Source organism: Actinokineospora sp. NPDC004072 (assembly GCF_053604195.1).
In genome coordinates this window covers 1-57,671 of record NZ_JBSGHB010000021.1, presented here as the reverse complement: position 1 = coordinate 57,671, position 57,671 = coordinate 1, and the positions used below count along the sequence as shown (strand labels likewise).

The 57,671-nt window shown below is 73.9% G+C and carries 47 protein-coding genes and 1 pseudogene (1 of these 48 running past the window's edge); 24 read left to right on the top strand and 24 right to left on the bottom strand.

Annotation, left to right across the window (positions count from 1 at the left end):
- The 5 genes from ACWEPX_RS27305 to ACWEPX_RS27285 all read right to left on the bottom strand — a co-directional run.
- A protein-coding gene (locus ACWEPX_RS27305; protein WP_451900106.1) for an XRE family transcriptional regulator crosses the window boundary here: on the bottom strand, positions 1–765 show its 5' portion. It extends 150 nt beyond the left edge of the window; only the first 765 of its 915 coding nucleotides appear in the window; the start codon lies at positions 763–765; its stop codon lies beyond the left edge, outside the window.
- A gap of 156 nt (positions 766–921) precedes the next feature.
- On the bottom strand, positions 922–1,803 hold the full coding sequence (locus ACWEPX_RS27300) for a hypothetical protein (RefSeq protein WP_451900105.1): 882 nt from the start codon (positions 1,801–1,803) through the stop codon (positions 922–924).
- Between the two features lie 83 nt (positions 1,804–1,886).
- The gene (locus ACWEPX_RS27295; protein WP_451900104.1) at positions 1,887–3,884 is read right to left on the bottom strand and encodes an oxidoreductase; all 1,998 of its coding nucleotides are present in this window, start codon (positions 3,882–3,884) and stop codon (positions 1,887–1,889) included.
- Between the two features lie 3 nt (positions 3,885–3,887).
- On the bottom strand, positions 3,888–4,418 hold the full coding sequence (locus tag ACWEPX_RS27290) for a PadR family transcriptional regulator (protein ID WP_451900103.1): 531 nt from the start codon (positions 4,416–4,418) through the stop codon (positions 3,888–3,890).
- Between the two features lie 52 nt (positions 4,419–4,470).
- Positions 4,471–4,869 (bottom strand): very short patch repair endonuclease, encoded by a 399-nt coding sequence (locus ACWEPX_RS27285; RefSeq protein WP_451900102.1) that lies wholly within the window; start codon positions 4,867–4,869, stop codon positions 4,471–4,473.
- A 160-nt stretch (positions 4,870–5,029) separates the two neighbouring features.
- Here ACWEPX_RS27285 and ACWEPX_RS27280 point away from each other — a divergent pair, with 160 nt between their 5' ends.
- A complete protein-coding gene (locus tag ACWEPX_RS27280; RefSeq protein ID WP_451900101.1) occupies positions 5,030–6,898 on the top strand; it encodes a trypsin-like serine protease in 1,869 nt (622 codons plus the stop codon).
- A gap of 74 nt (positions 6,899–6,972) precedes the next feature.
- The gene (locus ACWEPX_RS27275; RefSeq protein WP_451900100.1) at positions 6,973–7,863 is read left to right on the top strand and encodes a hypothetical protein; all 891 of its coding nucleotides are present in this window, start codon (positions 6,973–6,975) and stop codon (positions 7,861–7,863) included.
- A 30-nt stretch (positions 7,864–7,893) separates the two neighbouring features.
- Here ACWEPX_RS27275 and ACWEPX_RS27270 read toward each other — a convergent pair whose 3' ends face one another.
- From ACWEPX_RS27270 to ACWEPX_RS27255, 4 genes are all read right to left on the bottom strand, one after another.
- Entirely contained in the window at positions 7,894–8,706 is an 813-nt protein-coding gene (locus ACWEPX_RS27270; RefSeq protein WP_451900099.1) for a WXG100 family type VII secretion target, read from the bottom strand.
- An 18-nt stretch (positions 8,707–8,724) separates the two neighbouring features.
- The gene (locus tag ACWEPX_RS27265; protein WP_451900098.1) at positions 8,725–9,234 is read right to left on the bottom strand and encodes a YbaB/EbfC family nucleoid-associated protein; all 510 of its coding nucleotides are present in this window, start codon (positions 9,232–9,234) and stop codon (positions 8,725–8,727) included.
- Between the two features lie 155 nt (positions 9,235–9,389).
- On the bottom strand, positions 9,390–10,967 hold the full coding sequence (locus ACWEPX_RS27260; RefSeq protein ID WP_451900097.1) for a S8 family serine peptidase: 1,578 nt from the start codon (positions 10,965–10,967) through the stop codon (positions 9,390–9,392).
- 113 nt (positions 10,968–11,080) lie between these two features.
- Entirely contained in the window at positions 11,081–12,673 is a 1,593-nt protein-coding gene (locus ACWEPX_RS27255; RefSeq protein WP_451900096.1) for a S8 family serine peptidase, read from the bottom strand.
- A gap of 258 nt (positions 12,674–12,931) precedes the next feature.
- On the opposite strand from ACWEPX_RS27255, the gene ACWEPX_RS27250 reads away from it, so the two are divergent.
- The 8 genes and pseudogenes from ACWEPX_RS27250 (at position 12,932) to ACWEPX_RS27215 (ending at position 24,071) form a co-directional block, all read left to right on the top strand.
- Positions 12,932–15,826, top strand: a complete 2,895-nt coding sequence (locus ACWEPX_RS27250; protein ID WP_451900095.1) for an ATP-binding protein — start codon at positions 12,932–12,934, stop codon at positions 15,824–15,826.
- Between the two features lie 122 nt (positions 15,827–15,948).
- Positions 15,949–16,215: a hypothetical protein gene (locus ACWEPX_RS27245; protein ID WP_451900094.1), complete on the top strand. Its 267-nt coding sequence runs from the start codon at positions 15,949–15,951 to the stop codon at positions 16,213–16,215.
- A gap of 129 nt (positions 16,216–16,344) precedes the next feature.
- The gene (locus tag ACWEPX_RS27240; RefSeq protein ID WP_451900093.1) at positions 16,345–16,875 is read left to right on the top strand and encodes a hypothetical protein; all 531 of its coding nucleotides are present in this window, start codon (positions 16,345–16,347) and stop codon (positions 16,873–16,875) included.
- 709 nt (positions 16,876–17,584) lie between these two features.
- Positions 17,585–19,237, top strand: coding sequence for a M14 family metallopeptidase (locus tag ACWEPX_RS27235; protein WP_451900092.1), 1,653 nt, complete (start codon positions 17,585–17,587; stop codon positions 19,235–19,237).
- A 112-nt stretch (positions 19,238–19,349) separates the two neighbouring features.
- Positions 19,350–20,144 (top strand): annotated as a pseudogene (locus ACWEPX_RS27230) (S1 family peptidase); the annotation flags it as partial.
- A 105-nt stretch (positions 20,145–20,249) separates the two neighbouring features.
- Positions 20,250–20,525, top strand: a complete 276-nt coding sequence (locus tag ACWEPX_RS27225) for a proprotein convertase P-domain-containing protein (protein ID WP_451900167.1) — start codon at positions 20,250–20,252, stop codon at positions 20,523–20,525.
- A 202-nt stretch (positions 20,526–20,727) separates the two neighbouring features.
- The gene (locus tag ACWEPX_RS27220) at positions 20,728–22,521 is read left to right on the top strand and encodes an AMP-dependent synthetase/ligase (RefSeq protein WP_451900166.1); all 1,794 of its coding nucleotides are present in this window, start codon (positions 20,728–20,730) and stop codon (positions 22,519–22,521) included.
- Positions 22,521–24,071, top strand: coding sequence for a substrate-binding domain-containing protein (locus ACWEPX_RS27215; RefSeq protein ID WP_451900091.1), 1,551 nt, complete (start codon positions 22,521–22,523; stop codon positions 24,069–24,071). Before ACWEPX_RS27220 ends, ACWEPX_RS27215 begins: the two co-directional genes overlap by 1 nt.
- A gap of 15 nt (positions 24,072–24,086) precedes the next feature.
- On the opposite strand, the gene ACWEPX_RS27210 is transcribed toward ACWEPX_RS27215, so the two are convergent.
- Positions 24,087–24,941 (bottom strand): LuxR C-terminal-related transcriptional regulator, encoded by an 855-nt coding sequence (locus ACWEPX_RS27210; protein WP_451900090.1) that lies wholly within the window; start codon positions 24,939–24,941, stop codon positions 24,087–24,089.
- Positions 24,942–25,077: 136 nt separating this feature from the next.
- On the opposite strand from ACWEPX_RS27210, the gene ACWEPX_RS27205 reads away from it, so the two are divergent.
- The 3 genes from ACWEPX_RS27205 to ACWEPX_RS27195 all read left to right on the top strand — a co-directional run bounded on the left by ACWEPX_RS27205 (position 25,078) and on the right by ACWEPX_RS27195 (position 31,505).
- The gene (locus ACWEPX_RS27205) at positions 25,078–26,757 is read left to right on the top strand and encodes an AMP-binding protein (RefSeq protein ID WP_451900089.1); all 1,680 of its coding nucleotides are present in this window, start codon (positions 25,078–25,080) and stop codon (positions 26,755–26,757) included.
- Positions 26,758–26,869: 112 nt separating this feature from the next.
- Complete coding sequence (locus ACWEPX_RS27200; protein WP_451900088.1) at positions 26,870–27,607, top strand: class I SAM-dependent methyltransferase; 738 nt, start codon at positions 26,870–26,872, stop codon at positions 27,605–27,607.
- Entirely contained in the window at positions 27,585–31,505 is a 3,921-nt protein-coding gene (locus ACWEPX_RS27195) for an alpha-(1->3)-arabinofuranosyltransferase domain-containing protein (protein WP_451900087.1), read from the top strand. Before ACWEPX_RS27200 ends, ACWEPX_RS27195 begins: the two co-directional genes overlap by 23 nt.
- Here the strand turns inward: ACWEPX_RS27195 and ACWEPX_RS27190 are convergent.
- Entirely contained in the window at positions 31,462–32,661 is a 1,200-nt protein-coding gene (locus tag ACWEPX_RS27190; protein WP_451900086.1) for a polysaccharide biosynthesis protein, read from the bottom strand. The genes ACWEPX_RS27195 and ACWEPX_RS27190 overlap by 44 nt on opposite strands.
- 79 nt (positions 32,662–32,740) lie before the next feature.
- On the opposite strand from ACWEPX_RS27190, the gene ACWEPX_RS27185 reads away from it, so the two are divergent.
- Together ACWEPX_RS27185 and ACWEPX_RS27180 are read left to right on the top strand one after the other, a co-directional pair.
- Positions 32,741–34,357: a hypothetical protein gene (locus ACWEPX_RS27185; protein ID WP_451900085.1), complete on the top strand. Its 1,617-nt coding sequence runs from the start codon at positions 32,741–32,743 to the stop codon at positions 34,355–34,357.
- Positions 34,354–34,527: a hypothetical protein gene (locus ACWEPX_RS27180; RefSeq protein WP_451900084.1), complete on the top strand. Its 174-nt coding sequence runs from the start codon at positions 34,354–34,356 to the stop codon at positions 34,525–34,527. The genes ACWEPX_RS27185 and ACWEPX_RS27180 overlap by 4 nt, the downstream gene beginning before the upstream one ends.
- A 59-nt stretch (positions 34,528–34,586) precedes the next feature.
- Here the strand turns inward: ACWEPX_RS27180 and ACWEPX_RS27175 are convergent, their stop codons facing one another.
- From ACWEPX_RS27175 to mihF, 6 genes are all read right to left on the bottom strand, one after another.
- Entirely contained in the window at positions 34,587–35,567 is a 981-nt protein-coding gene (locus tag ACWEPX_RS27175; RefSeq protein WP_451900083.1) for a DUF3068 domain-containing protein, read from the bottom strand.
- A gap of 17 nt (positions 35,568–35,584) precedes the next feature.
- Positions 35,585–36,703: a glycosyltransferase family 4 protein gene (locus tag ACWEPX_RS27170; RefSeq protein WP_451900082.1), complete on the bottom strand. Its 1,119-nt coding sequence runs from the start codon at positions 36,701–36,703 to the stop codon at positions 35,585–35,587.
- The gene (locus tag ACWEPX_RS27165) at positions 36,700–37,431 is read right to left on the bottom strand and encodes a dolichyl-phosphate beta-glucosyltransferase (RefSeq protein WP_451900081.1); all 732 of its coding nucleotides are present in this window, start codon (positions 37,429–37,431) and stop codon (positions 36,700–36,702) included. The genes ACWEPX_RS27170 and ACWEPX_RS27165 overlap by 4 nt, the downstream gene beginning before the upstream one ends.
- Before the next feature lie 199 nt (positions 37,432–37,630).
- A complete protein-coding gene (locus ACWEPX_RS27160; protein ID WP_451900080.1) occupies positions 37,631–38,803 on the bottom strand; it encodes a PucR family transcriptional regulator in 1,173 nt (390 codons plus the stop codon).
- A gap of 57 nt (positions 38,804–38,860) precedes the next feature.
- Positions 38,861–39,796 carry an isochorismate synthase gene (locus tag ACWEPX_RS27155; RefSeq protein ID WP_451900079.1) on the bottom strand — a complete coding sequence of 312 codons (936 nt, stop codon included), beginning with the start codon at positions 39,794–39,796 and terminating at the stop codon, positions 38,861–38,863.
- 1,420 nt (positions 39,797–41,216) lie between these two features.
- Positions 41,217–41,528 (bottom strand): integration host factor, actinobacterial type, encoded by a 312-nt coding sequence (gene mihF / locus ACWEPX_RS27150; RefSeq protein WP_451900078.1) that lies wholly within the window; start codon positions 41,526–41,528, stop codon positions 41,217–41,219.
- 334 nt (positions 41,529–41,862) lie between these two features.
- On the opposite strand from mihF, the gene ACWEPX_RS27145 reads away from it, so the two are divergent.
- The 3 genes from ACWEPX_RS27145 to ACWEPX_RS27135 all read left to right on the top strand — a co-directional run bounded on the left by ACWEPX_RS27145 (position 41,863) and on the right by ACWEPX_RS27135 (position 45,199).
- Complete coding sequence (locus tag ACWEPX_RS27145; protein ID WP_451900077.1) at positions 41,863–43,500, top strand: long-chain fatty acid--CoA ligase; 1,638 nt, start codon at positions 41,863–41,865, stop codon at positions 43,498–43,500.
- Between the two features lie 90 nt (positions 43,501–43,590).
- Positions 43,591–44,166, top strand: coding sequence for a PadR family transcriptional regulator (locus tag ACWEPX_RS27140; protein WP_451900076.1), 576 nt, complete (start codon positions 43,591–43,593; stop codon positions 44,164–44,166).
- Position 44,167: 1 nt separating this feature from the next.
- Positions 44,168–45,199 carry a gamma-glutamylcyclotransferase gene (locus ACWEPX_RS27135; protein WP_451900075.1) on the top strand — a complete coding sequence of 344 codons (1,032 nt, stop codon included), beginning with the start codon at positions 44,168–44,170 and terminating at the stop codon, positions 45,197–45,199.
- A gap of 8 nt (positions 45,200–45,207) precedes the next feature.
- Here ACWEPX_RS27135 and ACWEPX_RS27130 read toward each other — a convergent pair whose 3' ends face one another.
- Positions 45,208–45,558, bottom strand: a complete 351-nt coding sequence (locus ACWEPX_RS27130) for a PRC-barrel domain-containing protein (protein WP_451900074.1) — start codon at positions 45,556–45,558, stop codon at positions 45,208–45,210.
- 101 nt (positions 45,559–45,659) lie between these two features.
- Between ACWEPX_RS27130 and ACWEPX_RS27125 the strand changes: the two genes are divergently transcribed.
- Positions 45,660–46,232, top strand: a complete 573-nt coding sequence (locus tag ACWEPX_RS27125) for a carboxymuconolactone decarboxylase family protein (protein ID WP_451900073.1) — start codon at positions 45,660–45,662, stop codon at positions 46,230–46,232.
- Positions 46,229–46,612, top strand: a complete 384-nt coding sequence (locus ACWEPX_RS27120) for a hypothetical protein (protein WP_451900072.1) — start codon at positions 46,229–46,231, stop codon at positions 46,610–46,612. Before ACWEPX_RS27125 ends, ACWEPX_RS27120 begins: the two co-directional genes overlap by 4 nt.
- On the opposite strand, the gene ACWEPX_RS27115 is transcribed toward ACWEPX_RS27120, so the two are convergent.
- Positions 46,539–48,182, bottom strand: a complete 1,644-nt coding sequence (locus ACWEPX_RS27115; RefSeq protein WP_451900071.1) for an FAD-binding oxidoreductase — start codon at positions 48,180–48,182, stop codon at positions 46,539–46,541. The two genes, ACWEPX_RS27120 and ACWEPX_RS27115, sit on opposite strands and share 74 nt — an antisense overlap.
- A 17-nt stretch (positions 48,183–48,199) precedes the next feature.
- Here ACWEPX_RS27115 and ACWEPX_RS27110 point away from each other — a divergent pair, with 17 nt between their 5' ends.
- Entirely contained in the window at positions 48,200–48,817 is a 618-nt protein-coding gene (locus ACWEPX_RS27110; RefSeq protein ID WP_451900070.1) for a TetR/AcrR family transcriptional regulator, read from the top strand.
- A 49-nt stretch (positions 48,818–48,866) separates the two neighbouring features.
- Positions 48,867–50,402 carry a glycerol-3-phosphate dehydrogenase/oxidase gene (locus ACWEPX_RS27105; RefSeq protein ID WP_451900069.1) on the top strand — a complete coding sequence of 512 codons (1,536 nt, stop codon included), beginning with the start codon at positions 48,867–48,869 and terminating at the stop codon, positions 50,400–50,402.
- Between the two features lie 51 nt (positions 50,403–50,453).
- On the opposite strand, the gene ACWEPX_RS27100 is transcribed toward ACWEPX_RS27105, so the two are convergent.
- From ACWEPX_RS27100 to ACWEPX_RS27090, 3 genes are read right to left on the bottom strand one after another with little or no spacing between them, the layout of a single operon-like run.
- Positions 50,454–51,887, bottom strand: coding sequence for a WXG100-like domain-containing protein (locus tag ACWEPX_RS27100; protein WP_451900068.1), 1,434 nt, complete (start codon positions 51,885–51,887; stop codon positions 50,454–50,456).
- On the bottom strand, positions 51,887–52,189 hold the full coding sequence (locus tag ACWEPX_RS27095) for a type VII secretion target (RefSeq protein ID WP_451900067.1): 303 nt from the start codon (positions 52,187–52,189) through the stop codon (positions 51,887–51,889). The genes ACWEPX_RS27100 and ACWEPX_RS27095 overlap by 1 nt, the downstream gene beginning before the upstream one ends.
- Before the next feature lie 18 nt (positions 52,190–52,207).
- The gene (locus tag ACWEPX_RS27090; RefSeq protein ID WP_451900066.1) at positions 52,208–52,645 is read right to left on the bottom strand and encodes a YbaB/EbfC family nucleoid-associated protein; all 438 of its coding nucleotides are present in this window, start codon (positions 52,643–52,645) and stop codon (positions 52,208–52,210) included.
- A gap of 169 nt (positions 52,646–52,814) precedes the next feature.
- On the opposite strand from ACWEPX_RS27090, the gene ACWEPX_RS27085 reads away from it, so the two are divergent.
- On the top strand, positions 52,815–54,002 hold the full coding sequence (locus ACWEPX_RS27085) for an ABC transporter permease (RefSeq protein WP_451900065.1): 1,188 nt from the start codon (positions 52,815–52,817) through the stop codon (positions 54,000–54,002).
- A gap of 75 nt (positions 54,003–54,077) precedes the next feature.
- On the opposite strand, the gene ACWEPX_RS27080 is transcribed toward ACWEPX_RS27085, so the two are convergent.
- Positions 54,078–55,394, bottom strand: coding sequence for a citrate synthase (locus tag ACWEPX_RS27080; protein ID WP_451900064.1), 1,317 nt, complete (start codon positions 55,392–55,394; stop codon positions 54,078–54,080).
- A gap of 193 nt (positions 55,395–55,587) precedes the next feature.
- Positions 55,588–56,196, bottom strand: coding sequence for a TetR/AcrR family transcriptional regulator (locus ACWEPX_RS27075; RefSeq protein WP_451900063.1), 609 nt, complete (start codon positions 56,194–56,196; stop codon positions 55,588–55,590).
- Positions 56,197–56,268: 72 nt separating this feature from the next.
- On the opposite strand from ACWEPX_RS27075, the gene ACWEPX_RS27070 reads away from it, so the two are divergent.
- Positions 56,269–57,414 (top strand): acyl-CoA dehydrogenase family protein, encoded by a 1,146-nt coding sequence (locus ACWEPX_RS27070; protein ID WP_451900062.1) that lies wholly within the window; start codon positions 56,269–56,271, stop codon positions 57,412–57,414.
- Positions 57,415–57,671: the final 257 nt, after the last annotated feature.

Here is a 57,671-nt window from a genome sequence, read left to right as displayed (position 1 = left end):
GGCGCGGTCGAAGACGACCTCCAGGTGCAGGTCCCGGACCGGGTAGCGGAGCTTGCGCTCGTAGCAGGTGGAGCGCACCGAGGTCGGCGGGCAGAGCAGCTCGTACTCGACCAGGATCGCCTCGCCGCGGGCCAGCTCGCGGTCGAAGGCCAGGGCGGCGACCATCCGCCCGTGGGCGGCGTCGTAGCAGGAGCGGGCCACCGAGCAGTGGCGCAGCGGGCGGATGCGGGGCCCGACCCGGCTGGGCGCCTCCAGCGCGTAGGCGATGATCACCTCGCGCACCCCGGCGCGCTCGGCGCGCAGGACCTGCCGGACGCGGATCATGCGCTGGGTGCGGTCGGGCCCCACGCGCACCAGGTCGTGCTGGCTGATCCGGGTCAGGTGCCGGTCGTGGCCCGCGTCGACGCGCCGCAGCAGCAGCGGCATCGTCGCGTCGTTGGGCCAGACGGCCTCCACCGACAGGTCCGGGCGTCTGCGCCTGCCCCGCGGCCGGGGCGCGCCTAAGAGCCGGACCAGCGCCCCGTCGGGCACGCCGACGACCTGCTCCAGGACACCGAGCGCGACCAGCGACTCGCGGCGCTCGGGCCTGCTGCGCCCGGACTGCCAGTGACTGAGCGCGGCCACGCTGACCGCGCAGCCGTGCTGGGCCAGGCGGGTGCGCACGCGCTCCAGGCTGAGCCCGCTGCGGTGGATCGCCGCGCGCAGGGCCACCTCGAACGGTCCGGTGGCGAGCACGTCGGAGAAGTCCTGCTGGTCGACCGACATCGTCTCCGCCCCGGCCCTCCCCCACGCGAATCTGACGGCGGAACTGTATCCCGACGCCGCTTCGCCGTTCGAGGGCCGGCTACCTTGGGTGATCACCCCGTTGCAGGTGAGCCCTCGTGCGGTCACCTTTCACCGAATTCCACAGATTGCGCTGGGTCACCACGACCAGCGGATGCCCGTCACCCCGGGGGGCACGTCGCCGCACACGATGTGCGGTGCGCGGGTGCGCTCCAGGGCGTGCTCCTCGTCGTCGCGGTACTCCACGCAGGCCGAGGGCGCGACGCCCGGGTCGAAGACGACCTGCAGGACGTAGTTCTGGGCGCTGCGGGCGAACCGGCGCTCGATGAAGGTCGACGGCACGGTGGGCGCGGTGGCCAGGATGTAGTCCACCACCGCGGTCTCCCCCGGCCGCAGCGCGCGGCCGAACATGATCTGGGCGTTCATCATGCCGGTGTCGTCGTGGGTGCGGACCGCGCCGAGCCAGCCGGAGACGACCCGCTCGAAGCGCGGGATCTCCCGGTCGGTCGGCGCGCCCGCGGCGGTGATGTGCAGCCGGTCCACCCCGGGCACCTCGGCGCGCACGACGACGCGGGTGTGCACCCGCCGGGCCAGGCCGTCGCGGTCGACGAACTGCTGGTCGTGCACGGACAGGTAGGACACCCGCCGCGGCGGCGGGCAGGTCAGCTCGCCCAGGACCTCCGGCAGCCGCTCCGGGTCGAGGTTCCACAGCCGGTCGAAGCCGATGACCCCGCCGCGGTCGGCGGCCCAGCGCCCGCGCGGGCGCTTGGGGCCCAGCAGCGCGACCAGCCCGCCCGGCCGCACGTTCAGCATCGCCTCCAGCTCGCGGACGGCGCGGATCGACGCGGGGCGCTCGGGCCTGCTGCGGCCGCGGCGCCAGTAGCTCAGCGTGGACAGGCTGACGTCCAGACCTTTGGATCGCAAGCGCTCCCGGATGCGGTCGAGGGTCAGGCCGCTGTCGTCGACCGCCCTGGACAGCGCCGCGGCGAACCGGTCAGGGTGCCGCCTGCCGGGTTCCATCGTCGGATCCTCCCCCGCCTCGAATTCGGCACAGTATGGCGGGAGTCGCCGATCTCCGTAGTGACACAGGACACAGGTGTCCGCTAGATCGACACGGCCACCCGGGTGCCCTGCTCGATGGCCCGCTTGGCGTCGAGCTCGGCGGCCGCCGCCGCGCCGCCGACGACGTGCGCCGGGATCGCGCCGAGCTGGCCGACGAGGTCGCGAACGGACTCCTGACCTGCGCAGACCACGATCGCGTCCACCGCGAGCGTGCGCGGGTCCGCCCGCTTCGGACCGAAGCTGATGTGCAGCCCGTCGTCGTCGATGCGCTCGTAGTTGACGCCCGTGAGCTGCTCGACGCCCTTGCTCTTCAGGGCCGCGCGGTGCACCCACCCGGTGGTCTTGCCGAGCCCCGCGCCGATGCGGGAGGTCTTGCGCTGCAACAGGTACACCTTGCGGGGCGAAGTGGACGGTCGCGGCTCGGTCAGCCCTTCGACGGTGACGCCCCACTCCGCGCGCCACGCGGCCAGGTCGAGCGCGGGGGACTCGGCGTGGGTGAGGAATTCGCTGACGTCCACGCCGATCCCGCCCGCGCCGATGACCGCGACCCGCTCCCCCACCGGCTTGCCGTGCCGGACCACATCCACATAGGACAGCACGCTCGGGTGGTCGATGCCCGGGATGGCGGGCACGCGCGGGACGACGCCGGTGGCGATGACGACCTCGTCGAAGCCGGTGAGGTCGGCAGCGGTGGCGCGGGTGCCCAGCCGCACGCGCACGCCGGTGCGGTCGAGCATGCGCTCGTAGTAGCGGATCGTCTCGGCGAACTCCTCCTTGCCGGGGATGCGCCGGGCGATGTCGAACTGCCCGCCGATGCGGTCGGCGGCCTCGAACAGCTCGACCCGGTGGCCCCGGCCGCCGAGGGTGACCGCGGCGGCGAGGCCGGCGGGCCCCGCGCCGACGACGGCGACCCGCTTGGCCCGGCGGGTGGGGGCGATGACCAGCTCGGTCTCCCGGGCGGCGCGCGGGTTGACCAGGCAGGTGGCGCGGCGGTTGCCGAAGATGTGGTCCAGGCACGCCTGGTTGCAGGCGATGCAGGTGTTGATCTCGTCGACCCGGCCCCGCTCGGCCTTGGCGACCCACTCCGGGTCGGCCAGCAGCGGCCGGGCCATCGACACCAGGTCGGCCCCGCCGGAGGCCAGGATCTCCTCGGCGACCTGCGGCATGTTGATCCGGTTGGTGGCCACGACCGGGATGCCCACGTGCGGCTTGAAGGCCCGGGTGACCTCGGCGAAGGCCGCGCGGGGCACCGAGGTGGCGATGGTGGGCACGCGGGCCTCGTGCCAGCCGATGCCGGTGTTGATGATGGTCGCGCCCGCCGCCTCGACCTCCCGTCCCAGCGCGGTGATCTCGTCCCAGGTCTGCCCGTCCTCGACCAGCTCGGCCATCGACAGGCGGTAGACGATGATGAAGTCCGGCCCCACGGCCGCGCGGGTGCGCCGGACGACCTCCACGGCGAGGCGGCGGCGGTTCTCCGGTGAGCCGCCCCAGCGGTCGGTGCGCTTGTTGGTGCGCGGGGCGAGGAACTGGTTGATGAAGTAGCCCTCCGAGCCCATGATCTCCACGCCGTCGTAGCCCGCCTGCCTGGCCAGCTCGGCGCAGCGGGCGAAGGCGTCGATCTGCGCGCGGACGCCGCGGTCGGACAGCGCGCGCGGGGTGAACGGGTTGATCGGGGCCTTGATCGCCGAGGCGGAGGCGCTGAACGGGTGGTAGGCGTAGCGCCCGGCGTGCAGGACCTGCAGGGCGATCTTGGCGCCCTCGGCGTGCACGGCGTCGGTGACCAGCCGGTGGCGGCGGGCCTCGGCGGCGGTGGTCAGCTTGCCGGAGAACGGCTTGAGCCAGCCGGTGCGGTTGGGCGCATAGCCGCCCGTGATGATCAGCCCGACCCCGCCGCGGGCGCGCTCGGCCAGGTAGGCGGCCAGCTTGGGCAGGTCGCGGGCGCGGTCCTCCAGCCCGGTGTGCATCGAGCCCATGACGACCCGGTTGCGCAGGGTGGTGAAGCCGAGGTCGAGCGGGGACAGCAGGGCGGGGAAGTCCATCGGTCACTCCATCGCGTCGAGCACCTCGTCGCACCAGGCGACGAAGGCCGCCTCGGCGGCGATCCCGCCGCGCAGGACGAGGTACTGGTGCAGGGTGGGGCCGGTGTGCGCGGCGCCGTCGGGGAAGTCGGCCGCCTCGATGGCCCGGTAGGCGGCCAGCCGCTCGGCGTGCGCCCGGCGGTGCCTGCGCACCTCGGCGACGACGGCGGCCACGTCGCCGTAGGCCGCGCCGCGGATCTTCACGGCGAGGTCGGTGCGCAGTTCGACGGGCTCGCCGGGTTCGGCGAGCCAGCGGGTGAGCTCGGCGCGGCCGTCAGCGCTGGCCGAGTACACCTTCTTGTCCGGCTTGCCCTCCTGGGCGACGTGCTCGACGGTGACCCAGCCGTCGTCGAGCATGCGCTTGAGGACGCGGTAGATCTGCTGGTGGGTGGCCCGCCAGAAGAAGCCGATGGACTTGTCGAACCGCCGGGTCAGCTCGTAGCCGGACCCGGACCGCTCGCGCAGCGAGACCAGGATCGCGTGCTCCAGCGCCATGTGCTGGAGCGTAACCTATGCACCTGGGTGCAATGCAACACGGCGCATAGGGTCAGCTCCGCACGGCCTGCGCCACGCGGGCCGCCGCCGCGGCCGGGTCCTCGTGCTCCCACACCCGGACCACCCGCCAGCCCGCCGCCGCGAAGCGCGCGTCGGTGTCGCGGTCGCGGGCGCGGTTGCCCTCGATCTTGGCCCGCCAGAAGTCGGCGTTGCTCTTCGGCCAGGTCGCGTGCTCCGGGCAGCCGTGCCAGAAGCAGCCGTCGACGAAGACCGCGACCCGGGCGCGGGTGAAGGCCACGTCGGCCTCGCGGCGCACGCCCGGCACCGGGCGGCGGTGGACGCGGTAGCGCAGGCCCGCGGCGTGCAGCGCGCGGCGCAGGGCCATCTCCACGGCGGTGTCGCGGGCGCGCTGGCGGCTCATCCGCGCGCGGGTGGCCTCGGTGGTCTCCACGGGTGCCTGCTCCAGCCCCGACGTGCCTGCATAAAGTTCCGTACCCCTACGGATACCGACCCTGATTGTTCCCTACCGGGTGTCACTCGAAAGTGACCAGCAGCGAGTGGCCGTCGACCCTGCCTAGAGGCGGCTGTTCCTGATCCGGAAAGGAACCATCGTGAAACGTACACCACGGTCCATTGGCCTGATGGCCTTGGCCGCGGCGACGGTGCTGGTGCCGCTCGGCACAACCATCGCGCTGGCATCCGAGGAGAGCGGGGCCGCCACCGCGCCCGCGGCCAACTACGAGGGCAGCGCCTACCCCGGCCCCGCCCCCGACGCGGGCGCGCAGTTCTACAACGGCCAGGACGCCACCGTCGCCGAGTTCCCCGGCATCATCGCGGGCATCCGCGCCGGTGGCCCGCGTCCCGAGGGCCAGACCTGCACCGGCACGGTCGTCGCCCCGCGCAAGATCCTCATCGCCGCGCACTGCGCCGACGCCACCGGTGAGAAGCGCTTCGTCTACGGGCTCAACGACCTGGCCGACTTCGACGGCGGCAACGGCTCCGGCTTCGTCGCCAACGTGGTGGAGTACAAGAAGCACCCCCGCTACGTCAACTTCGACCAGGGCTACGACGTCGCGGTGGTCACCGTCGACCGCGACATCCCGCTGCAGGGCGGGGCCGCCTTCCCGAAGGTCGCCACCTCCGCCGACGCGGGCATCTGGCAGGTCGGCGACACCGGCCTGGGCTTCGGCTACGGCAAGAAGAACCACGCGGACAACCCCGCCGACGTCACCCTCGACAAGGCGAGCCTGCCGATCGTCGACGGCGCGCGGGTGTGCACCGGCGTCGGCGCGGGCTTCCAGGCCGCGACGATGATCTGCACCGGCTACGCCGACGGCCGGGTGACCATCCTGCAGGGCGACTCCGGCGGGCCGCTGATCGTCGACGGCAAGATCGTCGGCGTCGCGTCCTGGAGCCGGTCGGACTTCCGCTGGTACGGCATCTACGGCCGCCTCGACAACGACATGGGCGACTGGGTGGCCCAGGAGATCGGCGACGGGCCCGACCCCGGCGAGGAGTTCGGCGTCGAGGTCAAGCCCGCCAGCGGCTCGGTCGCCGCGGGCCAGCACCTGTCGGTCGAGGTCGCCACCACCGCGGGCGAGCTGGGCTCGGTCGACGCCACGCTGTCCGCCTCCGGCGTGCCCTCCGGGGTGCAGGCGGTCTTCCAGACCGACACGGTGACCCTGGGCGAGTCGGCGAAGCTGACCTTCGACGCCTCCTCCAGCGCGGTCAACGGCACCCACGAGGTGACCATCACCGCGCGCACCGGCAGCGGGCAGACCTCGACGGCCCAGTTCAGCCTGACCGTCACCGACGGCGGCAACCCCGAGCCCGGCGAGTTCACCCTCGGCGCGTCGCCGAGCGCGCTGACCGTGGCCGCTGGCAAGGTCATCTCCGGCACGATCACCAGCAGCGGCACCGGCAGCGGCATCCGCCTGGCCGCCTCCGGCCTGCCCTCGGGCGTGACCGCGGAGTTCCAGCCCGGCAGCATCGATGCGGGCAAGAACGCCAAGGTCACCTTCAGCGCCGCGGCCAACGTCACCGCGGGCACGCACGACGTGCGGATCACCGGCACCGACGGCGCGGGCAAGAGCGCCAGCACGACCATCCGCCTGACCGTGCAGGGCGAGCAGCCCGGCGGCGGCGACGTGACCGTGACGGCCTCGCCGAGCAGCGGCAGCGGCTGGCAGGGCTCGATGATCCAGACCCGGGTCAGCGCGCGCGGCGGCACCGGCAGCCTCACCCTGTCCGCGACCGGGGCCCCGGCGGGCACCCAGATCTTCTGGAACCCGCAGACCATCGCCCAGGGCGGCAGCAGCGACGTCTGGTTCTTCACCAACTTCCAGACGGCGCCGGGCACCTACCGGGTGACCATCAAGGCGACGGCGGCGGACGGCAAGTCCGGCACCACCACCTTCACCATGACGGTCACGTCCTTCGGCGGCTGGCAGTTCGGCGGCCGCGAGGCCACGGCCTGGTAATCGACGAGCCCGCCGCGGCGGCAGACCCGGGGCGCCCGGGTCTGCCGCCGCGGCGCGCAGGCGAGGAGTCCGCGATGGACCTGGACACCTTCCCCGCCGTGCTGGACCGCACGATCGAGCGCAGCGGGATGAGCCTGGAGCACCTGCAGCGGCGGCTGTCCCAGCGCGGCATCCGGGTGAGCCTGTCGACGCTGAGCTACTGGCGCCGCGGCCGCACCCGACCGGAGCGGCCGGAGTCGCTGCGCGCGGTCGAGGTCATGGAGGACGTGCTGGAGCTGCCCCGCGGCCACCTCGGCGCCCTGCTCGGCCCGCGCAAGCCGCGCGGGCGCTGGGCATCGCGCGCCGGGGCGACCCGCGAGCCGGAGACGCTCTGGCGCGACACCACCGGCCTGGCCACCGCGCTGTCCTCTTTGGACGACCCGGTGCCCGGGACGCTGACCTACCTGTCCGTGCACGACCACCACCACGTCGACCACGAGCGCAGGGACAGCCACACCACCGTGCGGATGGTCCTGCGCGCCGAGGCCAACGGGCTGCGCTCCTGCGTGGTGCTGCACCGGGCCGAGGAGGCGGACAAGGCGCTGCCGGTGCTGGTGGCGGGCCCCGGCTGCGTCGTCGGGCGGGTGCGGGCGCAGCCGTCGAGCCGCTTCACCGTCGCCGAGATCCTCTTCGACCGGACGCTGGCCATCGGCCAGACCGCGCTGGTGGAGTACGAGGTCCGCTGGTTCGGCGCCGCGACGGCGACCCGCTACAGCCGGGCCATGCGCCGCAGCCCCCGGTCCTACCTGGCGCAGGTCAGCTTCCACCCGGCGGCGCTGCCCGCGGAGTGCCACTCCTTCACCCAGGCCGACGCCTGGGCGCCCGAGCTGGGCACCGGCAGGCTGCGGCTGGGCGCGTTCGCGGGCGTGCACGCGCTGGTGAACGACCCGCCGACGCCGATAGCGGGCATCCGCTGGCGGTGGTGAGCGGCGCGGGCCGACCCGCGCCGCCCCTACCTAGGCCTGGGGCATCTCGTAGGGCTTGACCGCGTCGTAGGCGGTCTTGGCGTAGTCGCCGTACTCCGAGAAGCGCTCCAGGCCCTTCATCAGGCCCGACATCTTCTCGGTGAGCCGGGCGATGCGCATGCCCATCCGCTCCATCGCCATCAGCAGCTTGCTGAGCCGGTTGGCCATCTTGGTCGCCAGCATCGCCGCCCGGGTGCCCGCGTACCCCGCGTAGGTGGCGATCGAGGCGCCCGCGGTCGGCACCGCCGACGCCGCGGCGATCAGCGCGCCCGCGATCAGCTCGCCCACCAGGTCGGAGATCCAGTCGAACACCATGCCGCGCAGCTCGCACACCAGCGCGCCGGAGAGCGCGTAGATCGCGGCGGTGCCGTCCATCGTCTTGCCCAGCGCCTCGTACTCCGCGGCCATCTGCTCCATGCTGGCCCGGAACGCCTCGCTGGACTCGCCCTCCCAGGACCCGCCCATCGCGTTGATGTCCTCGCGGTGCTCCTGGGCGATCATCTTCATCTCCAGGGCGGCGGTCTTGAGCTGGTCGGTGTTGGCGTTGATCTCGTCCGGGTTGCCCAGCAGCGCGTCCAGCGGCTCGCGGATGAACGAGATGTGCTCCAGCAGCCAGCCCACGCCCGCGGAGAACACCGCGGCCAGCGGGTTGGCCGCCGAGGAGACCAGGTCGACCACCATCCCGGCGCCGCCGATCGCGGCGTCGATGACGTCGACGCCCTCGCCCTCGGCCTCGCCCTTGAGCGTGTCGACGAACCCGGCGACGCTCTCGACCGCGCCCGCGCCCTCGTACCACTCGGTCACAGTTCCCCCACTCCCCGCTTACTTCCGGAAGATCGATTCGTCGCTGAAGTCGCCGTCGTCGTCATCGCGCGGCGGGGGCGCGGGCCGCCGCGGCCGCGCGGGCGGCGGCGGGGGCGCCTCCTCGGCCAGCGGCTGCGGCACGAACCGGGCCTGCTCCGGGCGGGCGGGCTCGGGCGCGGGCTCCTCCTCCGGCGGCAGGTAGTCGGTGATCAGCCGGTAGGTCTCCGAGCCTGCCCCGCCCGCGACCGCGAACGCATCGGCCACCTGGTGGGCCGCGCTGCGCTGGGCCTTGCGGGCCACGGCCATGATCTCCGCCGACAGCGCGGCGGGCGTCTTGGCCAGCGCGGCCGGGGTGAGCCGCAGGTCGGTCAGCGCGCCGGTGGGCGCCACGCTCACGGTGACCGCGCCGTCGGCCGACGACGCGCTGCCTGCGGCGTTGGCCAGGCCCTGCTGGATGGCGGCTGCCTTGGCCTTCGCGTCGGCGATGCGCCCCTCGAACTCGCGCATCCACTCCTCGGGCGTCTTCACCGGATCCCCCGTTTCCTCTCCCTCACCTGCGGCCGAGCACAGGGTGTCACATGCCGTCCGCGCCTGTGCGCCGAACGGGCGACGACCCCGGTCGCCCACTCCGACGACGGCGCGGCCCCGGGGGTTCCCCCGGGGCCGCGCCTGTCCCCCCGCGGTCAGAAGGTGAGCGTCCAGGTGTCGATCGAACCGGTGTCGTGCCGGTAGATGTCGGTCACCCGCAGCTTCCAGCTGCCGTTCTTCGCCTCGCCCGCGGCGTCCACCGTGAAGGTCTGGTGGATGCCCGCCGACGAGCCGACGCCCGCGGGCTGGTGCACGACGAACGCGCGGCCCGACGGCGCGACCAGCTCGACCTTGAGGTCGGCGGTGTAGGTGTGGTTGATGTCGACCTTCACCGAGGTGGTGCTGTCCGCGGTGCCGGTGCAGCCGCTGAACGTGACCTCCGAGGTGATGGCGGTGTTGTTGTCCGGGATCGCCACGTCGGCGCCGTTGGTGGCCGAGTCGCAGTTGCCCGGCTGCGGGCCGTCACCCAGGAACTGGGTGTTGACCAGCAGGTTCGGCGATCCCGACCCCGGGTTGTTGATGGTGTCCCTGATCGCGTTGGCGCGCAGGGTGTCGTTGACCTGCTGCGGGGTCGCCGAGGTGTTCGCCGACAGGTACAGCGCCGCGACGCCCGCCACGTGCGGGGAGGCCATCGAGGTGCCGGACATCCCGGTGGCCGAGCCGCTCAGGCTCAGCGAGACGACCCCGTCGGCCGGGGCCAGGATGTCCACGCAGGAGCCGTAGTTGGACAGCGAGTACTTGCCGTCGCTGCTGTTGGTGCCGCCGACGTTGATCGTCGTGGGCTCGTTGCCCGGGCCGAAGCCGCACGACCCGCTGTTGTTGTTGCCCGCCGCCGCGACGAACGGGATGCCCGCGCGGTTGAGCCCGGCCAGGGCCTCGTCGCCGATGTCGGCGTTGTCGAAGCCCCAGGAGGCGTTGACCACGGCGGGCTTGACCGCGTTGGCGGTGACCCACTCGATGGACTCCACGCCTGCGGAGTCCGGCGCGGTGGAGCCGCAGCTGACGCCCAGCATGCGGACCGAGACCAGCTTGGCCTTCTTGGCCACGCCGTAGGTCTTGGACCCGATGGTGCCCGCCACGTGCGTGCCGTGGCCGGAGCAGTCAATGCCGTTCTGGCCGTCGTCGACGAAGTCGGCGCCGACGCTGGCCCGGCCCTCGAAGTCGGCCAGGCTGGTCTTGATGCCGGTGTCGGTGACGTAGACCGTCACGTTCGACGCAGTGCCGTTGTAGTGGTACTTGCGGTCCAGCGGCAGGTCGTCCTGGTCGATGCGGTCGATGCCCCAGACGGCGTTGTCCTGCACGTCGTACGCGCGGGCGGTGCCGACCTGGTAGACCTTCTTCACCTGCGGGTCAGCCGCCAGCCGCCGGGCCTCGGCGGCGGTCAGGTCCCAGGTGAGGAAGCCGCTCATGGACGCGGTGAAGACCGTGTCCAGCTCGCCGCCGTAGCGCTGCGCCAGGCTCGCCGACGCCGACTTGACCGAGGCCGCCGAGGCCGTGGCCTCGCCCGCCTTGAGCGAGACGATGAAGCCGCCGCCGGGCCAGGGCTTGGCGGCGGGCACGAACGCCGCCTCGGCGGTCGCGGTGCCCGCGCCCGCCAGCAGGCCCGCCGCCACCGATGCCGCGCCCAGCGCAGCCAGTGCCACCCGCCCGATGGAGCGGGATTTTCCGTGCATGACTTGTCCTTCCGCGAAGGTCGACAGCCGCCCCGGGGAACGGCCGACAGGGTTTCGACGTGCGGGGCCGCCCCGCGGGCGCGATCGCACCGCGCCCGCGGGGCGGGGCTCACCTAGGGCGTGATCGACCAGGTGTCGAGCGTGCCGGTGTCGTAGCGCCAGGCATCGGTGACCTGCAGCTTCCAGGCGCCGTTGGCGGCCTCGCCGGACAGGTCGACGGTGAAGGCCTGGTCGTAGACGCCGGTGCCCTTGCCGCCGCCAGCCTTCTTCAGGTTGTAGGAGCGGCCCGACGGCGCGACGAGGTCGATCACCAGGTCGCCGACGTAGCTGTGCCGGATGGTCACCTTGACCTGGCTGTTGGCGCGGCCGTTGCCCGCGCAGCCGGAGACGGTGATCGTCGAGCCGACGGCGCTGCCCGCGTCGGGGATGGCCACGTCGGTGCCGTTGGCGCCGCCCGCGCACTCGCCCGGCTCGGGGCCGCCGTCGCCGATGAAGCCGGTGTAGAGCAGCCGGTTCGGCGAGCCCGTGCCGATGTTGGACAGCTTGTTCTGGCTGGAGTTGTCGACCAGCGCGTCGCGGACCTGCTGGTTGGTCGCGTTCGGGTTGGCCTGCAGGTACAGCGCCGCCGCGCCCGCCACGTGCGGGCTGGCCATCGAGGTGCCGCTCATGGAGCCGGTGGAGCCGTTCATCGTGGTGGAGACGATCGCCGTGCCGGGGGCGAAGATGTCCACGCAGGTGCCGTAGTTGCTGCCGTTGACGTTGTTCCAGTCCTGCGGCCGGGCTCGGCTGTCGGTGCGCGTGGTCGCGCCGACGGTGATCGCGTTCGGCGTGCTGGCCGGGCTGTAGTTGCAGGCGTCGGCGTTGTCGTTGCCCGCGGCCACCACGGCGACGACGCCCGCGTTGATCAGGCGGTTGACCGCGTCGTTGACCGAGGAGGCCCGGCTGCCGCCGATGCTCATGTTCGCCACGGCGGGCTTGCGGTGGTTGCTCGCCACCCAGTCGATGCCGCCGATGATCTGCGACCACTGGCCGGTGCCCTGGCAGTTGAGCACCCGGACGGCGACGATCTTGGCCTTCTTGGCCACGCCGTAGGTCTTGGACCCGATCGTGCCCGCCACGTGCGTGCCGTGGCCCTGGCAGTCGCTGGAGTCGTTGTCGCTGTCGATGAAGTCGCGGCCGTGGGTGACCCGGCCCTCGAAGTCGGCGTGGCGGGCGTCCACACCGGTGTCGATGACGTAGGCGTTGACCGAGGAGCCGTCGTTGCCGTAGGTGTAGGTGCCGCTCAGCGGCAGGTCGCGCTGGTCGATCCGGTCGATGCCCCAGGTCGCGTTCTGCTGGGTGTCGCTGATGCTCATGTAGCCGTCTTGCTCGACGTAGGCGACGGCCGGGTTGGCGGCCAGGCGCTTGGCGGCGGCCTCGTCCATCTTGGCCGCGAAGCCGCGGATGGACGCGGTGTAGGTGTCCTTGACCTGGCCGCCGTACTGCTTGGCCAGCTCGAACGCCTTGTTGTTCACCGCGGGGGCGTTCGCGTCGCGGTCCTTGAAGACGACGATGTAGCTACCCGCGACCGGGTTCGCCGCGGCGCGGATGGCGCCGGTCGCCTGCTGGGCGGTCGCCGGACTCGCGGCGACCACCGCGGCCAGGGCGCACGCGCCCGCCGCCACGCTGGCCACGGCGACCCGGCGGGTCTTGCGATCATGTCGCATCTTGGGCTTCTCCATTCCACTCCACCGGGTTGGGAACACCACCCGGAGGGGTGGCTGTCGGGCAGGGTTGGGTCACTGACAGCCACTCGGAACTCACGATCGGGCGGGGCGCTAGCGCGAACAATCCGGGTATCGGTACGTAGGGCTACGGTTCTTTCACCTAAGATCAACATCTCGCCGTGTCCGATATCGGAGTTTCCGCTGACGCCCGAACCGGCCTAGGCTGCGAGATCGGCAACGACAGACCCGGGGGTGGCGATGACGCGGCGAACCGTCGACCCGCTGATCCGCACCAGCTCGCCCGTGCTCGTCGGCCGCGACGAGCAGTTCCTCTCGCTGCGGTCGGTGGCCGCGCTGCACCCGGCCGTCGTCCTCATCGAGGGCGAGGCCGGGGTGGGCAAGAGCAGGCTGGTCGCCGAGCTGCTGGCGGGCGACCTCGGCCCGGCCCTGCCGCTGGTGGGCACCTGCGCCCAGGTCGGCGAGCCGTTCCCGTACGGGGCGGTGCTGGAGGCGCTGCGCGGGGCCGGGCCCCGGCTGACCACCCGGCCCCCGCTGTCCCCGGTGGCGGGCGCGCTGGCCCCGCTGCTGCCGGAGATCGCCGAGTTCCTGCCCCCGCCGCCGATCCCGATCGGCGACCCGCGCGCCGAGCGGCACCGCCTCTTCCGCGGGGTGCGCGAGCTGCTGGGCGCGCTGGGGCCGGTGCTGCTGGTCGTGGAGGACCTGCAGTGGGCCGACGACGGCACCCGCCAGCTCCTGCGGTTCCTGATGAGCGAGCCGCCCCCCACCCTGGCCACCGTGGTGACCTACCGGCGCGAGGACGTGCCCGGCGGGCTGCCGCTGGGCACCGCGTACCGCCCGCCGACCGGCGTGGTCAGCGTCCTGCTGGAGATCGCCCCGCTCAAGGTCGAGGACGTGCGCAAGCTGGCCGAGGCCATCCTGGACGAGGAGCCGGTGTCGGCGGAGTTCGCCGCCAAGCTGCACGAGCGCACCGCGGGCATCCCGTTCGTGATCGAGGAGACCCTGCGCGCCCTGCGCGGGACCGCGGGCAATCCCACCGGGACGGTGCACGCCGACGGCGCGACCGCCCGGCGGCTGCTGGATTCGGTCGAGGTCCCGGTCCTGCTCCGGGACGCCATGGCCGAGCGGCTGGCCGCGCTGCCGACGGCGGCGACCCGGCTGGTGCACGCCGCCGCCGTGCTGGGCGCGCCCGCCCCGGCCGAGCTGCTCGGCGAGGTGTCCGGGGTGCCCGAGCCGCGGCTGCGCGCCGCGCTGACCCACGCGCTGGCCGGGCACGTGCTGTACGAGGTGGACGGCGGCCGCTACGGCTTCCGGCACCCGCTGGCCCGCCAGGCCGTCTACGACACCCTCGGCGGCCCCGACCGCATCCACCTGCACAACCGGGCCATCGACGCCCTCGACCAGGTCGAGCCGCGGCCGCTGGTGCAGCTGGCCGAGCACAGCGAGCGCGCCGGGCGGATCGCGGCCTGGCTGCACTACGGCGAGGCCGCGGCCGACCGGGCCACCGAGGTCGGCGACGCCGCGACCGCCACATCGATGCTGCAGCGGCTGCTGCGCGAGCCTTCGCTGCCCGCCGAGCACGTCGACCGCCTGGCGATCAAGCTCGGCCAGATCGCGCACACCGGCCTGGACCAGCGCGACCCCTCGGAGCTGCTGGAGCGGCTGCTCGGCGACCCGCGGCTGTCCACTTCGGTCCGCGGCGAGGTGCGCCTGTACCGGGGCCTGCTGCTGCTGCGCGGGGCGGGCAGGCTCGGCGAGGCGCGCAGCGAGATCGAGCGGGCCATCGGCGACCTCGCCGAGCGCCCGGACCTGGCAGCCAAGGGGGTCGCCGTGCTGGCGATGCCCTACGTCGGCCTGGCCACGCTGGCTGAGCTGGAGCCGTGGCTGGCCAAGGCCGACCGCTACCGCGAGGAGTGCGTCGACCGCGAGCTCCGGCTGTCGCTGCTGGCCAACGAGCTGGGCTCCAAGCTGCACGTGGGCGACCCGACCGTGCTGACCCGGCTGCGCCAGCTCCCCGAGGTGGTGGAGACCGTCGGCGAGCAGCGCCAGCTCGCCAGGGCGTGGTGCAACCTGGCCGACGGCGCCTACAGCGTCGGGCACCTGCGGCTGGCGGGCGAGCTGCTGCGCTCGGGCCTGCGCCTGGCCGCCGACTGCGGGGCCACCTGGGTGGTCAGCACCGCGCGGGCCACCCAGTCCAGGTTGGACTGGTTCACCGGGCAGTGGACCGGGCTGGCCGAGCGCACCCACCGGCTGCTGGAGGAGTACCGCGACCTGTTCCCGGTCGCCAGCGAGCTGGCCCTGGTGCTCGGCTCGCTCGCGGTGGCCCGCGGCGAGTGGGCCGAGGCGACGAGCTGGTTCACCGAGACCGGCGCGTTCGCCCCCGAGGAGGCGATCTCCCAGGTGGCGATCGCCGGGTGCGCCGGGCTGGCCTGGAACCAGCTGTCCCAGGACGACGCCGGGCGCGCGTGCGCCGACGCCGACCGCGGCATGGCGATCCTGCGCACCAAGGGGGTCTGGGCGTGGGCCGGGGAGATCGCGCCCATCGCGGTGGGCGCCTACCTCGGGGTCGGCCGGGTCGCCGACGCCGAGGCGCTGGTCGCCGAGCTGGCCGCGGGCCTGGTCGGGCGGGAGGCGCCGCTGGCCGAGGCGGCGCTGGCCGCGTGCCGGGGCAGGCTGGCCGAGCACGCGGGCGAGCAGGCCGACGCCGTGCGCCACTACCGCGACGCAGGCGCCCGCTACGCCGGGATGCCCGCGCCGTACCTGGCCGCGGGCATGGCCGAGCGCGAGGCGCTGTGCCTGCTGCCGACCGACGCCGACGCCGCGACCGCGCTGCTCTCGGCGCAGGTCGACGCCTACGACGCGCTCGGGGCGACCCGCGACGCCGCGCGCTGCCGCCACCACCTGCGCGGCGCGGGCGGCGGCAAGCCGTCGCGGCGGGGCAGGCGCGGGTACGGCAACGAGCTCTCCCCGCGCGAGCTGGAGGTGGCCCGGCTGCTGGCGGGCGGGCACACCAACCGGGAGATCGCCGAGGTGCTGTTCCTGTCCCCGCGCACCGTGGAGCAGCACGCAGCGCGGGTGCTGCGCAAGCTCGGGGTCGGCTCGCGCACGCAATTGCAGGCGGAGGACTTGGCGTAACCCGATGGGGCGGGCAATGCGGCCCCGGTGATCGCGGACAGTCATAGGCAATCACCCGATGGGGAAGCGGAATCGGGTGTGGTCGAATGCCCGGGTCATGCCATTGACGCCGAGGAGTGCTTATGAGAGCGATCGCCTGGGCCATCGCGTTCGCCGCCGTCCCGCTGTCGGCCACCACCGCGGGAGCCGAGGAGTTCCGCGACACCGACATCTCGCTGACCACCGACAACGGTCTGCAGGTGTCCTCTGTGTCCAGCGCGGCCGACGAGGCGGGCGCGCACTTCGCCAAAGACCGCCTGATCGCGGGATTGCAGGGCGTGGACATGGACTCCACGAGCTCCAACAGCGAGCCCACCATTCTGGGGATCGTTCGGTCGGTCCTCGGGTAAACACGCCGGACCCCAAAGTGTTCTTTCGGGGGACAGGGGTTTCGCCGCGCATGCCGACCGGCAAGTCTGGGATGGGCCGCCCTCACCGAGGGCGGAGCGAATTCGCCGATTCAGACCAGGAGATCAAATATGCGCAGCATTACCCGAATGGTCCTCGGCGGCCTGCTGGCCGTGCCAGTGACCGTGGGGCTGGCGGGCGTGGCGATGGCCGACGACTTCATCGAGCACGCCGTTGTCGCCGGTCCTGAGGGGACAGAGCACTACATCGTGCACAGCGCGGTGGACGAGGACGGGGAGACGTCGTTCTTCGAGTACTACGCGGCGACCGGCCACGACGGCGCGTACTCCTCGACGGTCGCGGCGTCCACCGGGGGCGACTACGGCCGCAGCGAGACCGGCGGCGGCAACCCCGAGGCGGTGTACTTCAGCGACACCAACGCGGCGGGCCCTGACGGCGCCTGGTCGAACACGGTGCTGTCGGTGGTCGGCGGCCACGGCGGGTACGGCAGCGCCGACACCGCTGACAGCGCCGACACCGCGGACAGCACCGACAGCACTGACGGCAAGTCCTGCAGCGACGACCCGTGCGACGAGCACGAGCATGAGCACGAGCACAACTACTGCGAGGACGAGCACGACGACCCGTGCGACGACGACTGAGCCTCGCGGCTGGTGATCGCTCGCGGTGACGTGACTTGACTGGACTCGGGGGCGCTGGTGCGGCCAGCGCCCCCGAGGTCGTGCGCGACGGGGGGCGGGCCCGGGCCGCCGCTGGCCGGGCCCGTCCCCCGTCGGGGGTGGATCGCGCCCGCCGAGCCGCCCCCTGCGGTCGCAAGCGGCTCGGCGCGGTCAGCGCGGCCGGTGCCGAATCGGCCGCGCCGCGGGGTTTCCGCGATCCGGGTGGGGCGGGCCGGTGAGGGAGGGCCCGCCCGTGGTGGTCTCCAGCTCGCGAAGGCCGGTGGCGGGGGAGAGGCAGGGCGTTGGACGGCCTCTCCCCCGTCACCACCGGCGGACCGCCGGGGCAGGGTGGGGATCTCTCGGCGGTTGCGCTTCGCAGGGATGACGATGCCAAGCCGCGGGTGGGCGAACAATCGCGGCAACGGTAGGTAGGGCTACGTATTTATTGTCCGATTCGCTCTCTTGATCGATCAGAGCTGGCCGATCGACCCGTTGCCCAGCAGGCGAAGATGGGAACGAACGGGAAGAAGGCCCTACGACCGCAGCCTTGTGGGCGGCGCACGCAGCGCGCGATATTCGACCTGCCAGAGCCGGTGCACGCCGTCGTGAGGGCGCCCCCCGCGGGTTCGACGGCTGGTCCGGCGCAACCGAACCTCCAGCGCCACTTGGGGCGCACCCTGCAGGAGGCAGCGTGAAGCGCAAACGCCTGTCCGTACTGGTCGGAGCGGCGGCGGTCGTCGCCCTGATCGCGACCACCAGCCAGAGCGCGGCAAGCGGCGACTCCGCCACCGCCGCGCCCCGGGCCACGGCCGAGTACCACGTGCTCGGCGTCAAGACCGCCCAGCAGCGCACCGCCATCAGCAAGACCGGCGCGGCGATCAACGGCACCGAGGACTCCCGGCTGATGATCACCGCGACCCCGGCCGAGGTGGCCAGGGTCCGGGCCCTCGGGTTCCAGGTCGGCGCCGAGGCCCCGCTGGTGGCGGCCCAGGGCGACATCACCCCGATGGACTTCCCGTCGTCGCACGCGGACTACCACAACTACGCGGAGATGACCGCGGCGATCGACCGCGCCGTCGCCGACCACCCGAACCTGATCCGCAAGCAGGTCATCGGCAAGTCGTACGAGAACCGCGACATCATCGCGCTGAAGATCTCCGACAACCCGGGCGTCGACGAGAACGAGCCCGAGGTGCTGTTCACCCACCACCAGCACGCGCGCGAGATCCTCACCGTGGAGATGGCGCTCTACCTGATGGACCAGTTCACCGACAACTACGCCACCGACAGCCGCATCCGCGGCTTGGTGGACAGCCGGGAGATCTGGATCCTGCCCAACGTCAACCCCGACGGCGGCGAGTTCGACATCCGAACCGGCCAGTTCCAGGGCTGGCGCAAGAACCGCCAGCCCAATGGCGGGGCCGTGGGCACCGACCTCAACCGCAACTGGGACTTCCAGTGGGGCTGCTGCGGCGGCTCGTCGAGCTCGCCCAGCTCCGACACCTACCGCGGGCCGCGGGCGGCGTCGGCCCCCGAGGTCCAGGTGATGACCAACTTCGTGCGCAGCCGCAACATCGGCGGCAAGCAGCAGATCACGGTCGCCATCGACTTCCACACCTTCAGCGAGCTGGTGCTGTGGCCCTACGGCTACACCTACAACGACACCGCGCCCGGCCTGAACGCCGAGGACCAGCGGGTGTTCGCCACCATCGGCCGGGAGATGGCCGCCTCCAACGGCTACACGCCGCAGCAGTCCTCCGACCTCTACATCACCGACGGGTCGATCGATGACTGGCTGTGGGGCGACCAGCGGATCTACGGCTACACCTTCGAGATGTACCCGAGCGGCGGCGGGCTGAACAGCTTCTACCCGGACGACTCGCTCATCGCCCGGGAGACCTCGCGCAACAAGGAGGCCGTGCTCGACCTGATCGGCTACGCCGACTGCCCGAAGCGCGCGATCGGCCTGACCTGCGGCAGCGAGGAGCCGCCCGGCGGCGACGAGTTCGAGAACACCAACGACGTGCAGATCCCCGACGGCGGGGCCGCGGTCACCAGCGACATCGTGGTGAGCGGGCGCACCGGCAACGCCCCGGCCGACCTGTCGGTCAGCGTCGACATCCGCCACACCTACCGCGGCGACCTGGTCATCGACCTGATCGCCCCGGACGGCACGGCGTACCGGTTGAAGAACTCCAGCAGCTCCGACTCCGCCGACAACGTGGTCGCCACCTACACGGTGAACGCCTCGTCGGAGGTCGCCAACGGCACCTGGAAACTGCAGGTCCGCGACATCTACCGGTCCGACACCGGCTACATCAACTCCTGGAAGCTCGTCTTCTAGCCGCTTCCCACCCGGCGCCCCGGGCGCGCCCGCCGACTTCGGCGCGCGCCCGGGGCTCCGCCCCGGTTTCCGGCCACCACCCTGCGACGTGGCCGGTGAAAGGAAATGAACCATGTCAGAGGGCAAGTGGTTCACCAGAACCGCGCTGGCCGCAGCGGGCGCCGCGGTCACCCTGGCCGCGGGTGTCGGCCCGGCGTTCGCCGCGCCGCCGCCGTCGTCGGGCGACGTCGGCATCCAGGTGGTCGGCGGCACGCGCGCCGCCCAGGGCGAGTTCCCGTGGATGGTGCGGCTGTCGATGGGCTGCGGCGGTGCGATGTACACCGAGTCGCTGGTGCTCACCGCCGCGCACTGCGTCAGCAGCACCGGGCCGAACACCGGCATCACCGCCACCTACGGCGTGGTCGACCTGCAGAGCAGCAGCGCGGTCCGGCGCACGTCGAACTACGTCTACCGCAACCCCGGCTACAGCACGTCCGCGGGCGGTGACTGGGCGCTGATCCGGCTGTCCCAGCCGATCACCGGCGCGGCGCTGCTGCCGATCGCCACGACCACGGCATACGACTCCGGCACGTTCACCATCGCCGGGTGGGGCGCGGCGACCGAGGGCGGGGCGCAGCAGCGCTACCTGCTCAAGGCCGAGGTGCCCTTCGTCCCCGACTCCACCTGCCGGTCGTCCTACCCGTCGATGAAGACCGCGGTGGAGATCTGCGCGGGCTACAGCCAGGGCGGCACGGACACCTGCCAGGGCGACTCCGGCGGACCCATGTTCCGCAGGGACGGCGCGGGCCGCTGGATCCAGGTCGGCATCGTCTCCTACGGCCGCGGCTGCGCCCGCGCGGGCTACCCCGGCGTGTACGCCGAGGTCAGCGCGCTGGCCAGCGCGATCCAGGCGGCGGCCCGCGACCTCGGCGGCAACCCCGACCCGGACCCGGACCCGCCGGGCGACACCTTCGAGAACACCAACAACGTCACCATCCCGGACGCGGGCTCGGCCGTCACCAGCGACATCGCGGTGAGCGGGCTCTCCGGCAACGCCCCAGCGGACCTGTCGGTCAGCGTGGACATCAAGCACACCTACCGCGGCGACCTGGTCATCGACCTGATCGCCCCGGATGGGACCGCATACCGGCTGAAGAACTCCAGCAGCTCCGACTCCGCTGACAACGTGATCGCCACCTACACGGTGAATGCGTCGTCCGAGGTCGCCAACGGCACCTGGAAACTGCAGGTCCGGGACACCTACCGGTCCGACACCGGCTACATCGACTCGTGGAAGCTCGTGTTCTGACCAAGCGGCGGAAATCGGCCCCGGCCCGGCGCGGTGACGCCTGGCCGGGGCCTTCTTCTGCGTCCCCGCCCCGAGCGGATCGGTATCGTTTGCGCACACCCCCTGGCCGAATCGGACATCGGCAGGCAAGATACGCGGAAAAGTTACCGATAGGTAGCCGCCAATGCGGCCGCTGCCTGCGTCGTTCGCCGAGGAGCAGATCATGCGCGAATTCGCCGTTCCCCCCGTGGAGAAGCGCACCGAGGCGGGCGGTCTGGCGGACCTGGTCTTCACCAACGCCGTCGAGGCCCCCACGCACGTGTCGTTCCGGCGGCGGTCGGGCGCGGGCTGGGTGGACGTCACCGCGGCCCAGTTCCGCGACGAGGTGGTGGCCGCGGCCAAGGGCCTGATCGCCGCGGGCGTCGGCCCGGGCGACCGGGTGGCCATCCTGGCCGCGACCCGGTACGAGTGGACGCTGCTGGACTTCGCCATCTGGACCGCGGGCGCGGTCACCGTGCCGATCTACGTGACCTCCTCGGCCGAGCAGATCCAGTGGATCATGTCCGACTCCGGCGCGGTCGCCATCATCGCCGAGACCGACGAGCACCTGGCGCGCGTCGAGCAGGTGCGCCCCGCGCTGCCCGCGCTGCGCGAGGTGTGGCGCATCGACGAGGTCGACGCGATCGCCGCGGCCGGGGCCGGGGTGGACGACGCCGAGGTCGAGGCGCGGCGCACGGCGGTCAAGGGCTCCGACATCTCCACGATCATCTACACCTCGGGCACCACCGGCCAGCCCAAGGGCTGCGTGCTGACCCACGACAACTTCTTCGCCGAGGTCGGCTACGGCACCAACACCCTGGCCCCGCTCTTCCGCGGCGTCGGCGGCACCGAGCCGCCGAGCACGCTGCTGTTCCTGCCGGTCGCGCACGTCTTCGGCCGCATGGTGCAGATCGGCTGCGTCTACAGCCGCGCGACGATGGGCCACGGCCCGGACGTCAAGAAGGTCATGGACGACCTGGCCACCTTCCAGCCGACGTTCATCCTGTCGGTGCCCTACGTGCTGGAGAAGGTCTACAACGGCGCGCGGCAGAAGGCGCACGCCGCGGGCAAGGGCAAGATCTTCGACGCGGCCGCGGCCACCGCGATCGCCTACAGCGAGGCGGGCGGCAAGGCGGGCATCGGCCTGCGCCTCAAGCACGCCCTGTTCGACAAGCTGGTGTACTCGAAGCTGCGCGCGGCGATGGGCGGCAAGGCCAAGTACGCGATCTCCGGCGGCGCGGCGCTCGGCCTGCGGCTGACCCACTTCTTCCGCGGCGTCGGCCTGACCGTGCTGGAGGGCTACGGCCTCACCGAGACCACCGCGGCGGCCACGGTGAACTCGCTGGAGGCCTTCAAGCCCGGCACCGTCGGCCAGCCGCTGCCGGGGATGGCGGTGCGCATCGCCGACGACGGCGAGATCCAGATCAAGGGCCCGGTCGTCTTCCAGGGCTACTGGAACAACGACGCGGCCACCGCCGAGGCGATCGACGCCGACGGCTGGTTCGCCACCGGCGACCTGGGCGAGCTGGACGGCGACGGGTTCCTGAAGATCACCGGCCGGAAGAAGGAGATCCTGGTGACCTCCGGCGGCAAGAACGTCGCCCCGGCGGTCATCGAGGACCGGATCGCCTCGCACCCGCTGGTCGCCCAGGCGATGGTGGTCGGCGACGGGCAGAAGTACATCGCCGCGCTGATCACCCTGGACCCGGAGTACTTCACCTACTGGAAGACCACCGCGGGCAAGCCCGCCGACGCCACCGTCGCCGCGCTGGTCGAGGACCCGGACCTGCTCGCCGAGGTGCAGAAGGCCGTCGACGAGGGCAACGCCGCGGTCTCCACGGCCGAGTCGGTGCGCCGCTTCCGCATCCTGGCCACCGAGTTCACCCCGGAGACCGGGCACCTGACCCCGTCGCTCAAGCTCAAGCGGCGGGTGATCATGAAGGACTTCCAGGCCGAGGTGGACAGCCTGTTCCGCTAGTGGGTCGGCACGCAGCGGGGCGCGGCCGCAGGCCGGTCGCGCTCACCGCGGGCCTGCTCGTGCTGGCCGTGCTCGGCTGGGTCGGCTACCGGTACGCCGCCGACCGGCTGGGCGGCGGCGGGTGCCCGGCCGCCGCGCCGCTGGCGGTGGCCGCGGCCCCGGACATCGCGCCGGTGGTCGAGGCCGCCGCCCGGCGCATCGCCGGGTCCGACCCGTGCGCGCAGGTCCGGGTGGCGAGCCGGGCGTCGGCCGCCGTCGCCGCCGACCTGGTGACCGCGACCGAGCTGCCCGACGTGTGGATCCCGGAGTCGACCCGCTGGTTGCAGCAGGCCCAAGCCGCCGGGGCCTGGGCCGTGCCGGTGACCGGGACGTCGGTCGCCAGCTCGCCGGTGGTGCTCGCGGTCGCCGAGGACGCCGCGCGCGGGCTCGGCTGGCCGGGCGCGGAGCTGACCTGGGCCGCCGTGCTGGCCGGGCGGGGCCCGGTCGGGCTGCCGGACCCGGCGCAGGACCCGGTCGGGGTGTCCACCCTGCTCGGCGTGGCCGCCGTCGGCGCGGCCGAGCCGGACCCGGGCGCGGCGACGACCGAGCTGATGCGGGCGCTGTCGCCGCACACCCGCCCCGGCCCGCTCGACCTGGCCGACCCCGACCTGGCCGCGGTCCCGACCTCGGAGGCCGCGCTGCTCAGGCACGGCGGGACGCGGGTCGCCGCCTACGCCGACGTGCCCGCCCTGGACTTCCCCTACGCGGTGCTGCCGCGCACCGACGCCCGCGACCTCGCCCAGCGCTTCCTGGCTGCGCTGCTGGCGGACGGCGCCGCGGTGGTCGAGGCGGGCTTGCGCGCGCCGGACGGCAGCGCGCCCGGCTCCCTGCCCCGGCGCGCCGCCGCGCCGATGCCCGACGCCGACACCGTGGACGCGCTGCTGAACCGCTGGGCCGGGGTCAACCGCAGCGCGCGGGTGCAGGTGCTGCTGGACGTGTCCGGGTCGATGGCCCAGCCGGTCCCGGGCGCAGGCACCGACCGGATGGGCGTGACCCTGCGCGCCGCCGAGCTGGGCCTCGGCCTGTTCAAGCCGACCACCCGCTACGGGATGTGGACCTTCTCGACCCGCCTCGACGGCGACAAGGACTACCGCGAGCTGATCCCGATGGCCCCGGTCGCCACCCACCTCGCAGGCGACGCGCTGCCGACCATGCGCGCCGTCGAGGCCATCCCGGGCGGGGCGACGGGCCTGTACGACACCGTCCTGGCCGCCTACCGCTCGGCGCGGCAGAACTGGGAGCCGGGCCGCATCAACCTGGTGATCGTGCTGACCGACGGCCGCAACGAGGACCCCGACGGCATCACCCGCCCCGCCCTCCTCGCCGAGCTGGCCGCCCTCCAGGACCCCCGCAGGCCCCTGCCGATCATCAGCATCGGCATCGGGCCCGACACCGACACCGAGGAACTCAGCGCCATCACCCGCGCCACCGGCGGCCACTCCTTCACCGCCCCCGACCCCACCGAGATCGGCGACATCTTCTACACCGCCCTGAGCCAGCTCGCGGGCTGACCACCCACCAGCACCTCAGGGCAGAAGCATGGCCTTGCGGGCGCGGACGACCGCTTCGTGGCGGGTGTGGGCGTCGAGCTTGCGCATCGTGGAGCGCAGGTAGGACTTGACGGTCTCCGGGGAGAGGGAGAGGCGGTCGGCGGCTTCGGCGTTGGTGCAGCCCAAGGCGATCTGGGCCAGGACGTCGGTCTCCCGCGTCGAGAGGGTGGTCGTCGGGGCGGGGGTGGGGGCACCGAGGTCGGTGAGGCGCTGGGCGGCGGTGTGCAGGCGGTGGCGCAGCGCGGGGTCGGGGATGCCCGCGGCGATGGCGCGGAGTTCGGCGTGCACCGCGCGCAGCTCCTCGCGGGTCGCCGACTGGGTGGGGTCGATGGCGCGGGTGACGGTGAGGGATTCGGCCATCGCCAGGCGGTGGTCGACCTCGTCGCGGATGGCCAGCTCGCGGGCGAGCCTGCGGCCCGCGGCGATGAACTGGTCCCACATCCGCTCGCCGAAGGCCAGGGGCTGGCGCAGGGCGCCGTAGAGGACCGCGCGGCAGCGGCCGCCCGCCTGGACCGGGACGGCGAGGATGGCCGACAGGCCCTCGGCGAGGACCGGGCCGTCGTAGTCGTGGGTGATGGTGCGGGCCGAGCCGTAGTCGGTGACGCCCGCGGGGCGGCCCTGGACGAGCACCCGGCCGCCGAGGCCGGTGCCCGGGTGGACCCGCAGGTTGTGCAGGCCGGTGGTCCGGGTGCCGATGAACTCCACCAGTCGCAGCTGATCGCCCGCGACCTCGCCGCCGAAGGCCACCGGGACCCCCGCCCGGCGCAGCGCCCGCAGCTCGGCGCGCAGGGCGGCGCGGTCGTCGGGGCGCAGCAACCCGGGATCCGTCATCGCCTTCCCGCTCCTCGGCGTCGATCCGCCCACGGTACGGCGCTGGCCGCGGCGAGTCGAGCCGGGCCACCCCCATCCGGGGGTAGAGCGCCAGCCCGTGCTGCGGCCACCCTGACCGCGCAGGAGGGAGCCAGACATGACGCAGACGCAGCGCTACCGCGAAGCCCGTGACCTGCTGATCCGCACCCGCGAGGACTACCGGGCCGCCGCGGAGGAGTTCCGCTGGCCGCGCTTCGAGGGCCGGTTCAACTGGGCGGTCGACTGGTTCGACGCGATCGCCGAGGGCAACGACCGGATCGCGCTGTGGATCGTCGAGGAGGACGGCGGCGAGCGCCGGTACACCTTCGCCGAGCTGGCCCGCCGCTCCGACCAGGTGGCGACCTGGCTGTCCGGGCTCGGCGTCGGCCGCGGCGACCCGGTGCTGCTCATGCTGGGCAACCAGGTGGAGCTGTGGGAGTCGATGCTGGCCCTGATGAAGCTGGGCGCGGTCATCGTCCCCACCACGACCGCGCTGGGCCCGGCCGACCTCGCCGACCGGATCGAGCGGGCGGGCGCGCGGCTGGTCATCGCCAACACCGCCGACACCGGCAAGTTCCGCGGCGTGCCCGGGGTGGTGGTCGGCGGCGAGGTGCCGGGCTGGCACCCGTACGCGGCCGCCGCGGACGTGGAGCCCCGCCGCTTCACCAGCGTCACCGACGCGACCGACCCGCTGCTGTTCTACTTCACCTCCGGCACCACCAACCGCCCGAAGCTGGTGGAGCACACCCAGGTCTCCTACCCCGTCGGCCACCTGTCCACCTTGTACTGGGTGGGCGTGCGGCCCGGCGACGTGCACCTCAACATCAGCTCCCCGGGCTGGGCCAAGCACGCCTGGAGCTCGTTCTTCGTGCCGTGGATCGCCGAGGCGACGATCTTCGTCTACAACTACGCCCGCTTCGACGCCCCCGGCCTGCTGGCCCAGATCCGCCGCGCTGGGGTCACCACGATGTGCGCGCCGCCGACGGTCTGGCGCATGCTGATCAAGGCCGACCTGTCCGGCGGCCCCGGCGCCCTGCGCGAGGTCGTCTCCGCTGGCGAGCCGCTCAACCCCGAGGTCATCGACCAGATCGAGGCCGCGTGGGGCCTGCGGCTGCGCGACGGCTTCGGCCAGACGGAGACCACCGCCCAGATCGGCAACCCGCCGGGCGCGCCGCTGAAGCCCGGCTCGATGGGCCGCCCGCTGCCGGGCGTGCCGGTGGTCCTGGTCGACCCGCTGACCGGCGCGCCGACGAGCACCGAGGGCGAGCTGTGCCTCGACCTGTCCGCGCCGAACCTGATGACCGGCTACCGCGACGACCCGGTCCGCGACGCCGAGGTCAGGGCGGGCGGCTACTACCACACCGGCGACGTCGCGTCCCTGGACGCCGACGGCTACCTGACCTACATCGGCCGCACCGACGACGTGTTCAAGGCGTCGGACTACAAGATCTCGCCGTTCGAGCTGGAGAGCGTGCTGGTGCAGCACCCCGCGGTGCTGGAGGCCGCGGTGGTGCCCGCGCCGGACGAGGTGCGCCTGGCGGTGCCCAAGGCGTACGTGTCGCTGGCCCCCGGCTGGGAGCCGGGGCCGAGCACGGCGCTGGCGATCCTGCGCCACGCCCGCGAGCACCTGGCGCCCTACCTGCGGGTGCGCCGGATCGAGTTCGCCGAGTTGCCCAAGACCATCTCCGGCAAGATCCGCCGGGTCGAGCTGCGCGGCCGGGAGGAGCAGGCCGCGGGCACGCGGCTATCGGCGGAGTACCGCGACACCGACTTCGCGGAGCTGACTTCACGGAGCTGACCGGGCGCGCCTGACGCGCGGGGGTTGTCCGCCGCCACAGGGATTGTTGTCCCACCGGCCAACGCCGCGCCGGCTATGGTCGCCCGGACTGGGTGCCGAGCGCGGAGCGGGTATGGGTTTCGACCAGGTGCGGCGGGATTGGACGACCCTCGGCGACGAGGACCCGCTGTGGGCGGTCAGCGTCGCCGACGGCAAGCGCGGCAACCGCTGGGACGTCGAGGACTTCCTGCGGACCGGCCGGGTCGACGTGGCCGCGGCCCGGCACTGGCTGGCCGAGCTGGGCCTGGCCGCGGCGTGGGAGCGGGTGCTGGACTTCGGCTGCGGGGCGGGCAGGCTGTCCCAGGCGCTGGCCGAGCACGCCGACGAGGTGGTCGGCGTGGACGTCTCGGCGCCGATGCTGCGCACCGCCGAGCGGATCGACCGCAGCGGCGGGCGCTGCCGGTTCGTCCTCAACGAGGTGCCGGACCTGCACGTGTTCCCCAGCGCGTCGTTCGACCTGGTGTACAGCGAGCTGGTGCTCCAGCACCTGCCCGCCCGGGTGATCACCGGCTACGTCGCGGAGTTCGTGCGGGTGCTCAAGCCGGGCGCGACGGCGGTGTTCCAGTGCACGACCCGTCCGATGTGGACGGCCAAGGGCGTGCTCTGGCGGGTGGCCCCGCACGCGCTGATCCGGCTCGGCCAGAAGCTCGTGCTCGGCTACCCCGCGCCGATGCGGATGACGCCGGTGCCGCCTGCGAAGGTGGCCGCGGTCGTGGCGCAGGCGGGCGGGGCGGTGGTCGACAGCCGGACCGCGGCCGAGCCCGAGACGCACTGGGTGTCGACGCGGTATGTCGTTCGCAAGGGCGGCTAGGCACGCGGCCCCGCGCCCGCCGCTGCGGCGCAGGCCCGACGCCGCGGTCATGGCCGGGCTGGTCCTGCTGTCGCTGCTGCAGCTGCCCGGCCGCACCACCTTCGACACCAAGCTCGACCTCACCGAGGACCCGCTGGGCTTCCTCGGCCGCGCCCTGCACCTGTGGAACCCGGCGACCAACTCCGGGGAGCTGCAGAACCAGGCGTACGGCTACCTGTTCCCGATGGGGCCGTACTTCGCCCTGTGCGACCTGCTGGGGCTGCCCGGGTGGCTGGCCCAGCAGCTGTGGGTCGCGCTGCTGCTGTGCCTGTCCTTCGCCGGGGCGCTGGCCGTCGCCCGGCGGCTGCGGATCGGGTCCGAGCCCGCGCGGATCATCGGCGCGCTGGCCTACGCGCTGGCCCCGCGCATGGTCACCGAGGTGGGCCTGCGCTCGGCCGAGGTGCTCTCCGCGGTGGCCCTGCCGTGGATCCTGCTGCCGCTGATCCGCCCGACCAACCCCCGCAGGGCGGCCGCGCTGTCCGGGTGCGCGGTGCTGGCCATCGGCGGGATCAACGGCGCGGTCGTGGTCATGGCGCTGGTGCTGCCCGGGCTGTGGCTGGCGACGCGGCGGTGGTCGGCCGACCACGCCCGGCTGGTCGGCTGGTGGGTGGTCGCGGTCGCCGCGGCGGTGCTGTGGTGGTTCCTGCCGCTGGCCCTGCTCGGGCGGTACGGGCTGCCGTTCGTCGACTACGTGGAGTCCGCGGCCAACACCACGACCCCGACCTCGCTGTTCCAGGTCCTGCGCGGGACCAACCAGTGGGTGGCCTACCTGGTGCGCGGCGAGCCCGAGTGGCCGACCGGGTTCCTGCTGGTCGACCACCCGGCCCTCATGGCGGCCACCGGGCTGCTCGCCGCGCTGGCGCTGGCCGGGCTGGCCCGCGCGCGCCTGCCCGAGCGGGCCTTCCTGGCCATCGGCGTGGTCACCGGGACCGCGCTGATGGCCGTCGGGTTCGTCGGCGCGCTCGACAGCCCGCTGGCCGAGCCGGTGCGCGCGCTGCTCGACGGCCCGCTGGCGCCGCTGCGCAACGTCCACAAGTTCGAGCCGGGCCTGCGGCTGCCGATGGCCCTGGCCCTGGCGCACGCGCTCGCAGGCAGGCTGCCCGGGGTGCCCGCGCTCACCGCCCGCTGGCTGCGGCCCGCCGCGGGCGCGCTGCTGGTGCTGGTCGTGACCGCGCCCGCAGGGCTGCTGATGCTGCGCCCCGGGCCGGGCTGGAGCGCCATCCCGGCGCACTGGCAGCAGGCGCTGGCCTGGCTGGCCGACGCCGACGCCACCGGCCGGACGCTGATCGTGCCCGGCACCGGCTTCGCCGAGTACACCTGGGGCAGCCCGGTCGACGAGCCCGCCCAGCCGCTGGCGCGGGCGCCGTGGTCGCTGCGCAGCCAGCTCCCGCTCAGCTCCGAGGGCCACATCCGGGTGCTCGACGCGGTGGAGGACGCGCTGGCCACCGGCCGGGGCACGCCGGGGCTGGCGGAGTTCCTGGCCCGCTCCGGGCACCGCTTCGTGCTGCTGCGCACCGACGTCGAGCCCGGCGAAACCCCGCCCGTCGAGGCGGTCCGGGCCGCGCTGGAGCGCTCCCCCGGGCTCAGCCGGGTCGCGGTGTTCGGGGCGCTGGAGGTCTACGCGGTGGCCGAGCCGCCCGCGCTGGCCAGGGCGGTGGTGGACGCGGCGACGGTCAGCGGCGGGCCGGAGTCGCTGCTGCCCCTGCTGGGCGCGGGGCTGATCCACCCGGGCACCCCCGCGGTCCTCGCAGGCGACGGCGGCGCGCCCGCCGGGCCGCGGCTGGTCACCGACGGGCTGCGCCGCCAGGAGCGCAACGTCGGCCGGATGCGGGACGGGATGAGCGCGACGCTCGCCCGCGACGAGCCCGCCCGGCTCGACCGCCCGGCGCTGGACCTGCTGCCCTTCCCCGGTGTCGAGCACCAGACGACGGCGGCCTACCGCGGCGTCCTGGGCGTGTCCGCGTCGTCGTCGGCCGGGTACGCGGACTCGCCGCGGCCGGTGGACCCGTCGGGGATGCCCTTCGCCGCGGTCGACGGCGACCCCTACACCTCGTGGCAGTCCTCTACTTTGGACTCCCCGGTGGGCCAGTGGCTTGAGGTCCGGCTGGACACGCCGCGCGTGGTCGAGCACGTCGAGCTGCGGATGGTGGACGACCGGCGCGTCGGCTGGCCGGTCACCAGGGTGCGGCTGGACACCGACGCCGGGTCGGTCGAGCACGAGGTCGCCCCCGGTGGCGGCCCGCAGGTGCTCCCGGTCTCAGCCGGGCTGACCGGCCGGGTGCGGGTGTCGGTCGTCGCGCTGGCCGCCGGGCGCACCACCGGGCACGTGGGCATCGCCGAGCTGGCCGTGCCCGGGGTGAGCCCGAGCCGGGCGCTGCGGGTGCCCGGCGACCGGGGCACGGCCTACGCCTTCAGCCGCGGCTCGCAGGCGCGCTACGCCTGCCTGCGGGTCGACGGGGCCTTCCGCTGCGACACCGGGCGGGCCCGCCACGGCGAGGAGCCCTCGGGCGTGCACCGGCTGTTCGACAGCGACGCGGGCGTCTTCACCGCGGGCGGCACGGTCCTGCCCGCCGCGGGCGCGACCCCGCCGATCGAGCTGCCCGGCGCGGCGGTGTCCGCCTCCAGCCACCTGGCGGGCGACCCGGCCGCCGCCGCGCTCGGCGCGGTCGACGGCGACCCGGCCACCAGCTGGATCGCCGACCCCACCGACCCGCGGCCCGCGCTGCGCGTCACCTGGGACCGGCCGACCCGCGTCGGGACGCTGCGGCTGCGCACCGCGGAGGGCGTCGGCGCGGGCAGGCCGACCGAGGTGGACGTGACCACCTCTGCGGGCACCCGCAGGCTTTCGGTGGGCGACGGCGGCGCGATCGCGGTCGCCGCGACGACCGACCGGCTGGAGATCGCCGTGGTGCGGGTGGCCGACCACGGCCTGCCCGCGGGCATCACCGCGCTCGACGGCCTGCCCATCGCCCCCGTCGCGGCCGGGACGCCGTTCACCGTGGGCTGCGGCGACGGCCCGACCGTGCGCATCGACGGGGCCGAGTACGCGACCTCGGTGTCGGGCACCGTGGACGACCTGCGCGACCACCGCCCGCTGCCGCTGCGCCTGTGCCCGGACGGCCGGGTCGAGCTGGCGGCGGGCGGCCACGAGCTGCGCACCGGGCGCACGTCGGCGTTCGTGGTCCAGGACTTCTGGCTGCGCTCGGCGGAACCGGTCGCCCCGCGCACCCGAGCGGTCGAGGTGCTGTCGTGGTCGGCCGCCGACCGGCAGGTGCGGGTCGCGGCGGGACCGGGCGCGCTGCTGGTGGTGCCGGAGAACGCCAACGCGGGCTGGGTGGCCGAAGTGGACGGTGCCGAGCTGGCCCGCACGCGGGTCGACGGGTGGCAGCAGGCGTGGGTGCTGCCGGAGTCGGGCGCGGTGACCGTGCGCCTGCGGTTCGAGCCCGACACCGCCTACCGGGCGCGGCTGCTGGGCGGCGCGGGAGCCGCCCTGGCGCTGGTCGCGCTCGCCGCGGTCCCCGGGCGGCGCAGGCCCGCCTTCGCCCAGCCCAGCACGTCCCCCTGGCTGGGCGTGGCGCTGGTGGTCCCGCTGCTGGCCGTGGGCGGCGCGCTCGGCCTGATCATCCTGCTGGCCTGCCTGCTGCTGCGGGCGCTGTTCGGCACGCGCAGGCGGGCGGTGGCGATGGCCCTGGCCGCGGGCGGCATGGCGGTGGCGACGGCCGCGGCGGTCGCGGGCAGGTTGCTCGGGCACGGCCAGGACTGGGCCTACGGCCCAATCGCCCAAGCGGGCGGCCTGGTCGCCTTGGCTGCGGTGGTCACCGCCTGCCTGCGGTGGTTCGACGGCGATGCGCCCCGCTGACCCCGGCCTCCGCGAGGCCGCCCGCCAGGGCCAGCACGCCGGTGGCCGCGACCGCCGCCGCGGCGACCTGGGTCGGCGAGCCGTCGAGCCAGCCCAGCACCAGCGCTGCCTCGACGGCCACCGCGGCCCAGGTCAGCAGCGACCGGTGGTCGGCGCGGGCGATGCGGGTGTAGAGCAGCACCTGCGACAGCGCCAGCAGCGCGCCTGCCAGGGCGAACGGCCACAGCGCCAGGTCGGAGCCCGCGTACGCCGGGCCGCCGAGCAGGCGCAGGCCCAGCGGGCCGAAGAGGGCCGCGCCCGCGACCACGAGGGCGTCCAGGCCCGCGACCACCGCCAGCGCGACGGCCACCACCCGCCGCCGGTCGGCCTGCCCCGGCCGGGCGAGCTCGGGCAGGACCACCACCGACACCGCGTGCGGCAGCCAGTAGGCGATCTTGAGCACGACGGCGCCCACGGCGTACTCCCCCGCGTCGGCCGGGGACAGCACGTGCCGGGCGAGGACCAGGTCGAGGTTCACCAGGACGACCAGCGCGAGCAACGCCTGCGCCGCGCTCGCCGCGGAGCGCAGCAGCTCGCGGTCGGGGCGGACCGGCGTGGGGCGGCCGCAGACCACCCACCCGGCCACCGTGGCGACGCCGACGCCCGCGGCGATGCCGAGCACGGCGGCCGCGGGACCGCCGAGCAGCAGGCCGCCGACCGCGCCGCCGACCCGGCACCCGCTCTCCAGCAGGAGCAGCCCGGCCAGCGCGGGGAACCGGCGCCTGCCTTGCAGCAGCCCGTACCAGAGGCCGTTCAGCGTCATCGGGGCGAGCGCGGCCGCCAACGCGAGCGGGGACTCCACCCGCAGCAGCGCGCCGACCGGCCCCGCGGCGGCGGCCGCCGCGACCACGACGGCCACCGCGACCGCCAGCCCCAGCCCGGTCAGCCGCCGATCGTCCGAACCGGACGCCACCCGCAGCGCCACGACGGCCTGCACGCCCATCGCGGGCACGACGCCGACCAGCAGCACGGCCAGCAGCGCCCCGAACTCGCCGAACTGCGCCGGGGCGAGCAGGCGCGCGGCCAGCACGGTCACCGCGTAGCCCGCGAGGTTGTTGACCGCGAGGGAAACCGCGACGAGCAGCGGACCGGCACCCGAGCGCACGGCGACCCGCATTGCCGCTCCCCCTTCGGTTACCGGTCGGTAGACCATGCACTCTAACCAGAGCAGGGCAGCGGCGATAGCGCTTCCCGCCGTGTGCGCCCTGTTGGCGCTGGCGATCTTGGCCCCGGTGCTCGGCCGCGGCTTCGTCCTGAGCTACGACATGGTCTTCGCGCCCCGGCACGACCTGCTGCCCGACGCGCTCGGCCTCGGCTCGACCCCCGCGCGCTCGGTGCCCGCCGACGCCTACATGGCCCTGGCCACCGCCCTGCTCCCCGGCGACGTCGTCCAGCAGCTCCTCCTCGCCGCCGCGCTGTTCCTCGGCCCGTACGGCGCGGGCAGGCTGGTGCCGACCCCGGCGCTCGGCCCCCGCATCGTGGCGGCCGTCTTCTACGGGTGGACGCCGTACATCGCCGAACGCCTGCTCATGGGCCACTGGCCCTACCTGCTGGCCTACGCCTGCCTGCCGTGGATCGTGGCCGCGGGGCTGGCGGTGCGCGGGGGCGACGACCGGGCGCTGGGGCGGTTGCTGCTGTGGTGCGTGCCCGCGGCGATCACCCCCACCGGTGGGCTCATCGCCGCAGGAGCCGCGCTCGCCGCCACGGGCAGGCGGCGGCTCGCCGTGGTCGCGGCGGGGGCGGTGGTGCTGAACGCGCCGTGGTGGGTGCCGTCGGTGCTGCGGCCTGCGGCCGTGGTGTCCGCACCGGAGGCCGTCGACCTCTTCGCCGCGCGAGCGGAGAACTGGGGCGGGCCGGTGATGTCCGTGCTGGGGCTGGGCGGGTTCTGGAACGCCGACGCCGTGCCCGCCAGCCGCGCGCTGCCGGTGGTCCCGGTCGTCACCGCGGTGCTCACCGCCGTCGCGCTGGTCGGCTGCGCCCGCCTGGCCCGCAGGTGGGGGACGCGCCCGGTGCGCGCCCTGCTCCTGCTCGCCGGGCTCGGCGTGCTGATCTCCTTGTCCGCCACCGTGCCCGGCCTGGCCGAGGTGCTGCGCTGGGCGGTGGCCGAGGTGCCGGGCGCGGGGCTGCTGCGCGACGCGCAGAAGTGGGTCGCCTGGTGGGCGCTGCCGCTGGCGCTGGGCGTCGCGCTGGCCGCCGAGCGGGCGGTGGTCGCGCTCGTCCCGCTCGCCCTGCTCCCCGATCTCGCGTGGGGCGGCTGGGGCGCGCTGGCCGCGGTGGACTACCCGCCGGATTGGGCGCACGTGCGCCAGATCGTCGCCGACGACCCGCATCCCGGCGACGTGCTCGCGCTCCCGCTGGGCGCGCTGCGGCAGTACGGCTGGAACGGCCACCGCACCCAGCTCGACCCCGCGCCGCGCTACCTGCCCCGCCCGGTCGTCATCGACGACACGGTCCACGTCGGCGGCGTCCCCGTCCCCGGCGAGGACCCGCGACTGCCCGCGGTCCGCGAGGCGCTTGCCGCCCAAGGGAATCTGGCCGACCTCGGCATCGGCTGGGTCCTGGTAGAGCACGGCACGCCGGGCTCGATCGACCCGAGAACCCTTGCCGTGCTGGAGGAAGCGCACCGCGGCGAGTGGCTCTCGCTCTACCGCGTGCCCGGACCGGTGGCCCCGCCGCCGGAGCTGGGCCCACCCGCGGCGGCAGTGCTGGCAGCGGACGGAATCTACCTGCTGGTCATCGCGGGAACCCTGTTGTGGCAAGTGATACCGGCCGGTAGATTTGGCCGGAACCGACGTGGCGAGGAGTCAACGTGAGCAAGTGGATCTCAGCGGCGGGCACCGTCCTGGCGGCGGTCGCCATCGCGGTCGGCGGCGTCTTCGCCCTCACCGCGGCGGCGGGCCCGGACCGCGACCTCGACGGCGTGCTGCGCGACGCCCCGGCGCCCAACGGCTCCGGCGGCGTCGTGGACTACGGAATCCGCTGAAAAAGCGTGGGCAGCACCGGAGGGGGGACGTCGACGACGTCCCCCCTTCGGCGTTCCGGTCACCTGCGGGCGCGTCCGGTCGCCAGCAGGACCAGTCCCGCGATCACCGCGACGCCGCCTGCGATCCACAGGATCACCGGCAGGGTGGTGATCACCCACAGCGAGGAGTGGTTCGCCTCGGTCTCGGCCACGTTCGCCGCGACGGTCTCGTCGGTCAGCTCCAGCGTCCCGTTGAACACGTAGACGCCCTCGCCCGGCCCCTGGGCGGGCGTGCGCAGCTCCTGCTTGATGTCCTGCCTGCCGTCGATCACCTTGCCGGTCAGCGGATCGACCCACAGGGTGCGGGTGACCTCGTAGAACAGTTCGGTTTGGACGGTCTGCTCATCGACGCCGAGCAGGTAGCCCGGAACGTCCCGCTGGGCGATCGCGGTCGGCGGGATCTCCTGGGAGAACTGGTAGACCGCCAGCCCCGACACCTCGGCCTCGCCGACGAACCGGATCGGCGGCGCGGTCTTGATCCGCGTGTCGTACCACCGGTAGTCGCGCGGCTCGGTGCCGAAGGGGAACTTGAAGCTCAGCCCCGGCTGCTGGACCTCGCCGCGCGTGCCCGCGGTCCGCACGCCCGGGGCGTCCTCGTAGTACTGCCCCTCGCACGGCGCCACCGCCTCGCCGGTGCCGCGGTCGAGGCACAGCGACCGCACGCCGCCGGAGACCACGAGCCCGGAGGCGTCGTCCACCACGATGGCCGACTCCACCCACGCGGTCACGTCACCGTCGACCTGGACCTCCGGGGCGCGCAGGTCGCCGGTCACCCGCGTGGTCGAGGTGAGGGCCAGGTCGCGGCGGATCTCCGGGCTGCCCACCCCGCCGTTGTCCACGTACACCAGCGCGGTGATCCCGCTGCCCCGGGCGACCGAGACGGTGTTGATGTCGTGCGGCGCCTTCGCCAGCCGCGGATAGGCGTAGAACTGCAGGAGCAGGCCTGCCGCGACGGCGAACACCCCCAGCCCCAGCAGCACGAGGCCAACGATTCGACGCACCCTGTCCTCCTCAACGTTCACAACGACGTCACCCCGACCCGACCGCCCACCAGCTCCGCCACCACGGCGGTGAACTCCGCCCCGCTGCCCGCCCAGTCGAAGCGGCCCGCCCAGGCCCGGCAGCGGGCGGCGAACACCGCGGCGACCGCCGGGTCGGCCAGGTCCAGCAGCGCCCGGTGCAGCGCGTCGGCGACGCGCCCGTCGGGCACCAGCCACCCGGTCTCCCCCGGGCGCACCGAATCCCGCAGCCCGTCGACGTCGCGGCACAGCGTCGGGACGCCGTGCGCGGCCGCCTCCAGCACCGACAGGCCCCAGCCCTCGCCGTCGGAGAGCGCCACGTGCAGCCAGGCCCGGCCCAGCAGCTCGGACTTGCGCCGCGGCGGGACGAACCCGTGGACGACCACCGCGCCGCCCAGGCCCGCGGCGCGCTCGCGCAGCGCGTGCTCCATCGGCCCGCCGCCCACGACGTGCAGCCGCAGGTCCGGCCAGCGCTCACGCAGCTCGGCGACCACCTCGATCAGCCGGTCGACGCGCTTGTGCGCGACGAGCCTGCCCAGGCACACCAGCGTCGGCCGCGCGTCGCGGCGGGGCGGCACCGCGACGGGCTCGACACCGTTGTGCACCACGCGGATCGGGCCGGTCCAGCCGAGCCGGGAGCGCATGGCCGCCACCGTCGAGCGCGACACCGCGACCGTCGTCGCCCGGCGGTACACCCGGCGCGCCGCGGGGCCTTCCAGCCACCGGCCGACCGCGGCCAGCCAGGCCGGGAAGTGCACGCCGAACTGCGCGTCGTGCACGTGGTGGACCACCTGGACGACGGCGGTGCCCCGGCCGACGACGAGCGGGCTGAAGAAGGGGATGCCGTTCTGGCAGTCCACGACCGCGTCCAGCCGCCCGCGCTCGCGCCACAGCCACAGCAGCGCCCACGGGTAGACCGTCCACCGGCCGCCGCGCCGCACCACACCGTCGCCGCGCGCTGCCTGGCCGGCGTCGCGCGCGGTCACGAACACCACCTCGGCGCCCGCCGCGGCCAGGGCGTCGGCCATCCGGTGGGCGTACTCCTCGGCCCCGCCCGCCAGCCGGTGCCCGCGGTCGCGCCAGTTGACCACGGCCACGCGCCTGCCCGCCAGGATCACGCGGCCTCCACCAGCACCCGGGCCTGCGGCTCGGCGGCGAGCACCGCGCGGATGCGGCCGAGGGCGGCGAAGCTGGCGTACCCGTCGCGCAGCGGGTGGAAGGTCGAGCCGGGCACGTCGGTCCAGCGGACCGGGACCTCCTCGATCACCGCGCCCATGCGCTGGGCGCGGGCCAGGACCTCCACGTCGAAGGCGAAGCCGGTCGTGCGCAGCGGCGCGAAGACGGCCTCGGCGACGGCCCGGCCGAAGAACTTGAACCCGCACTGGGTGTCGCCGATGCCCGGCACCACCGAGGCGACGGCGCGGCGGAAGACCCACGCGCCCGCCTGCCGCAGCGCGCTGTGCCGGGCCCGCACGTCCGAGTCCGGGTGCGCCCGCGAGCCCACCACGACGTCGACGCCCGCCAGCAGCCGGGCCACGACCGGGCCGATGGCGTCGACGCTGGCGGCGAGGTCGGCGTCGCAGAACCCGACGTAGGGCGCGGTCGAGGCGAGCACTCCCGCCCGCACTGCGGCGCCCTTGCCGGGGTCCGGGCAGTGCACCAGCCGCACCGGCACCGGCCCGCGGTGGGCGCGCACGACGTCGGCGCTGCGGTCGGTGCTGCCGTTGTCCACCACCACGATCTCCGCGGCGTGGGCGCGCAGGGCCATGCCGAGGCCCACCAGGCTGGCGGGCAGCCGCCGCTCCTCGTTGCGCGCGGGCACCACCACCGACAGAAGCGTCCTCATCGGACGTCCATAGTGGCCTGCATTCGACCTCCAGGGCGGCGGGTTACCCAACGGTAGGGCCTGGGCCGCCCCGGTGGCGGACCAGTTCCCGGCGACCGCGCGCCGACCGGCCCGCGCGCCCCCGTTCAGCCGCTGCGCCGTGGGCCGAACGGGGTATCGGGACAACCAACTCTGTCCGCGCGCACAAATCCCGGCGCGGCTACCCGTCGAGGCGGTGCGCCTCGATCGCCAGGTACAGCTCCGCCGACCCGCGCGGGTCGGCCAGGTCGCGCCTGGTCAGCTCCTGCACGCGCCGGATCCGGTACCGCACGGTGTTGGGGTGGACGAAGAGGCGCTCGGCGGCGTCCTTGGCCGAGCCGTGCTCGGCGAACCACACCCGCAGCGTCTTGAGCAGCACGTCGCGCTCGGCGGCGGGGAGGGCGAGCAGGTCGGCCAGCACGTCGCGGGCCAGCTCCCTGGCCAGCTGCGGCGCCCCCGCGACCAGGGTCGTGAGTGGACGGTCGCCGAAGGCGACCACGCCGCGCTCGCCGGGGGCCAGGCAGCCGCGGGCGATGCGGGCCCGGCGCAGGGCGGCGGGCAGCAGGCCGAGCCCGGCGACCGGCGGGCTGATGCCGACCGCGCCCGGGGCCCGGTCCAGGCTCTGCCGCAGCCCGCGCAGGTCGACCGCCCGGGCCACGACCACCACGCCGACCTCGGCCTCGGCCCCGCGCCGCCAGGCCGCGCGCCAGCGGCCGGGGTCGAGCGCGGCGGCCGGGCCGGGCTCGTCGGCGTAGACCACCACGAAGGGGCCGTTCACCGGCAGGCCGAGGCCGCGCGCGGCGTCGTCCAGCTCGGCCGGGCGGGTGAACCGGCCCTCCAGCAGGCCGTCGAGCAGTGCGGCGCGGGCCTTCTCGTCGTGCCCGGCGCTCTCGGCGGCCACCTCGGCGTAGGCCGCGGCGATGGCCTCGGAGTAGGCGTCGATGATCCGCCAGACGGTGTTGCTGACCGGCAGCAGCTGCTCCGGGGTGATCGTCCCCGGCGGGATGGCCCGCTCGACGATCGCCTCGTAGGAGAAGGTCCCGGCGATCCGGAAGGCGCGCAGCACGGCGGGCAGCGGGATACCCAGCCGGGCCTGGGCGCGCGCGGTCTTGCGGGCGCAGCCGAGGTCGACGTCGCGGCATTCGAGGAAGGCGGCGAAGGCGTTGCGGAGGTTGACCTCGCAGACCTTGCGCAGTTCGGCGGGGGCGGCCTCGTCCACCCGCCGGTAGAACTCCTCTTTATCGCGCAGGAGCGCGGCGAGTTCGTCTGCCAGCGCCTGCAGCCGTCCGAGCTGCGCTTTCGCCACCTCGGCGAGCTCGGGAGGCAGCGGCGACATGATCGTCGGAGCGCCCATCGCAGCACTGTAACGCGGAATTCACGATTTCCGTACCGGCCGGTAGCGGAATTGTTGTCACACCGGATCGATTCCGAACGCGCCCAGCAGCGTGCCGAATTTCGCCGACGTCTCGGCCAGCTCGGCCGCCGGGTCGGAGGCGGGCATGATCCCCGCGCCCGCGAACAGCCGCATCCGCGCGCCCGCGACCTCGGCGCACCGGATCGCCACGACCCACTCGCCGTCGCCGTCAGCGTCGCACCAGCCCACGACCCCGCTGTAGAAGCCCCGGTCGAACGGCTCCAGCGCGTCGATGGTGTCCAGCGCGGTGGCGGTGGGGGTGCCGCAGATGGCGGGGGTCGGGTGCAGCGCCGCGGCCAGCCGCAGCGCCGAGACGTCCGGGTCGGCCAGCACCCCGGTGACGCGGGTGGACAGGTGCCACACCGTGGGCGTCTCCACCAGGTCAGGCCCCTCGACGGCGACGGAGGTGCAGAACGGCCGCATGGTCTCCACCACGGCGTCGACCACGACCCGGTGCTCGTCGAGGTTCTTCGCGGAGGCCAGCAGCGCCTGCGCGTTGGCCCGGTCGGCCACCGGGTCCGCACCGCGCGGGAGCGTGCCCGCCAGCGGGTTGGCCGTGACCGTGCGGCCGGAGCGGGACAGCAGCAGCTCGGGGGTGGCCCCGACCAGGGTCGTGGTCGGCAGCTCGGCGGCGAAGGTGTAGCCGCGGGGGTTGGCCCGGACCAGCCCCGGCAGCAGCGCGGGCAGGTCGACAGGCGCGGCGAAGTCCAACTCCATCGTCCGGGCGAGCACCACTTTCCGCAGCTCATCCCCCTCACGCAGGGCACGCACCGCCGCCGCGACGGCCGCTTCGTACTCCCGCTCAGCAGGCACCGCCCGCCGCGCCACCGGCACGCCCGCGCGCTTGGCCCCAGGCGGCGCCTGCGCGGGCCCCGCCTTGGTTGCGCTCTCGGGGATGACCACGTGGGAGGCGACCCCCGGCAGAAACGGCAACGCCCCGACCGCCACCGGCGCCCCCGTGTCAACAAGCAGCTTCCGCACCTGCCCAGCCAGTTCCTCAGCATCCGTCTCCGCGACAACGGCCTGGCAACCGGTCGCGTGCACGGTGGTGGTGGGCCCCGCCAGCAAAAAGTCCCCCACCCCATACCGCCCCACAAGCTCCCGACTCACGAGCACCCCCCCGACGCCGACAACCCGCCCCCGACCAAGCCATCCCAAAGCGGCCCACCCACAACCGAGCCACCCCAAACCAGCCCGCCCCCGACCAAGCCATCCCAAAGCGGCCCGCCCACGACCAAGCCATCCCCAACCGGCCCGCCCACGACCGAGCCACCCCCAACCCGCCCCCCACCGAACAAGCCCCAACCCCCATCAACCCCAACCGCCCCACCCCGGCCTCGACCGCCCCCCAACGAACCAACCCGAACTTGGTCGCCTACGAACGAGCCACCGCAGCCACGGTCACCTCCGAACGAGCCGCCCCAGACCCAGTCACCTCCGAACGAGCCACCCCGGGCTCGGCCGCCTCCAGACGAGCCACCCCATGCCCGATCAACCCCCAACGCGCCAACCCGACCCCGGCCACCTCCCGTTGAGCCAACCCGCACCCGCCCGAGCCCAGACGAACCACCCCAACCCCGATCAACCCCGGACAAGCCGACCCGAACCCGGTCGCCTCCGAACGAGCCAACCCAACCCCGATCAACCCGGACCGCGCCAACCCGAGCCCGGTCAGCCCCGGACGAGCCGCCCCAGGATCGGTCGCCCCTCGGTGATGAGCCAACCCGGTGGCCACCACATGAACCACCCCAGACCCGCCCGACCCCGGCCGTGCCGCCCCAAACACGGTCAACCCCAGACGTGCCGACCTGAACCCGGTCGCCCCCAGACGAGCCGACCCAAACCCGACTGCCCCTGGGCGAGCCAACCCGAACGCCCTCGCCCCCGAACGCGCCACCCCGGACCCGCCCACCTCCGAAAGAGCCCACCCGAACCCGGCCGCCCCCGGACGAGCCGCCCCAGATCCCATCGCCCCCGAATGAGCCGCCCCAGACCCGATCGACCGCCAACGAGCCTGCCCTAACCCGCTCGCCCCCGGACAGACCGATCCAGCCCGAATCGACCCCATCCGGGCTGGTCCGAGCCGTCGAGTTATCCACAGGCTGGCCGCCGACCCCTATTGACAAGATCGCCAAGTCGGTAGCCTGGAACGAAAGGGCGGACTGCCCCCGGTTGGGGCGGGGTGTGTCCCTGGGGGTGGTTTCCCCGCTCGCGGGGTCCGCTTTGTTCACGTCCTCATCATGCCTACGGGTGAGGTGGGGGACGGAACGGGCGGGGGTGGCGTTGGCCACGGAAAGGGGCAGGTGGGCACCCGGGAGGGGTGCCCACCTGCGAAGAGGACCTTCGTCCTGATCTAGCCGAGCGCCTCGATGAGGGCGGCGCGCTGGCGGTCGCCGAGGCCTGCGGCGCGGCGGTCGGGGTCGATGCCCGCCTGCTCCAGGAGGGCGGCGACCTTGACCTGGCCCAGGCCGGGGACGGCCTTGAGCAGGGCGGCGACCTTGGTCTTGCCGATGGTCTTGTCGTCCTTCGCCTTGCCGAGCACGTCGGCGATGGTCTTGTCCCCCGCCTTGATCGACGCGAGCAGTTCCGAGCGCGCCTTGCGGGCCTCGGCTGCCTTGGCGAGCGCCTCGGCGCGCTGCTCGGGGGTCAACGTGGGCAGAGCCAACGTAGTTGTCCTTTCATTCCCTCCCCGCCGTTTGCGGCGGCGGGGTCACATCTGGTGTGCGGCACCGCGACTACCGACGGTCACCGCGGGAGGCTGTCGTCCCACCCGTGGTCAGCGGCGCCACCCGGCCTGCCCGGGTGCCTTTGGCCAGTAAACGACACCTCGGGTCGCAACATACCCCCGACACGCGGAAATCTCCTGTGGAGCGTCCGTCAGCGCCTGGCGACGGAGCGTGACAGCATGATCAACTACCCGGCGGACGGTGTTGCGCGCCACACCGGCGCACTACAGTCACCCCCTACTCGCCAGTACGCGCCAGGGAGCTTGAGCGACGATGTTGAGCACCATGCAGGACGGCAACCTGTCCATCGGAACGCTGCTGCGGCACGGTTCCACGATCCACGCGGCCAGCACGGTCAGCACCTGGACCGGCTCGGGGGCGCGCACCGCGACCTTCGCCGAGATCGGCGCGGACGCCGCGCGCCTGGCCAATGCGCTGCGGGGCCTCGGGGTGACCGGCGACCAGCGGGTGGCCACGTTCATGTGGAACAACGCCGAGCACCAGACCGCCTACCTGGCCGTGCCCGCGATGGGCGCGGTCCTGCACACCCTGAACCTGAGACTCTTCCCGGACCAGCTGACCTACATCGCCAACCACGCCGAGGACAAGGTCGTCATCGTCGACGCGACGGTCGCGCCGCTGCTGGCCAAGGTCCTGCCGACCTTCCGCACCGTCGAGCACGTCATCGTCGCCAACGGCGACGCGGGCGCCCTGCAGGCCCCCGACGGCGTGCAGGTGCACTCGTGGGCGGAGCTGCTGGCCGCCCAGCCCGCCGAGTTCGACTGGCCCGACGTGGACGAGCGCTCGGCGGCGGCCATGTGCTACACCTCCGGCACCACCGGCAACCCCAAGGGCGTCGTCTACTCGCACCGGTCGATCTGGCTGCACTCGATGCAGGTCTGCATGAGCGACGGCCTGGGCCTGTCCCCCGCGGACACCTCGCTGGTCATCGTCCCGCAGTTCCACGCCATGTCCTGGGGCATGCCGTACGCGGCGTTCATGTGCGGGGCGTCGCTGATCATGCCCGACCGGTTCCTGCAGCCGGAGCCGCTGCTGGCGATGGTCGAGGCGCTCAAGCCGACGCACTCGGCCGCGGTGCCGACCATCTGGCAGGGCGTGCTGGCCGCGCTGGAGCAGGCCCCGCGCGACATCTCCAGCCTGCGCGAGGTCGTGGTGGGCGGCGCGGCGTGCCCGCCGTCGATGATGCACACCTTCGCCGAGAAGCACGGCGTGCAGATCACCCACGCCTGGGGCATGACCGAGACCTCCCCGCTCGGCTCGGTGGCCCGCCCGCCCGCCGGGCTGCCCGAGGAGGAGACCTGGCGCTACCGCTACACCCAGGGCCGCCTGCCCGCGGGCGTGCGCGCCCGGCTGATCGGCGACGACGGCGCCGAGCTGCCCTGGGACGGGACCAGCGTCGGCGAGCTGGAGGTGCGCGGGCCGTGGATCACCGGCTCGTACTACCGCCTCGACGAGGACGGCGAGGGCGCCGAGAAGTTCCGCGACGGCTGGCTGCGCACCGGCGACGTCGGCACGCTCACCCCGGACGGCTACCTCACCCTCACCGACCGCTCCAAGGACATCATCAAGTCCGGTGGCGAGTGGATCTCCTCGGTCGAGCTGGAGAACCACGTCATGGCCCACCCCGCGGTGGCCGAGGCCGCGGTCATCGGCGTGCCGGACGCCAAGTGGGACGAGCGCCCGCTGGTGACCGTCGTGCTCCGCGACGGCGCCACCGCCACCCCCGCCGAGCTGCGCGAGTTCCTGGCCGGGAAGGTCGCCAAGTGGCAGCTCCCGGAGAACTGGGCGTTCATCGGCGAGGTGCCCAAGACCAGCGTCGGCAAGTTCGACAAGAAGGTCCTGCGGGCCCAGCACGCCGAGGGCAGACTGGACGTCACGCGCCTGGACTGACCGCGGGCCCCGGTGCGGCCCGCGGTCCCGGGCCGCACCGGAGGCGGTCCCCGCCCGGCGGCGGGGTGGGTAGGGTCTGCGCTGTCCTGGTTGAGCGAGGAGGTGACCAGGCTGCCGACCGAATCGGGCAAACGGGCCCGCAAGCTGAACGCCACGTCCTATGTGGTGCTAGGGATGCTGTCCTACGCGCCCGCGACGAGCTACGAGCTCAAGCAGCGGGTGGGGCTCACGATCGGCAACTTCTGGGCGTTCGCCCACTCCCAGCTCTACGACGAGCCCGCCCGGCTGGCCGAGGACGGCCTGGTCACCGCGGCCGTGGAGGAGGGCGGGCGGCGCAAGCGCACCTACTCGATCACCCCGGCCGGGCGCGCCGCGCTGGCCGAGTGGCTGGCCACCGGCAGCCGCGAGCAGACCGAGGTGCGCGACATCGGCCTGCTCAAGCTGTTCTTCTCCACCCTCGGCACCCCCGAGGACCTGCGCAGGCTCGCCCGCGACCGCTACGAGTCGCACAAGGCGCGGGCCGACGGCTACCTCGCCCAGCACGAGCAGATCGTCGACCGGGCCGACCGCTGGCAGGTCAAGACGCTGGAGCTGGGCATCCGGTTCGAACGCACGGTCGAGGGCTTCTGGGCGGACTTCCTCGCCGAGCTGGACGCCGAAGCCTGACGTGTTCACCGACGCCGACTACCCCGCCGTGCCGTACCCCGGGGCCCGCCCGCCGGTGTCCTTCGCCCACCTCGACGGCCGCGGCTTCCCGCTGGCCCCCGACCCGGCCGCGGGCAGCGGCTGGCGGGTCGGCCCCGACGACCTCGACGCCTGGCTGGCGCGGCGGTCCGCCCCGCCGCTGGCCGAGCGGGTCCCGCTGCTGTCCTACGGGTCCAACGCCTGCCCGTCCAAGCTGACCTGGCTGCGCGCCGCGCACGGGCTGGGCGGCCCGGTCGTGGTGCTGCGCGCCCGCACGAGCGGGGTGTCGGCGGTGTGGGCGGCCGGGCTGCGGGTGGTCGACGACCAGCGCCCGGCCGTGCTGGCCGCCGCGCCCGGCGTGGTGGAGGACCACGCGCTGGTCATGGCGGCCGCCGACCAGGTCGCGGCGTTCGACAAGTGCGAGGGCCGCGGCGACCGCTACCACCTGGCCGCCGTCCGCACCGGTGCGGTGTCCACTGAGGACGGCGCGACCTGGGACCGGGTGCTGGCCTACGTGGGGGCGCGGGAGATCCGCCGCCCGCTGCTGGTGCGCGGCTCGCCCGTGCCGTGCTCGGCGGTGCCGCAGGGCGACGCGGTCCACCTCGTGGGCGCGACCGCGGACGACGACGGGCTCGATGCGTCCCCGGTGTCCGGTTCGCCGGATCCGCGCGACTTCCCCGGTTCGCTGTTCGTCTACGGCACGCTGCAGCCCGGCGCGGCGGCGTGGGGCTTGCTGGCCCCGCACGCCGACGGCCCCGCCCGGCCCGCGTCGCTGGCGGGGCGGCTGTACGACACCGGGTCGGGCTACCCCGCGCTGCTGCTCGGCGGCGGCTCGACCGTCCAGGGGTGGCGCGTGCCGCTGCGGTCGGGGGCCGCGCTCGCCGCGCTGGACGACTACGAGGGGCCGGAGTACGCCCGGGTGCGGGTCGCGCTGGCCGACGGCGGGATGGCGTGGACCTACACCTGGCTGCCGCCGGTCACCGCGATGCGCGAGCTGGACGGGCCCTGGCGGTGAGGGCGGGGTCAGCGCGCCCGCTTGCGCGGCATGTCCGAGGGCTTGGGGCCGCGCTGGATCGGCACGGGCGGGTCGGTCTCGGGGAAACCGTAGTAGCGGAACAGCTCCACCGCGTCGGACAGCGGCGCCTGCGGCGCGTCCTTCACCACGTCGAGCCGCACGATCACGCGCAGCCCGTCCGGTTGGCTCTGCGCGCCGCGCAGCGGGACGAAGGTCTCCTTGTGGCCGTGGAGGCCGGTCCGCACGGTGACCCATTCGGGTTCGCGGGTCACCCCATCGACGTACACCGTGCCCACGCGGCCGATGCGTTCGCCTTCCGGGTCGTAGACGTCGTGTCCGATGAGGTCCTGCGGCTTCATGGGACCAAAATCGCGCCACCGCGCGGCTCGGGCAACCTCGATCACCTGAACGTGGGTCGGTTCCCCCGCTCGGGAAGGCCCATGACGCGAAGGATGACGCCATGTCGCTCGCCGCGCTGATCGCCGCGCTCCCGGAGTACGCCGCGGACACCAAGCGCAACCTCAGCGCGGTGCTGGGCGGCTCGCCGCTGACCGACGCGCAGGCGTGGGGCGCGGCGGTGGCCTGCGCGGTGGCCGCCCGCGATCCGCAGGTGCTGGCCGAGATCGCGGCCGAAGCCGCCGGGCGCCTGCCGGAGCCGGTGGTGACCGCCGCCAAGGCCGCCGCATCGATCATGGCGATGACCAATGTGTACTACCGCGCCAAGCACCTCATGGACGACGACTACGCCGCGCTGCCCGCCCGGCTGAGCATGCGGGTCACCGCCCGGCCCGGCGTGGACAAGCTCGACTTCGAGCTGTGGGCGCTGGCCGCGTCGGCGATCGGCGGGTGCGAGGCGTGCCTGCGGACTCACGGGCGGCGGCTGCGGGCGGCCGGGTTGGCCGCCGACGCCGTGCACGAGGCGCTGCGGATCGCGGGCGTCGTGCACGCTGCCGCGGTGACCCTGGGCGCGGAGCGCGCGATCAGCCGATCGGATGACAAAGACCGGGTGAATGGTCCACTCTCTGGGGCATGACCGTCGACCCGCTGGACCAGATCACGCTCACCCCCCGCCGGTTCGCCGGGGTGCTGGCGCTGCTGGCCCTGCTGCTCGGCCTGGCGCTGGCCCTGGTCCCGGTCCGGGTCGCCGGTCCCGACCCCGCCGCGGCGCGGTCGGTGACCTGCGGCAACGCCGTCGGCGGGGTGGAGACGGCCTGGATCGTCGATGACCTCGGCCACGACATCCGCTCGCTGACGGTGGACTACATCGGCATCTGCGAGCAGGCCGTCGGCTCGCGCGGGACCAAGGCGTCGCTGCTGTTCGCGGGCGGGCTGCTGGGGATCATCGCCCTGGGGGTGGTGCGGCGACCAGCTTCCCCGGGTTCAGCGCCCCCGTCGGGTCCAGCTCCCGCTTGACCGCGGCCAGCACGCCCACGCCCAGCTCGCCGATCTCCGCGGCCAGGTACGGGGCGTGGTCGACGCCCACGGCGTGGTGGTGGCTGATCGTGCCCAGGCCGGTGATGGCCTCGCACGCGGCCTGCTTGGCCGCGGTCCACTGGCCGACCGGGTCGGCCGAGCGCGGGACGAGGACGGTGAAGTACAGCGACGCGCCGGTCTCGTAGCTGTGCGAGATGTGGCAGGCCACGACCGGCGTGCGCTCGGCGGTCGTGAGGCTGTCCAGCAGGGCCGTGCGCACCGCCGTCCGCAGGGCGTCGAGGCGGGACCAGTGGGTGGCGGTCTCCAGCGTCTCCACACACACGCCCGCGTCCATGAGCGCGTCGCGCTGGCGGGGCCCGGCGAAGCGGCCGTGCCGCCACGCCTCGCCCGCGGCGCGGCCCAGCGGGAGGTGGCCGTCGATCAGGCGGAGGGTGGCGCGGCGGCGGGCGGCCAGGTCGGCGGCGTCGCGGCCCTCCCAGCCCAGCACCAGCAGGCAGGGCTCGGCGATGCCGCGCAGCCGCAGGTACCGGCGCAGCGCGGTGATCTTCCAACCGCCCTTGAGGGTGAAGCCGACCTCGGTCTCCTGCGGGTCGGACAGGCGCACCACCGAGCACCGGCCGCCGTCCTGGGCGATCGCGCGCACGGCCGCCGCGCCCGCGGCCCAGCCGTCGAAGACGAACCCCTCGTAGCGCTCGGCCTTCGGGATCGGCCGCACGCGCACGGCGACCTCGGTGATGACGCCGAAGGCGCCCTCGCTGCCGACGACGAGCTGCTTGAGGTCCGGCCCGGCGGCGGAGGCGGGGGCCACGCCGAGCCGCCACTGCCCGCGCGGGGTCGCCACGCGCACGCCCTCGACCATCGCCTCGAAGCGGCCGTAGCCCGCGCTGGCCTGGCCGGAGGAGCGGGTCGCGGCGAAGCCGCCGATGCTGGCCCGCTCGAAGGACTGCGGGAGGTGGCCGAGGGTGAACCCGTGCGCGGCCAGCAGCCGCTCGGCCGCCGGGGCGACGACCCCGGCCTGCAGCACGGCGATGCGCGAGACCGGGTCGACCGAGACCAGCCGGTCGAGGCGGGCCAGGTCGAGCACGACCACGGCGGCCTTGTCCCCGCGCAGCGCCTTCACCCCGCCGACCACCGACGTGCCGCCGCCGAAGGGCACCACCCCGATCCCTTGCTCCACACAGGACTCCAGCACGCGCTGCACCTCGTCGGGGTCGGCGGGCAGCACCACGGCGTCGGGCACGGCGACCTCGCCTGCGCCGCGGCGGGCGAGCAGGTCCAGGTAGGACAGCCCGCCCGCGCGGGCCGAGCGGGCCTCGGGGTCGACCAGCACGTGCTCATCGCCGACGACCGCGGCCAGCGCGGCGCGGGCTTCGCCGGGCAGTGCGGAGGCGGGCACGTCAGGATGGGTGACTGGAGTGCGCGCCTCGCGCAGGCCGATCCGCGAGCGCAGCCAGCGGGCGGCGTGCGGGGGCAGCTGGGCGTCGGCGGCGCCGTCGGGCGTCCACGTGGCGCGGACGTGCGGGTCGAGGTGGTCCGGCAGGTGGGTCACGCGCTAGAGTGTGACACATGACAGGGAAACGTCACACCCCGCCTGCGACCAGGGTGGACGACCGCGTGCTGCTCGACGCCGCCCGGGACTGCGTCCTGGCCCAGGGCGTGCGCCGCACGACGCTGACCGACGTCGCCCGCCGCGCGCGGGTCAGCCGCATGACCCTGTATCGCCGCTACCCCGACGTCCGTTCCCTGCTGGCCGCCCTGATGACCCGCGAGTTCGGCGCGCTGCTCACCCGCGCCGCCGCGGGCGTGGCCGACGCCGAGACCGCCCGCGACCGCCTGGTCATGGGCGCGGTGGCAGGCGTGCGCGCCATCACCGCCGACCCCCTGATGCGCACGGTCCTCGACCGCGACGGCGCCCTGGTCCTGCCCTACATCGTGGAGCGGCTGGGCAGCACGCAGAAGATCGCGGAGGCCTACCTGGTCAGCCAGCTCACCGCGGGCCACGCCGACGGCTCCATCCGCCGCGCCGACACCGCCGTCCAGGCCCGCACCCTCCTGCTCACCGTCCAGTCCTTCGCCCTGTCGCTCACCCCGGCCACCGCCGACGTCCCCGCCGACGCCCTGCTGGCCGAGCTGACCCACCTCCTCGACGCCGCCCTGCGCCCCGCCCCCGAGGAGCGGGCATGACGAGCGCGCCACCCCATCCGCAGTCTCGACCGACCCCGGAGGAGCCAGCATGAGGAGCTCGGCCCTGAACGCCCGCAGGCGGGCCGCCGACCTGGCCGCCATCGCCGGGGAGACCGTCGACGTGCTGGTCGTCGGCGGCGGGGCGACGGGGACCGGGGTGGCGGTGGACGCCGCGGCGCGGGGGCTGTCGGTGGCCCTGGTCGAGGCGCGCGACCTGGCGTTCGGCACGTCGCGGTGGTCGAGCAAGCTCATCCACGGCGGGCTGCGGTACCTGGCCAAGGGCGATGTCGGGCTGGCCGCGGAGAGCGCCGCCGAGCGGCACGTGCTGCTCACCCGGACCGCGCCGCACCTGACCAGGGCGCTGCCCCAGCTGGTGCCGCTGACCCCGCAGGTCTCCCCGCAGGCCGCCGCGCTGACCTACGCCGGGCTCACCGCGGGCGACGGGCTGCGCAGGCTCGCGGGCACGCCCGCGGCCGTGCTGCCCCGGCCGCGGCGGGTCTCGGCCGCCGAGGCGCTGGCCCTGGCGCCCGGCCTGCGGCGGACCGGCCTGCGCGGCGGCCTGCTCTCCTTCGACGGCCAGGTCGTCGACGACGCCCGCCTGGTCGTCGCCCTCGCCAGGACCGCGGCGGCCAGGGGCGCGCGCATCCTGACCCGGGTCCGCGCGCTCATGCTCGACGGCCAGGGGGCGCAGCTGCTCGACGAGGTGACCGGCCACGAGGTCCGCGTCCGCGCCCGGGCGGTCGTCAACGCGACCGGGGTGTGGGCGGGCGAGCTGGTCGACGAGGTGCGGCTGCGCCCGTCGCGGGGGTCGCACCTGGTGCTCGACGGGCGCGGGCTGGGCATCGGCGGCACGGCGCTGACCATCCCGGTCCCGAACCGCTTCGGCAGCTTCGCGCTGCTGCTGCCCCAGTCCGACGGCCGCGTCTACCTCGGCCTGACCGACATCCCCGTGGACGAGATCACCGACGTGCCCGCCGTCCCGGAGTCCGATGTGGACTTCCTGCTGGGCATCGCCAGCGCCGCGCTGTCCCGCCCGCTGTCCAAATTGGACGTCTTGGGCTCCTTCGCGGGCCTGCGCCCGCTGCTGCACAACCCCGGCGAGCGCACCGCCGACCTCTCCCGCCACCACGCGGTCCTCACCGCGGCCAACGGCGTCATCACGGTCGTGGGCGGCAAGCTGACAACCTACCGCAAGATGGCGGCCGACGCGGTGGACGCGGCCGTCCGCAGGGCAGGCTTGCAGGCAGGCCGGTCCACCACCCGCGACCTCCCCCTGATCGGCGCCGCCCCCCGCGCCCATCTGACCACTTTGGATGCTCCGGACTGGCTGGTCTCCCGGCACGGCACCGACGCCGTGCGCATCCACGCGATGGCCCAGCTCGACCCCGACCTCGCCAAGCCCATCACCCCGACCAGCCAGATCACCGCGGCCGAGGTGGTGTGGGCCGTGCGCACCGAGGGCGCGATGACCGCCGACGACGTGCTGGACCGCCGCACCCGCGTCGGCCTCGTCCCCGCCGAGCGCGCCGAGGCCGAGCCGGTCGTGGCCGAGCTGGTCGCCCGCGCGCTGGACGGGTTGGCGTAGAAACGGCGCGGCCACCCCGGGGGACGGGGTGGCCGCGCCGAGATCACCGGGTCAGCGGACCGGGGCCTCCAGGGCGGCCATCAGCGACCCCCACTGCGCGAGCACGTGCATCACGCCCGCCAGCAGGTTGTCCACCGGCTCCCAGATGTTCGGGTACCCCGGCACCTGGTGCTGCTGGAACTGCGGGTCGGTGAGCTGCATGAGCCCCTTGGGCGGCGTGCCCTCGCCCGCAGCCGGGTGGCCCATGTCCATCGCGTGCGGGTTGCCGCCGGAGAGGCGGTCGACGATCTGGGCGATCTGCCCGGCGTCGATGCGCTCCGGCGGGACGCCGTGGTTGATCAGGATCTCCACGGCCGACCCGATCCACCGCGCCCGGTCGACCCGGGACGCGGGCGCGCCGGGGGTCGGCGGCGGGCCGCTGGGGCCGTAGGGCGACGGGCGGCCGGGCGGCGGCGGCATCGAGCCGCCGGGGCGCTGGCCCCCGCCGGGCACCGGCTGGAACCCGCCGTAGCCGGGCACCGGCGCCGGGGAGCCGTAGGACGGCTGCCCGGCCGGGGTCCCCGGGCGGTACTGGTCGTAGCTGTAGCCGGGCACCGCGCCCTGCGCGTACGTCGGGCCGGACACCGCGCTGGGGTTGGTGTACCTGCGGTTGGCCGCGGCGTCGATGCCGGAGGTGTCGACCGGGGTCGCCTGGTGCGCCGGGGAGCGCCGGGAGGTGTTGGCCCGCCCGCCGATGGTCTCCAGCAGCTGCTTGACCGACTTGGCCAGGTTCACGATCTTCTGGATCGTCTGCAGGATCTTCTGCAGCGACGAGACGAACTTCTGGACCTTGGAGATGATCTTCTGCGCGGTCTGCACCGCCGTCTGCACCGACTGGGCGATGCCGCGGGCGATCGAGGCGCCGAAGCTCAGCCACGACATCGACAGCGCCTCGATGATGATCATGATGACCCGCTGCACGCACTGGTTGATCATCTGCAGGACGGTGTTGCGGACCTCGGCCAGCAGCTGCCCGGCCTGGGTGACCGCCTGGCCGATGGCCCGGCTCACCTGGGCCAGCGCCTCCAGCCCCTCGGCCTGCGTCGAGCTGGCGTTGCGGTAGGCGTCGCCCGCCGAGCCGTGCCAGTTGCAGGTCTCCTCGCGCGCGGCCTGGCGGTAGCGCTGGGCGGTCGCGGCGAGCTGGTCGCCGGTGCGGTTCCAGCCCTGGGCGCTGCCCATGATCGAGTTCGCGTCGCCGAGCAGGGCGTCGAAGGGCTCCCGCAGGAACGAGATGTGCTGGATGATCCAGCCGAACCCGGCGCTGGCCGCCGCGCCCAGCGGGTCGCCCGCGATGTTGATGACGTCCATCGCGACGTTGGTGATCGCCATGCCCGCGTCGAGCCAGTCGCCGCTGTCGATCGCGGCGCGCGCGGCCCGGACGTTGCCTGCGATGGTGCTCGCGGCCTGCTCGCCGCTGCCCTGCGGCGTGAAGCTGACGGTGGTCACTACCTCGTCCTCCCCGTGAAGGTGGCCGCGTTGCCGAGGTCGATGGCCTCGTAGTCGTCGGCGACGGCCTCCAGGCCCTGCCGCACGTCGTCGACGGCGGCGGCGACCCGGCCGATGCCCTCCAGCACGTCCCCGCAGGCCGACAGCAGCGCGGAGGCGAAGAAGCTGCCGATCAGCCCGTAGGCGTTGCCGGAGACCTGCTGCGCCAGGTTCCGCGCCCCGTCCACCTGCGCCGAGCAGTCGGCCACGGTGCGCGAGTGCCCCCGGACCTCGGCGACGTTGACGTTGAATCCACTGCCCATGAGAGCCGCTCCCCTGTCCTAGTTGACGACTTCCGGCGGGTTGTCGAAGTACTCGTCGTCGGTGCGGGTGTCGCGGTGCTTGACCAGGTCCATCGGCTCGTCGGCGCCGTCGCCGCGGAAGCCCTCCGGCAGGTGGGACTTCACGACCTCCAGCGCGGGGCCCTCCCCGACCAGCTCGCGCATCGTGTCGACCACCTTGGCCGCGGCGTCGCGCTGGGCCTGCCGGGTGACCTCCATGATCACCCTGGCCAGCTGCTCGGGCTCGATCTCGCGGGCGCCCGGCCGCAGCACCAGGCCGGTGGTCGCGCCGTTGGCGCTGACCCGCACCGTGATCTCGCCGTCGGGCGAGGTGGCCACCCCGCCCACCTCGCGCAGCGCCTTGTCGGTCTTCTGCGCGCTCTTGGCCACGGCCTGGAGTTTCTCGTCGTACTGCGCCAGCCACTGCTCGGGCTTCATCCCCGGCCCTCCCATGGTCCAACCCGGATCATCGTGTTGGACGGAGCATCTCCCGCCCGGTTCCCCGGCGGGAGTGATTCGACCAACTCGTTTGCAGGCGCACCCGAGCCCCCGGAACGGGTCGGCGGCGGGATAATGGCCCGGGTACGGCGCGGCGAGGGGAGAGCTGGTGGGCCCGGCGAGCACGGTGTGGCTGATCGCCCGCCGCGAGATCGACGCCCGGCTCCGGACCAGGTCGTTCGCGGTGAGCACCGTCGCCGCCGTGGTCGTGCTCGTCGGCTTGGTGCTCATGCAGAGCACGCTGTTCTCCCCCGTCGAGCGCAGCCGGGTCGGCCTGGCGGGCCAGGCCGCCGCGATCGCCACCCCGCTGGTCGCCCAGGCCGGGGCGCGCGGCATCGACGTGGACACCACCACCGTGCCCGACGTGCCCACTGGCGAGGCCCAGGTCGCGGCGGGCGAGCTGGACGTGCTGGTCAGCGGCGCCCCCGCCGCCCTGCGGGTGGTCGTGCGCGAAGCGCTCGACGAGGACCTGCGCAAGGTGCTCAACGGCCTGGTGCAGGACCAGGTCCTGCGCGCCGAACTGGCCGCGGTGGAGGACCTCGACGCCGACCGCGTGCTCTCGACCGTGGCCGACTCGACCATCGACGTGCACACCCTCACCAGCCCCGACCCGCAGCGCGACCAGCGGCTGGCGGTGGCGCTGGTCGCGGTCGCGCTGCTGTACCTGGCGCTGCTGTTCTACGGCGCGATGGTCGCCCAGGGCGTGGTGGAGGAGAAGTCCAGCCGCGTGGTCGAGGTGCTGCTGGCCACCGTGCGGCCGTGGCAGCTCCTGCTGGGCAAGGTCGTCGGGCTCGGCCTGGTCGGCCTGGCCCAGTTCACCGCGATCGCCCTGGTGGGCCTGCTGCTGGCGCTGACGACCGGGGTGCTGGCGATCCCCGGCGCCGCCATCGGCACGCTCGTCTGGGGCGTGGTCTGGTACCTGCTGGGGTTCCTGCTCTACGCCACGGTCTTCGCCGCCGCCGGGTCGCTGGTGTCGCGCCAGGAGGAGACCCAGGCGGTGCTGCTGCCGATCACCCTGGTGCTCGTGCTGGCGTTCGTGCTCGGCTTCGGGATGCTCTCCCGCGCGCCGACCGGGACCGCCACCGCCGTGCTGTCCCTGCTCCCGCCGCTGTCGCCGATCATGATGCCGGGCCGCATCGCCCTGGGCGTCGCCCCGGCGTGGCAGATCGCCGTCGCGGTCGCCGCGGCGCTGGCCGCCGTCGCCGCCCTGTCCTGGCTCGGCGCCCGCGTCTACACCCGCGCCGCCCTGCGCACCGGCCCCCGGGTGGCCCTGGCCGACGCCCTGCGCCGCAGCTAGGTCCACAGTGGACGGCCGCAGGACGCGGAACGGGGCCGCCCCGGCGAATGGGACGGCCCCGGCTGGCGAGCGGCTTCAGCGCTCGGCGAGGGACTTGTAGTCGCGGAGGGTGTGGCCGGTGTAGACCTGCCGCGGGCGGCCGATCTTGGTGGCCGGGTCGTTCATCATCTCCCGCCAGTGGGCGATCCAGCCCGGCAGGCGGCCCAGGGCGAACAGGACGGTGAAGAACTTCGTCGGGAAGCCCATCGCCCGGTAGATCAGCCCGGTGTAGAAGTCCACGTTCGGGTAGAGCTTGCGCTCGATGAAGTAGTCGTCGCTGAGGGCGTGCTCCTCCAGCTGCTTGGCGATGTCCAGCAGGGAGTCGTCGCCGCCGAGCTTGCCGAGGATGTCGTCGGCGGTGCGCTTGATGATGGCGGCGCGCGGGTCGTAGTTCTTGTAGACCCGGTGGCCGAAGCCCATCAGCTTGACGCCGTCCTCCTTGTTCTTCACCCGCGCCACGAACTTCTCGACGTCGCCGCCGGTGTTGCGGATGCCCTCCAGCATCTCCAGCACCGCGCTGTTGGCCCCGCCGTGCAGCGGGCCGAAGAGGGCGTTGATGCCCGCGGAGATGGAGGCGAAGAGGTTGGCCTCGGAGGAGCCGACCAGCCGCACCGTCGAGGTCGAGCAGTTCTGCTCGTGGTCGGCGTGCAGGATGAACAGCAGGTCCAGCGCCTTGACCAGGGCCGGGTCCAGCTCGTAGGTCTCGGCCGGGAAGCCGAAGGTCATCCGCAGGAAGTTCTCCACCAGGCCCAGGGAGTTGTCCGGGTAGAGGAAGGGCTGGCCGACGGACTTCTTGTAGGCGTACGCGGCGATGGTCGGCAGCTTGGCCAGCAGCCGGATGGTGGAGATCTCCACGTGGTTGGAGTCGAACGGCTTCAGGCTGTCCTGGTAGAAGGTCGACAGCGCCGACACCGCCGAGGACAGCACCGGCATGGGGTGCGCGTCGCGCGGGAAGCCGTCGAAGAACCGTTTCAGGTCCTCGTGCAGCAGGGTGTGCCTGCTGATCTTGTGGGTGAAGTCGTCCAGCTCGGTGCGGGTGGGCAGCTCGCCGTAGATCAGCAGGTAGCTGACCTCCAGGAACGTCGAGTGCTCGGCGAGCTGCTCGATCGGGTAGCCCCGGTAGCGGAGGATGCCCTGGTCGCCGTCGATGTAGCAGATCGCGGACGAGCAGCTGGCGGTGTTGACGAACCCGGGATCGAGGGTGACCAGGTCGGTCTTGGCGAGCAGCTTGCCCAGATCGATGCCGGAGGTGCCTTCGGTGGCCGGGACCACCTTCATCTCGTGCTCTCCACCGGGGTAGCGCAGGGTGGCGGTCGGCTCGGTGCCGGTGGGCACAGCGGTCCCGTCGGGCATGCAAGTACCTCTCACACTCGGACAGGGCGGTGTCGCGGACGAGCCGGTGCGGGCCTGGTCCGGTGCGATCCGCGGCAGGGTTCTCGCCGCGGCGCAGCACCGCCCCGTTGGGGTCCTGAGCCCCCTACGCTAGTGCGCCGCGCCCAATCCGGACACCCGTGGACCCGGCCTTCCGGCAGCGTTGGGACACGCATCACAGGGTTGTCGGCGCATCCGGGCGTCCCGGCCGCGCCAAACCGCCCAGCAGCAGGTCAGACAGCGCGGCGAACGCCTCGGCGTCCGAGACTTCCGCGCGCCGCCGCAGCACCCCGGTCTGGATGCCCTCGATGAGCCAGCCCGCCATCTCCCCGACCAGCCGCGCGTGCACGTCCCGGAAGACGCCCTCGGCGACCCCCTCCTGGATGAACTCCCGGATGCGGGCCGCCGCGGCCGTGGCGTTGCGCTCGTAGACGGCCTGGGTGGCGGGGAAGGCGGCGACGTCGGCGACGAACCGGTCGCTGGCCGGCTTCAGCTCGTCGGCCGCGGCGTGCAGGTAGGCCGCGATCCGCCCGCGCGCGTCGCCCGCGGCGGCCACCCGCTTCTCCACCCGCTCGGTCGCGTCCCGGAAGAACCGGCTGACCACCCGCCTGGCCAGCTGCTCCTTGCTCGGGGCCAGCGCGTAGAGCGTGGACTTGGAGCAGCGCAGGCGGGCGGCGAGGTCGTCGAGGGTGAACCCGGCGAAGCCCTCGCGCAGGAACAGCGCCAGCAGCTCGGCCAGCACGGCGGCCTGGCGGGCGGTCGGCGGGCGCCGGGGTCTGGTCACGACCCCAGGGTCTCACGGTACTCTGAGGCGTCCTAGCGTACTGCTCACAGTATCGTCCAATCGGAGGACCGCATGCCCGCCGAGCGCCTTCTCCCCTCCACCGAGGCCGAAGACCTGCTGAAGCTGACCAGGGAGATCGCCCGCGACGAGCTGGCCCCGCTCGCGGCCGAGCACGAGGAGGCCGGGCGCTTCCCCCGCGAGCAGTTCCGCCTGCTGGGCCGCAGCGGCCTGCTCGGCCTGCCCTACCCGGAGCGCTGGGGCGGCGCGGGGCTGCCGTACGAGGTGTACCTGCAGGTCCTCGAGGAGATCGCCAGCGCGTGGATGTCGGTGGGCGTGGGCCTGTCGGTGCACACGATGTCCTGCTACGCCCTGGCCGGGCACGGCACCGACGAGCAGCGCGACCGCTTCCTGCCGGACATGCTCGGCGGCGATCTCCTGGGCGCCTACGCCCTCTCGGAATCCCACGCGGGCTCCGACGCCGCCGCCCTGTCCACCCGCGCGGTGCGGGACGGGGACGCCTACGTAGTCAACGGCACCAAGGCGTGGATCACCCACGGCGGCGAGGCCGACTTCTACACGACGATGGTGCGCACGGCGGACACGGGCGGGAAGGGCATCAGCTGCCTGCTGGTCCCAGCGGACACGCCCGGCCTGACGGCGGCTGCGCCGGAGCGGAAGATGGGCCTGACGGGGTCCACGACGTCGCAGATGGTGTTCGAGGACGCGCGGGTGGGGGTTGACCGGCTGCTGGGGGCGGAGGGGGAGGGCCTGAAGATCGCCCTCACGTCGCTGAACTCGGGACGGCTGGGAATCGCCGCGTGCGCCGTCGGCCTGGCCCAGGCGGCCCTGGACGAGGCCGTGGCGTACGCCAAGGGCCGCCACCAGTTCGGCCGGGCGATCGCGGACTTCCAGGGGGTGGAGTTCATGCTCGCGGACATGGCGGCGGCGGTGGAGTCGGCGCGGGCGACGTACCTGGAGGCGGCGCGGCGGCGGGACCGCGGACTGCCCTTCGTGCGCCAGGCGTCGGTGGCGAAGCTGGTGGCGACGGATGCGGCGATGAAGGTGACCACGGATGCGGTGCAGGTGCTGGGTGGGGCCGGGTACACGCGGGACTTCAACGTGGAGCGGTACATGCGGGAGGCGAAGGTCCCCCAGATCTTCGAAGGCACCAACCAAATCCAGCGAGTCGTCATCGCCCGAGAACTGAAGAACGCCTAACGATCCGCGGCCATCCCCTCACATTCCAACACCCGCTGCACCCCACCTTCCTTGTCTTCCCTTCCTCCTTCCCCTCCTCTCCCTCTCCCCCCACCCCTTGCCCATGAATCCGCCATCCGTCCAGGCCCGCGGCTTGGCGGGTGGGTCCGATGGGGTGAACTCGCATTCGCGGGGACCCCTAAGCGAAGCGCCGCTGGGCGTGAAGAGCGGCGATGCGGGCGAAGCCCGTTCACGCCCCCGCAAGTTTAGCGGCACTT

Bases quoted from the DNA above. Each gene is read 5' to 3' on its own strand.
- ACWEPX_RS27300 (WP_451900105.1), bottom strand. From the start codon at position 1,803: ATGGAACCCGGCAGGCGGCACCCTGACCGGTTCGCCGCGGCGCTGTCC.
- ACWEPX_RS27295 (WP_451900104.1), bottom strand. From the start codon at position 3,884: ATGGACTTCCCCGCCCTGCTGTCCCCGCTCGACCTCGGCTTCACCACC.
- ACWEPX_RS27290 (WP_451900103.1), bottom strand. From the start codon at position 4,418: ATGGCGCTGGAGCACGCGATCCTGGTCTCGCTGCGCGAGCGGTCCGGG.
- ACWEPX_RS27275 (WP_451900100.1), top strand. From the start codon at position 6,973: ATGGACCTGGACACCTTCCCCGCCGTGCTGGACCGCACGATCGAGCGC.
- ACWEPX_RS27260 (WP_451900097.1), bottom strand. From the start codon at position 10,967: ATGCACGGAAAATCCCGCTCCATCGGGCGGGTGGCACTGGCTGCGCTG.
- ACWEPX_RS27255 (WP_451900096.1), bottom strand. From the start codon at position 12,673: ATGCGACATGATCGCAAGACCCGCCGGGTCGCCGTGGCCAGCGTGGCG.
- ACWEPX_RS27250 (WP_451900095.1), top strand. From the start codon at position 12,932: ATGACGCGGCGAACCGTCGACCCGCTGATCCGCACCAGCTCGCCCGTG.
- ACWEPX_RS27245 (WP_451900094.1), top strand. From the start codon at position 15,949: ATGAGAGCGATCGCCTGGGCCATCGCGTTCGCCGCCGTCCCGCTGTCG.
- ACWEPX_RS27240 (WP_451900093.1), top strand. From the start codon at position 16,345: ATGCGCAGCATTACCCGAATGGTCCTCGGCGGCCTGCTGGCCGTGCCA.
- ACWEPX_RS27220 (WP_451900166.1), top strand. From the start codon at position 20,728: ATGCGCGAATTCGCCGTTCCCCCCGTGGAGAAGCGCACCGAGGCGGGC.
- ACWEPX_RS27210 (WP_451900090.1), bottom strand. From the start codon at position 24,941: ATGACGGATCCCGGGTTGCTGCGCCCCGACGACCGCGCCGCCCTGCGC.
- ACWEPX_RS27205 (WP_451900089.1), top strand. From the start codon at position 25,078: ATGACGCAGACGCAGCGCTACCGCGAAGCCCGTGACCTGCTGATCCGC.
- ACWEPX_RS27200 (WP_451900088.1), top strand. From the start codon at position 26,870: ATGGGTTTCGACCAGGTGCGGCGGGATTGGACGACCCTCGGCGACGAG.
- ACWEPX_RS27195 (WP_451900087.1), top strand. From the start codon at position 27,585: ATGTCGTTCGCAAGGGCGGCTAGGCACGCGGCCCCGCGCCCGCCGCTG.
- ACWEPX_RS27190 (WP_451900086.1), bottom strand. From the start codon at position 32,661: ATGCGGGTCGCCGTGCGCTCGGGTGCCGGTCCGCTGCTCGTCGCGGTT.
- ACWEPX_RS27165 (WP_451900081.1), bottom strand. From the start codon at position 37,431: ATGAGGACGCTTCTGTCGGTGGTGGTGCCCGCGCGCAACGAGGAGCGG.
- ACWEPX_RS27160 (WP_451900080.1), bottom strand. From the start codon at position 38,803: ATGGGCGCTCCGACGATCATGTCGCCGCTGCCTCCCGAGCTCGCCGAG.
- ACWEPX_RS27145 (WP_451900077.1), top strand. From the start codon at position 41,863: ATGTTGAGCACCATGCAGGACGGCAACCTGTCCATCGGAACGCTGCTG.
- ACWEPX_RS27130 (WP_451900074.1), bottom strand. From the start codon at position 45,558: ATGAAGCCGCAGGACCTCATCGGACACGACGTCTACGACCCGGAAGGC.
- ACWEPX_RS27125 (WP_451900073.1), top strand. From the start codon at position 45,660: ATGTCGCTCGCCGCGCTGATCGCCGCGCTCCCGGAGTACGCCGCGGAC.
- ACWEPX_RS27120 (WP_451900072.1), top strand. From the start codon at position 46,229: ATGACCGTCGACCCGCTGGACCAGATCACGCTCACCCCCCGCCGGTTC.
- ACWEPX_RS27110 (WP_451900070.1), top strand. From the start codon at position 48,200: ATGACAGGGAAACGTCACACCCCGCCTGCGACCAGGGTGGACGACCGC.
- ACWEPX_RS27105 (WP_451900069.1), top strand. From the start codon at position 48,867: ATGAGGAGCTCGGCCCTGAACGCCCGCAGGCGGGCCGCCGACCTGGCC.
- ACWEPX_RS27095 (WP_451900067.1), bottom strand. From the start codon at position 52,189: ATGGGCAGTGGATTCAACGTCAACGTCGCCGAGGTCCGGGGGCACTCG.
- ACWEPX_RS27090 (WP_451900066.1), bottom strand. From the start codon at position 52,645: ATGAAGCCCGAGCAGTGGCTGGCGCAGTACGACGAGAAACTCCAGGCC.
- ACWEPX_RS27080 (WP_451900064.1), bottom strand. From the start codon at position 55,394: ATGCCCGACGGGACCGCTGTGCCCACCGGCACCGAGCCGACCGCCACC.
- ACWEPX_RS27070 (WP_451900062.1), top strand. From the start codon at position 56,269: ATGCCCGCCGAGCGCCTTCTCCCCTCCACCGAGGCCGAAGACCTGCTG.